Here is a 56,008-nt window from a genome sequence, read left to right on the forward strand (position 1 = left end):
CAGTCGTTGTCGGCGCTCCAACCTGCAGCGACCACCGGCACAGTTGCAAGGCGGCGCACTGACAGCCGTGTCGCCAGCACCACGGCGGCGCCAAGCGGCAACTTCAGCCATGGCGCCAGCCCGCTCAACGCCACCGCCAGCACGGCCACGGTGGCCACGGCGATCAGCACTCCCCGCAGCAGTCGCGATGGCCGATATTCAAAGCCGATGGCGGGTGCGGATGTCATCGATGATCGCCTGCCAGTCCGCCCGCGCGGGACGCGCGTGGCCCATCACCCAATCCCACAGATCCGGATCCTGCGCGTCGAGCAGTTCGTCGAACGCCTGCTGCTGCGCTTCATCCGCACTGGCGAAGCACTCGTCCAGCCAGCCGCCGAACAAGGCATCCAGCTCACGGGTACCGCGGCGGGCGCGCCAGCGCAGGCGTTTGAGACGGGCGGCTTCAGCTTCCATAAGATCAAATCGCGCCAAGCGCGTCCTTTGCTTCCTCTCCCCTCTGGGCGACTTTGGAGTCCCCTTGCGGGTGAGAGGATTGAGGTGAGGGGCCAATCTTGCGGGACGCCCTCATCGAAAGATAGCTTCGATCGACTTCCCCGCGAGCACCCGCCCCTCATCCGCCCTGCGGGCACCTTCTCCCCAGAGGGGAGAAGTGATCACGCGCTGCGCCGCTCCACCATCAGCTTCTTGATCTCGGCAATCGCCTTGGCCGGGTTCAGACCCTTCGGGCAGGTGCGTGTGCAGTTCATGATGGTGTGGCACCGGTACAGCTTGAACGGATCTTCAAGATCGTCCAGGCGGGCGCCGGTGGCTTCATCGCGCGAATCCACGATCCAGCGATAAGCCTGCAGCAGGATCGCCGGGCCGAGGTACTTGTCGCCGTTCCACCAGTAGCTCGGGCAGCTGGTCGAGCAGCACGCACACAAGATGCACTCGTACAGGCCATCGAGCTTCTTGCGCTCTTCCGGCGACTGCAGCCGCTCGCGATCCGGTGCCGGGCTCTGCGTGCGGATCCACGGTTTGATCGAGGCGAACTGCGCGTAGAAGTGGGTCAAGTCAGGCACCAGATCCTTCACTACCGGCATGTGCGGCAGCGGATAGATCTTCACGTCGCCGGACGCGCACTCGCTGATCGCGCGGGTGCAGGCCAGCGTGTTGGTGCCGTCGATGTTCATCGCGCACGAACCGCAAATGCCTTCGCGGCAGGAACGGCGCAGCGTCAGCGTGGGATCGATTTCGTTCTTGATCTTCAGCAGCGCGTCCAGAACCATCGGACCGCACGCGGCCAGATCGACCTCGTAGGTGTCCATGCGCGGGTTCTGCCCGTCATCCGGCGACCAGCGATAGATGCGGAAGGTACGCGGCTTCTTCGCATCCTTGGCCGGGTAGTGGCGGCCCGGCTGGATCTTGGAATTCTTCGGTAGCGAAAACTCTGCCATGTGCTGAACCCTTCAACTTTCTGCAGGAGGGCTTGCGCCCCGGCCGTACAACCAATGATGTTGCCGCCACGCTGCGGCCGCAGCCGCACCATGGTCAGTAGACGCGCTTCGCCGGCGGCACGGCCTTGACCTCGTCGGTCATCGGATTCATGTGCACCGGACGGAAGTCGAAGCGCGACTTGCCCGCCTCGTCGACCCACACCAGGGTGTGCTTCATCCAGTTGACGTCGTCGCGCTCCGGGAAGTCCTCGCGCGCATGCGCGCCGCGGCTTTCCGGCCGCTGCTCGGCCGAATGCATGGTCGCCACCGCCTGCACCAGCAGGTTGGACAACTCCAGCGTCTCGATCAGGTCGGAGTTCCACACCAGCGAACGGTCGCTGACACCGACATCCTCGAACATGTCGAACACTTCGGAGATCTTCTGCTTGCCTTCGGCCAGCGTTGTGCCGGTACGGAACACCGCGGCGTCTTTCTGCATCGTGCGCTGCATCGCAGCGCGGATCTTCGCCGTCGGCATGCTGCCCTTGGCGTTACGAAGCGCATCGAAGCGGGCCAGCGACTTGTCCAGCACATTGGTCGGCAGATCCTTGTGCGCCGCACCGGGCTGTATCAGTTCGGCGCAGCGATGCGCCACTGCCCGACCGAACACGACCAGATCGAGCAGCGAGTTGGAACCGAGCCGGTTGCCGCCATGCACGGAGACGCAGGCCGCTTCGCCGATCGCGAACAGGCCCGGCACGATCGCGTCGACATCGTCGCCGCGCTTCTGCACCACTTCGCCGTGATAGTTGGTCGGGATGCCGCCCATGTTGTAGTGCACGGTCGGCAACACCGGGATCGGTTCCTTGGTCACGTCCACGCCGGCAAAGATGCGCGCCGATTCGGCGATACCCGGCAACCGCTCCTGGATGACCTCGGGGCCGAGGTGCATCAGGTTGAGATAGATGTGGTCCTTGTGCTCGCCGACGCCGCGACCCTCGCGGATCTCGATCGTCATCGCGCGGCTGACCACGTCGCGCGAGGCCAGATCCTTCGCGCTGGGCGCATAGCGCTCCATGAAGCGCTCGCCGGCGGAGTTGGTGAGATAGCCACCTTCGCCGCGCACACCCTCGGTGATCAGGCAGCCGGCACCGTAGATGCCGGTCGGATGGAACTGCACGAACTCCATGTCCTGCAGCGCGAGGCCTGCACGCAGCACCATGCCACCGCCGTCGCCGGTGCAGGTATGCGCCGAGGTGGCGCTGAAGTAGGCGCGACCATAACCGCCGGTCGCCAGCACCACGGCCTGGCCGCGGAAGAAATGCAGGGTGCCTTCGTTCATGTCCAGCGCCAGCACGCCGCGGCAGACGCCCTCTTCGTCGAAGATCAAGTCGATCGCGAAGTATTCGATGAAGAACGTGGCATCGTGCGCCAGCGCCTGCTGGTACAGCGTGTGCAGGATCGCGTGGCCGGTGCGGTCGGCCGCGGCGCAGGTGCGCTGCGCGGTGCCCTTGCCGTAATGCGTGGTCATGCCGCCGAACGGGCGCTGGTAGATCTTGCCTTCCTCGGTGCGCGAGAACGGCACGCCGTAGTGCTCCAGCTCGATGATCGCGGCGGGCGCGTTCTTGCACATGTACTCGATCGCGTCCTGGTCGCCGAGCCAGTCGGAACCCTTGATCGTGTCGTAGAAGTGGAAGCGCCAGTCGTCCTCGCCCATGTTGCCCAGCGCGGCGGAAATGCCGCCCTGCGCGGCCACCGTGTGCGAACGGGTGGGGAAGACCTTGGTGATGCAGGCGGCCTTGAGGCCCTTCTCGGCCAGGCCGAAGGTGGCGCGCAGACCCGCGCCACCGGCGCCGACCACGATCACGTCATACAGGTGTTGCTGGACTTTGTAGCTTTCCATGAAACCTTTTCCTCGCGTCTTATGGGGTCAGCGCAATGCGCAGCACGGCGAGCGCGCTTGCCAGCGCGCCCAGTACCGCGAGGAACTTGATCGCCACCAGCAGGACGACTTCCTTCCAGCGGGTATGCACGTAATCCTCGATCACCACCTGCAGGCCCAGCACCGCATGCCAGAACATGGTGAGCGCGAACGCGATCAGCAGCAGGGCGTTCCATGGCTTCGCCACGGCGGCGCGCGCGGTGGCGTAATCGGCATGCAGCAAGCACAGCACGGTGATGACGAACCACACGCCGAGCAGCACCAGCGCGGCGGCCGTCACCCGCTGGCTCCACCAGTGGCCCACACCGGACTGGGATGAACCCAGCCCGCGTGCGATCTTCAATGGGTTGCGCCGATCTTTCACGACGATGTCCTTCGCGCTCATGCCACACCTCCCGCCGTCATGACATAAGCCCATACCAACACGGTGAGCACGATGCTGCCGGCAACCGCCAACCAGCTGGAGCGTACGAACTGGGGAATGTCATAACCGAGGCCGGCATCCTGAATCAGATGCCGGATGCCGTTGCACAGGTGGAAGAACAACGCCCAGCTCCAGCCGATCAGCAGGACCGTGCCGAACGGGCTGCCGATGATGCTCTTGAAACGGTTGAAGCTGTCTTCGCCCGCTGCCAGATTCCACAACCCGCACACCACCAGCAGACTGCCGACAGCCAGCGCGATACCCGTGGCCCGATGCACGATGGAAGTCATCATCTGCACCTGCCACTTGTAGATCTGTAGATGCGGCGAGAGCGGTCGTTGCGTGTCTGCCATGGCGGCTACCCTGAGTGGAATCGCTAATATTCGTGCTGATATCCGTGCCGCATCTACCCCTGTACGCGATCGGCGACGAGCGCCGTTGCGATCGTTCAGAAGTCGATACAGCGCCCGTTCTTTTCCCAGTCGCCGTAGCGGGTGGGATCTGGAGCCGGTCGCTCCACCGGCAACTTGTCCTGTGCCGAGCCCACGGGCACGACGATTGTCTCCGTCGAAACGGAAGCAGGTGTGGACTCGGCTGAGGAGAAGGTATCGGACATGATTTTTTATAAGCCGGCGAAGGTTAATACTTGCGGCAAAGCAGCACAACCTTGACTGAGACACCCTATTGGCGATGACGCTTCCCATATCCGCACTTGCGACGGGTTCCCGTTGCCCCAATCTCCTTGCTCCTATGCCGACATCCTACCCTGCGGAAACCCTGCTGATCGAAGGCCCGGATGCGACGGCGTTTGCGCATGCTCAGTTCAGCAGCAACGTCAATTCGCTCGCCACCGGCCAGTGGCAGTTCAGTGCATGGCTCGACCCGCAGGGACGCGTGCGCGCACTGTTCCATCTGATCCGACTCGCCGACGATCGCTACCTCGTACTGCTGCGCGGCGGCAGCGCCATGGCAATGGCTGAGGCGCTGCGGCGTTTCGTATTCCGCTCGAAACTCACCTTGACCGCGTTGCCACCGCGAGCGTTGAGCACTGGCCCGAGCATGGCGCCAAACATGATCAGCGACGATACGCAAATACTCTCGCTGGGCTGCGGCACGCATAGTCTTCAGATCACCGCGTCGGACATCGGCGACGACGCGTGGCGCTTGCCGCAACTTCGCGCTGGCTGGCCATGGCTGCCGACGCAAATGTTGAACGAACTGCTGCCCGCGGCTTTGTCGCTGCAGCGTCTGCAAGCGGTTGCCATCGACAAGGGCTGCTATCCCGGCCAGGAAATTGTCGCGCGGCTGCACTATCGCGGCGGACATAAGCGGCATCTGCACAGCGTCACATTGTCGCAAGTAGCAAATGCCGGCGACATGTTGCGCGATAGTGATCGTGAAGTCGGCTGCGTGCTCGATGTGGTCACAACGCAAGACAACATCGCGGCACTCGTCGTACTGACGGATGATGTTGTTGCACAAGCACACGAAGGACATCTGGATCCAATCAATGACGGTCTGATGATTCATATCGACACGTCATGGTCGGCATGACGTGATGCTCGTCTTCACAAACAAAATGCAGAATGCGTCGTCGCAATTGTCAACGAATCGTGAGCAGCAGTTAAACTTCTTTCCTTCGGCACTTGCCAGTCGCGAATACCGCCACTAGGCTTCGACGATCGAATATCGCGGCATCCGGAAAACGGGGTGTCGAAGTACGCGACGAACCGGAAGAATCCGAATCGGCGCGACCCGGCAGCAACATCGCCGGATGGCATACGCCTCGCATCCAACGAGCGCGCAGCAGTTGCAGGCAACACGGCCCACCAGGCACGCGCAACGCCCGGCAGCACAACTTCCGATCGGCATAGACCTGCCGCTCGACCCGCCACAATCCCGTGGCAAAGCGCCTGACCACAAGTTTCGGTCATGGCGATAGATCCAGATGGAACGGCCTGCCCGCCCGTCCATCGCAACGGCGCACAAAGCTTGCAGTCTGCTTTGCGCGTACAGCACGTTGGAGGCAGAACCTTGAAACTTTCCATGTTGTTGTGGCTGACGTCATTGATGCCCCAGCCCGTCGCTGACCACGCTTGCCTCGCCACTACCGTCTATCTGGAAGCCCGCAGCGAATCGACCAATGGCCAACTCGCCGTCGCCGAAGTCGCCCTGCGCCGCCGCGACCGCGGCCAATGGGGAAGCACGGTATGCAAAGTGGTTACCGCGCCGCATCAGTTCGCGACAACCACTACGCCCGGCTCGTTCGAGATCACCAGCCTCGAAGCCTTCAGCAAGGCGTGGCAGGTGGCCGGCAGATCGCTCTACAACTGGCAGTTGCCGTTGGCGCAACGCCATATGCTGGTACCTCGCGCCGATCACTTCGCCACAACGGCGATTACACCCGCCTGGTCGCACAACCGTCCCAGTGTGACGATCGGCGAACACGCCTTCTACGCGGTGAACTGATCCACGATTCGCAATCTTGAGTCAATAAAAAAGCCCTCGCATGAGGGCTTTTTTATTTTTGGACGTCCATACATATGGACGTCCATACGGCAAAGTAAAACTCATCGCGGATAGACGTGACCGTCACTGACCACGACATAGTCGCCATTGCGAACGCGCGGATCCTCGCGCTGGGTCACCGTGGCGTACTGGCCATTGTCCAACCGCACATCGATGCGCCACGCCACGTTATTGCCGTCACTGCGCTTGCCGACCTGGTTACCGACGACACCGCCAGCCACCGCACCCACCACGGTAGCCGCCTTGCGGCCATCGCCCTTGCCTACCGTATTGCCCAGCACACCGCCGGCAACCGCACCGATGATCGCGCCTAGCGTGCCGCCATTGCCGCTGCTGCTGTCGGTATAGACCTGCTGTACATCCTGTACTACACCGCATGTCTGGCACCGAACGTTCCGATTGTCGTAGCCACCCTGCTGGCTTTGATAGCCACGATTGTAGTTACCACCGTTGTTGTAAGGCGCAGTCTCGCAACCGCCAAGCGCGAGGCCAGCGGTGACCGCCACGACCAGGGCAAACTTGCTAGTCAGTGCATTCATTTGAGTCACTTCCTTTTCAGCGGTTCGATTCAGCGAGCGTCGGATACTGCCGTCACACCTTCCTGAACCTGCACCCTGTCGCCCGGGTCATGATCCATGCGCACGGTGCGGGTGACTCCGTTGTACACGTAACGTACGTCATAGCCTACGATCTTGCTGCTGGTGTTGTTGACCGTGCTGCACCGACGCTCGACCGAACTGGTCACCTGGGCACGCTGGTGACTGGCCTCGATGCGATTGCCGGCATAACCGCCACCGACCGCACCCGCCACCGTAGCCAGCGTCCTGCCCTTGCCGCCACCGATCTGGTTGCCGAGCAGTCCGCCGGCGATCGCGCCAATGGCTGTGCCGGCGATCTGGTGCTGATCCTTGGGCGGCGCGGTATGTGTCACGGTTTCGTCGTGGCAGACCTCCTGCGGATTGTTCGCCGTCGAGCGCACCGGGTCGACACTGACCACCTGGGCGTACTTCACCGAGGCATCTGCACTGGTACCCGCATCGGCAGCACCATTGGAGGCGCCCGCATCCGCGCTCCGATTGCAAGCCGAAAGGCTTGTCGCGAGTGCCGCCGCGATAGCGATATTGAGTACATTGACCATGAGCCTGTTCATCACCATCCTCTCCTCTGTTTGTCTGCTACGGGTTGGCCGACGCATCTTGCGCCGGCGCAATAATCTGCGACGCCATTGAACCGCTATCCAACTGAATCGGAGCTAGCTAGGAATGCTCTGACCTATTCACTTGGAGAGCCCCCTGCGCTCCTGACATTATCTTCACATCGAAACCGTCGAACTCACTGCCAGTGCACGAAAATAACCCTCCGCCCAAGCTGGTCGACAGCCACGTCCATCTCGATGACGAGGCGTTCGCCGTCGATCGCGACGCAGTGATCGAACGCGCCGGCCAGGCTGGCGTCGAGACGATGATCGTACCGGCCGTCGACGCCGGCAGTTGGCCGCGGATAAAGGCGCTGTGCGCCGATCATGCCGGGCTGCATCCTGCCTTCGGCCTGCATCCGATGTTCCTGCCCCATCATCTCCCCGCGCATGTGGACGCACTGTCTGCATGCTTCGATGGAGGCGGCGCGGTAGCCGTAGGCGAGATCGGCCTGGATTTTCATATGGACGGCCTCGACCACGAACTCCAGCGGTATTACTTCTTGCGTCAACTCGAACTGGCGCGGGAGCGGGAACTGCCGGTGATCGTGCACGCACGCGGCGCGCTGGAAGAGGTAAGCCTGACCTTGCGCCGCACCGGCGGTTTGCGCGGTGTGGTGCACAGCTTTTCCGGCAGCGAGCAGCAGGCTCGGCAATTGTGGGAGATCGGCTTCCACCTCGGCATTGGCGGCCCGGTGACCTACCCGCGTGCGCAACGGCTGCGCCGCATCGTGGCGCAGATGCCCATCGAATTCCTGCTGCTGGAAAGCGACGCCCCGGACCAACCCGACGCAGCCCATCGCGGTGAACGAAACGAGCCGGCGCGAGTCGCCGAGGTGCTGCGATGCGTCGCCGAATTGCGCGGTGAATCGGCCGCGGACATCGCCGCCGCAACCAGCGCCAATGCGCACCGTTTGTTCGGACTGGTTCGTCGCGACAATTGAGTGCGGTTCTTCAACCACTGCAGTCGCCGCCACTTGCGCAGGCGATTCCGGACTTGCTATCTTTTAGTTCATTGATGAAATATAAGTTGATGAAGTGGCAAAGCTGACGAATTGCATCGCGATGATGGATGAGGGTATCGGCCGGGTGAGCCAGATCATCCCGCAGCTACCCGCAACTGAAGCGCGGCTGAGCCGGCTGATGCTGATGGTCAGCACCAGCCTCGAAGAAGAGCTCGAGTTCAAGCTCAAGCCGCACAAGCTCAACCACAGCGAATTTCTCACGTTGATGGTTCTGTACAGCCGCCCGGACGGCAGCTCGACGCCAGGCGAGCTTTGCGAGTTCGCCTCCCAGGGCGCTACCAACATGACCCGAATCGGGAACGCCCTCGTGAAACGCGGACTGATCACCCGTGGTGCCAGCGAAGAGGATCGCCGCTGCGTGCTGATCCGCATAACCGCAGCCGGCCGGCGTTTCGTGCAGAAGATGCTGCCGCCGATGTTCCCCCGTGTCGCGACCATGTTTGCCGGCTTCAGCGACAACGACAAACGCAACCTCAGCCGTTTGCTGCGCAAGCTGGCGCATAACCTCGACCAGTTGAGCGAAGCCCCCCAGCCATGAAGGAAGCTCCGATGAAGCATGTCTTGCTACGCGGCCGCACGGTGCTGGCCGCGGCGACCCTGCTTGCGCTGGCTGCCTGCGCCAGCACGCCGAACAAACTTGGCTCGCCGACGTTGCGCGACGACGTGCCCCTGGCCGGCCTGCAGGCGCCCACCCGCCCCGGCTGGCCCGCAGCATCGTGGTGGCGCCAGTACGGCGATCCGCAGTTGGATGGGTTGATGGACCAGGCGATGCAGCAGTCGCCGGATCTCGCACTGGCGCAGAGCCGCGTGCAGGACGCCGACCAGTCCGCGCGGCTTGCCGCGGCGCAGCTGGGGCTGTCGCTCAACGGCAATGCGCAGGTATCGCGCACGCGCATGAGCGATCACGGATTGATCCCGAGCAAATTCCTCGGCTTCTCCTGGTACAACCAGGCCGACCTCGGCGTGCAACTGCAATACGACTTCGACTGGTGGGGCAAGAAGCGCGCGACGGTGGAGGCCGCGCTGGACCAGGCGCATGCCGCCGAGGCACAACGCAGCGCTGCCGCGCTGGCGATCCAGTACGCCGTCGCCGACACCTACTTCGGCTGGCAGGCCGATCAGGCACGCCTGCAACTGACTGATCAACTGCTTGCCACCCAGCAGCAGCTCGTGCACATCGCTGGATTGCGCGTACGGCAAGGTGTCGACCTGCCGGACGAAGCACAGAAAGCCCGGGCGCAGCTGGCAGCGGTGCGCGAAATGCGCGTGGCGCTCGACGGTTCGGCGAAGATCCGCCGCGCCGCACTCGCCTCGCTGCTCGGCGTCGCACCGGCACAATTGCCGCCACTCGAGGCTCGCCAGCTGCCCATGGTTGAACGCGGCGTACCGGCCCAGGCCGGGCTGGACCTGATCGCCCGCCGCCCGGACATCGCCGCCAGCCGCTGGCAGGTCGAGGCTGCGCTGAAGCAGACCGATGCTGCGCGTGCCGAGTTCTTTCCCGACATCAGCATCACCGCGTTGGCCGGCCTTTCCAGCATCGACATGGGCAAGCTGCTCACCGCCGGCAGCCGCACGTTCGCACTGACCCCGGCGCTGCACCTGCCGATCTTCAACAGCGGTGCACTCGAGGCCAATTACGGTCTGAGCAGGGCACAGCTCGGCGCGGCGGTGGCGCAGTACGACAGCACGGTGCTGACCGCCGCGCGCGAAGTGGCCACGCAGGCTTTGGGTGCCGAGCAGATCGCTGCCCGCCAGCACGAACAGCAAGCTCAGCTCGATGCCGACCAGCAGCTGCTTGCGAACGCGCAAGCGCGTGTGCATCAAGGTGTGCGCGATGTCCGCGAAAGCCTGGGCGCGCAGGCCGAACTGCTGCAGCAACGCGATGCCGCGGCCCAGTTGCAGGCGCAGGCATTGAGCACGGATCTCGCCTTGATCAAGGCTCTCGGCGGCGGCTATCGCGACAACGCGCAGGCCGCTGCCAGCACCGAATCATCTCCCTCTTCTGTTACCACCGGAGTCGCCGACCATGAGCGCCACTGAGTCCGACAAGTCGTCCGTCGACGCCAACGACAACGGCATGGCCGCCAAAGATCCGGCCAAGCGCCGACGCGTACTGCTGATCGTCGCCAGCGCGTTCATCCTCGCCGGACTGATCTGGTTTCTGCTGTGGCTGTTCGTGTTTTCCACCCGCGTGAAAACCGACAACGCCTACGTCGGCGGCAACCAGGTGGCGATCTCGGCGCAGGTGCCGGGCACGGTGGTGGCGATCCTCGCCGACGACACTCAGCACGTCGACGCCGGCCAGATGCTGGTGAAACTGGACAGCACCGATGCCGATACGCGCCTGCAGCAGGCGCGCAGCGCGCTGGCCCAGGCAGTGCGCAGCGTGCGCCAGCAGACCAGCTCCGCCAGCAGCGCGGATGCCCAGGTGGTCAACGCCAGGCTCGCCCTGAAGAAGGCGGAGGCCGACCTGAAGCGCCGGTTGCCCTTGATCGCCGCGCAGGCCGAGTCGCCCGAAATCGTGCAACACATGCGCGATGGCGTCGACCAGGCGCAGGCCTCCGTATCCGCCGCCGAGTCGCAATCGGCCGCTGCGCATGCCGCGGTCGAAGGCTCCGATGTGGCGCAGAATCCGGTGGTGTTGCAGGCCCGGGCGAATTTCCGCGCCGCCTGGGTCGCGGCCCAGCGCAACGCGATCTATGCGCCGGTGTCCGGCTATGTCGCCGAACGCAGCGTGCAACTAGGCAACAGCGTGGCGGCCGGCCAGCAGCTGATGACCGTGGTGCCGCTGCATGACTTGTGGATCGACGCGAACTTCAAGGAAAGCCAGCTGCGGCACATCCGCATCGGCCAGCCAGTCACGGTGACCTCCGATCTGTACGGCAGCGATGCGGAATACCAAGGCAAGGTAATCGGCCTCGGCGCCGGCACCGGCAGCGTGTTCTCGCTGCTGCCCGCGCAGAACGCCACCGGGAACTGGATCAAGGTGGTGCAGCGGGTACCGGTGCGCATCGCGCTGGACAACCAGGCGCTGGACAAGCATCCGCTGCGCATCGGCCTGTCCGCCGACGTGACCGTGGATATCCGCGACGACAAGGGCAGCGTGCTGGCCAACACGCCCGCGCAACAGCCGGTGGCACAAACCACGGTGTACGACCAGATGGCCAGCAAGGCGGATGCAGAGGCCGACCGGATCATCAGCGCCAACCTGCCCCACACCGCTGCCGCCAACTGAGCCGGACCATGGCTGCCACACCCATCGAAGCCACGTCCGGCGCCGCACCACTGAAGCCGCTGCACGGCGGCCCGCTGGCGCTGCTCACCATCGCTGTCGCGTTCAGCACCTTCATGGAGGTGCTGGACATGACGATCGTCAACGTCGCGGTGCCGCACATCGCCGGCAGCCTCGGCGTGAGTCCCAGCGAAGGCACCTGGACGATCAGTTCGTACGCGCTGGCCAGCGCGATCATGCAGCCGCTGACCGGCTGGCTGGCGCGCCGCTTCGGCGAGGTGAAGACCTTCGTCGGTTCGGTGCTGTTGTTCGTGATCTTCTCGATGCTGTGCGGCCTCGCTACCAGCATGCCGATGCTGGTGATCGGTCGCCTGTTGCAGGGCGCCGGCTCCGGTCCGATGGTGGCGCTGTCGCTGACCTTGCTGCTGTCGAACTACCCGAAGGAAAAACAGGGCATCGCGCTGGCGCTGTGGGCGATGACCGTGGTGGTGGCACCGATCTTCGGCCCGATCCTCGGCGGCTGGCTGACCGACAATTTCTCCTGGCCGTGGATTTTCTACATCAACCTGCCGGTAGGCATCATGGCGGCGGTGGTCACCTGGGGCTTGTTGCGTAAACGCGAGACCAAGACCTACAAGGCACCGATCGACGCGATCGGCCTGCTGCTGCTGGTAGTGGGCGTGGGCTGCCTGCAGTTCATGCTGGACAACGGCAACGACCATGACTGGTTCTCCTCGCCGATGATCCTGACCCTGGGCCTCATCGCGCTGGTCTGCCTCACCTTCCTGATCGTATGGGAGCTGCACGCGAAGCACCCGGTGGTGGATTTGTCGCTGTTCAAGCAGCGCAATTTCACCGTCGGCGTGATCAGTCTCTCGTTGGGCATGTTCGCGTTCTTCGGCATCAACGTGGTGTTCCCGCTGTGGCTGCAGATCACCTTGGGCTACACCGCGACCTGGGCCGGCCTGGCCACCGCACCGGTCGGCATACTGGCATTCCTGATCGCGCCGATCCTGGGCAAGAACATGCACAGGCTGGATCTGCGTGCGGTGGTGACCTTCGCGTTCCTGGTGTTCGCCAGTACTGCGTATTGGTTCTCCACCTTCGACAGCTCCGCCTCGTTTTCCACCCTGGTCGTGCCGCGCTTCGTGATGGGCCTGGCGATTCCGTGCTTCTTCATTCCGTTGAACCAGATCTACCTGTCCGGCCTGCCGGTGGACCAGATCGCCAGCGCCTCGGGGCTGTCCAATTTCTGCCGCACCATGGGTTCGAGCGTGTCCACCGCGATCATGGTGACCCTGTGGCAGCACCGCGGCGAAACCCATCACGCCACCCTGACCGAGTACGTGAGCCCGGGCCATCCGGCCGCCACCCGGTTCGTCGGGCAGCTCTCGCACACTGGGCTGTCCCATACGCAAAGCCTGGGGCTGATCGATCAGCTGCTTACACGCGAGGCCCTGACTCTGGCGGTGAACGACGTGTTCTGGGGCTGCGCCATCCTGTTCGTGGCGCTGATCCCGGTGCTGTGGTTTGCCAGGCCGCCGTTCGGCAGCGCGGGCGGCGCGGCCGGGCACTAGAAGCCTGCCGGACTTCGGTTGGCCGGGCTCTTAGAAAAAATGCTGCAGCAGACAGCTGCAGCATTTTTCCAGACCCCCGGCTGGTGCGGCGCAATATCTTCTGCTAGCGTTCGCCGCATGGCACAAACCAAACGCATCATCAAGAAGTACCCGAACCGGCGTCTCTACGACACGGAAATCTCCAGTTACATCACGCTGGAGGAGGTCCGCCAGCTGGTCCTGGACAACGAGGATTTCGAAGTCCGCGACGCGAAGAGCGGTGAGGAACTGACCCGCTCGGTGCTGCTGCAGATCATCTCCGAGCACGAGGACAAGGGACAGCCGATGCTGTCGCCGCAGTTGCTCAGTCAGATCATCCGCTTCTACGGCGATTCGCTGCAGGGGTTCATGGGGCCCTATCTGGAGCGCAGCCTGCAGGTGTTCCTCGATCAGCAGACCCAGTTCCGTAGCCAGCTCAACAGCTTGATGGGGCAGACCCCATGGAACACGCTGAATGACCTGACCGAACGCAACATGGCGGCATTCCAGGCGATACAGCGGGGGCTGATCGACACCGCCGCCAAGGTGATCCCGACGCCGGCCGCCAGCAGCCGCAGCGGCAAGAAACCCGGCTGATACCGGCCCGGCTGACGGCGCGTATCGACGCGCCGTCCGTTCGTCTCCCCTGACCCGATCGCCGCAGCACAGCATGTGCTGCCCTGCCGCATGATCAAGCCCATCGTCCCGAAATCCATGAACCAGACTGCCGCGTCGAAACCTGCCGTCGAGAAGCCTGCGCTTGATAGGCGTGCTCTTGATAGACGTGTAGCGCTGGTCACCGGCGGCATCGGTGGTCTCGGCTCGGAAATCTGCCGCCAGTTGGCCCTGGCCGGACGCGAGGTGGTCGCCGTGGATCTGGCCGCACGCAGCGAGCGCGCCGCCGCGTTCCACGAAGAAGTCGCCAGCTTCGGCAGCAGCATCAGGTTCGAACCGGCCGACGTCAGCGATTTCGACAGCTGCCAGAAGCTGATTGCCCGCGTCGAGCAGCAGCATGGCGGCGTCGATATCCTGGTCAATGCCGCCGGCATCACCCGGGACGCCAGCCTGCGCAAGATGTCGCCGCAGCAGTGGCATGAGTTGATGCGGGTGAATCTCGATGGCGTGTTCAACATGTGCCGCAACGTGGTCGATGGCATGACCGAGCGCGGCTTCGGCCGCATCGTCAACATCAGCTCGGTGAACGGCCAGACCGGCCAGTTCGGCCAGACCAACTACTCCGCTGCCAAGGCCGGCGTGCACGGCTTCAGCATGGCGCTTGCGCGCGAGACCGCGCGCAAGGGCGTCACCGTCAATACCGTGTCGCCGGGTTACTGCGACACGCCGATGGTTGCCGCCGTGTCGGCCGAGATCCGCGCTCAGATCATTGCCGACATTCCGGTCGGACGGCTCGGTGCTCCCGCCGACATCGCGCGCGCCGTGAAATTTCTAGCGGCGGATGACGCCGGCTACATCACCGGCGCCAACTTGCCGGTCAATGGCGGCTATTTCATGAGCTTCTGAGCCAGTCTCGCCGAAAGTTGTGCGGCGCCAGGCGGTCCTGCACAGCGCCGTGAACGAGCCGAAGTCATTGACCTCGGCTGGCGAGAGTCGTAATTTCTTGCGATCCGGTCGCAAATTCATCCTGGGGAGGATTTTTTGCGCACCGGACCGCAGACGCTCCCGGCCGGGAGAACCGGCTGGGAGCGTCTTTCCAACCATAGGGAGGGAATACTGATGACGCACAAACCGCTTATTGCTGCGCTGTTGGGTGCTATCGGCCTGGCTGCCATGTCCGACGCCGGCGCTGCCACACAAACGCGTGTCCAAGCCCAATCCATGGGCAAAGTCACGCCCGCCGCTCTCGCCAGCCGCATCGGCCTGGACGCCGACGCCTCGTTGTCGCCACGCCTGCAGACACGTACCGCCCACGGTACCCTGAAGACCCGCCAGCAACAGACCTTCCGCGGCGTACCCGTCTACGGCCGCCATGTCGTGGTGGAACACGACGGCAGCGGCAACGTACTCAGCGTCAGCGGCGAGATCTCCCGCGGTATCGGTCTCGACATGTCATCGGTCGCACCCACCATCAGCGGCGCCCGTGCGCTCGCCCTTCTGCGCGAACACGCCGGTCTGGTGCCGCTTGGCATCGGCGCCAACGGTATCCAGGACAGCGACATCCAGAACGCAAAGAGCGATCTGTACGTCTACGCCGAGGGCAACCGGGCACGTCTTGCCTACGTCACGTCGCTCTTCGTCGAGCGCCATGGCGCTCCGACCCGCCCGACCGCGATCATCGACGCCAACACCGGCGAAGTGATCCAGTTCTGGGAAGGTCTCACCACGGGCAAACCGGGCGGCGGCACCATCACCGGCACTCCCGCCCTCGCCACGGGTGCCGGCGGCAACCTGAAGACCGGCCAATACCTCTACGGTACCGACTACGCGTCGCTCGCCGTCACCCAGTCCGGCTCCACCTGTTATATGCAGAATCCCGACGTGACGACCAACAACATGGCCGGCAGCACGCGCCGTGGCACGCTGTGGAGCTTCATCTGCCCGACCAGCACCGGCGATGCCGCGAATGGCGCTTATTCGCCGATCAATGACGCGCACCATTTCGGCAACGTCGTGCACGATATGTACAACAGCTGGCTTGGCGCGCCGCCGCTGAGCTTCTCGCTGGTGATGAACGTGCACTATGGCCGCAACTACGAGAACGCGTTCTGGAACGGCTCGTCGATGAACTTCGGCGACGGCGCCACTACCTTCTACCCGCTGACCTCGCTGGATGTCACCAGCCACGAGGTCAGCCATGGCTTCACCGAACAGAACTCCGCTCTGCAGTACTCCGGCCAGGCCGGCGGCATCAATGAAGCCTTCTCGGACATGGCTGGCGAAGCGGCCGAGTACTTCGACCGCGGCGATAACGACTGGCTGGTGGGCGCCGACATCATCAAGAACGGCACGGCGTTGCGCTGGATGTGCACACCCACGCTGGACGGTCGCTCGATCGACAACGCGGCGAACTTTACCAGTTCAATGAATGTGCATTTTTCCAGCGGCGTCTATAACAAAGCCTTCTGCACGCTCGCGAAGACATCGAACTGGAACACGAAAAAGGCCTTCGAAGTATTCGCGCACGCCAACGCGATGTACTGGACAGCTACCTCCACGTTCAACTCCGGCGCCTGCGGCGCGGAAACCGCTGCCGACGACTACGGCTACCCGCGCAGTGACGTAGTGGCTGCGTTCAACGCTGTCGGGGTGACCTGCCAGTAAGACACGAGGAAATAGGTGGTAAAGAAGGGCAGGGCCGTCAGGGTCGGCCCTTTTCGTTGCCCTCGAGAAACCGCGGCACGCATGCCGAATTCATCGGCGCCGCACGCGAACGCCCGGCTGGCAACACCCCCGCAACACGAAATGGGCCATCCGGGATTGCAGTCCCGCTTCGCTTGCGGAACAGTGAGCGGATTCCCCTCTCGGATCGCAGCATGGCGCAGCAAACCATCACTATCATCGGCGGCGGCCTGGTCGGCGCACTGCTGGCGCAGCAGCTGGCGCAGCGCGGTTTTGCCGTCGAGGTCTACGAGAAGCGGCCCGATCCGCGGCTGAGCGGTTTCCTGGGTGGCCGCTCGATCAATCTGGCGCTGGCCGAGCGCGGCCTGCAGGCGCTGCGCACGGCCGGATTGGCCGACGACGTGTTGCAGCGCGCGGTGATGATGCGCGGGCGTATGGTGCACGGCCGCGATGGCAACAGCGGTCTGCAGCGTTACGGCGTCGACGACAGCGAAGTGATCTGGTCGGTCTCGCGCGGCGCATTGAACATGCTGCTGCTGGATGCCGCCGAAGCGGCCGGCGTGCAGTTCCATTTCGAGCAGTCACTGGTGAGCGCCGACTTCGACGCGCAGCGCATCCGGCTGGCCGATGCCGCCGGCGTGGAACGCGAATTGCCGGTAGGCATGCTGATCGGAGCCGATGGCGCGGGCTCCGCGGTACGCGCGACGATGAATGCGCACAGTCCGCTGGGTGAGCGCATCGAGTCGCTCGGCCATGCCTACAAGGAGCTGGAGATTCCGCCAGCCGGCGAACTGCCGGTCGGCGTGCTGCAGCTCAGCGGCGGTCACGACCAGTACGCGCTGGAACCGCACGCCCTGCACATCTGGCCACGCGGCGGCTACATGTGCATCGCGCTGCCGAATACCGAAGGCAGCTTCACGGTCACGCTGTTTTTGCCGGCCCAAGGTGCGGCGCCGAGTTTCGCCACCTTGCCCGATGCGATGGCGGCGGCCGCCTTCTTCAGCGAACAGTTTCCGGACCTGCTGCCGCTGATCCCGCGCTTCAGCGAAGACTTCGACAGTCACCCGGTCGGCACTCTGTCCACCTTGTATCTGCAACGCTGGCATCTGGACGGTCGCGCGCTGCTGATCGGCGATGCCGCCCACGCGATCGTGCCGTTCCACGGCCAGGGCATGAACTGTGGCTTCGAGGACACCGTGGTGCTGGCGAACCTGCTGGCCGCCGCACCGAACGACAGCGCCGAGGTGTTCGCCGAATTCCAGCGCGTGCGCCAGCCCAATGCCGACGCGATCGCCACGATGGCGCTGGAAAACTACGTCGAGATGCGCGACTCGGTCGCCGACCCGCACTATCTGGCCAAGCGCGAACTGGGTGCGCTGCTGGCCGAGCGCGCACCGCAGCATTACATGGCGCGCTATCGGCTGGTCACGTTCTCGCACGTGCCCTATGCCTACGCCCTCGAACGCGGTCGCGCACAGGACCGCTTGCTCGAACAGCTGTTGCGTGACACGCCGAACGTAGCGGATATTGACATTGAAGCCGCCGCGCGGCTGTTCCGATCGAACCTGGAGCCACTGCCGAGATTGCGCCATGGATGAAGCCCTGCTCGAGGCGTTTCACGCCACCGCCTACCATGTCTGCCTGGACACCTTGACCTGGGCCACCATACGCGTGGATTTGCCCTTGCCGGCCCAACTCGCCGAAGTGGTCGGCTCGCAGCCGTGGGCTTTCGTCACGGCATGGAATCCGCAGGCGCGCCGACGCCCGCCGGCAGAAAACCTGGCCGCGCAGCGCGAACTGCTGGCCGCACTGCTGAACCAGCCCGGTGCCACTGTCCATCCGGCCATCGGAGTGGGCAGTTCCGGCTGGAGCGAGCCCAGCCTGTTCGTCGTCGGGGTCGGCGTCCCTTCGCTGGACAAGCTGACCAAGGCCCATGGGCAGTTGGCCTACGTACACGGTGAAGCAGACGGCGCTGCCCTTCTGCGCGTGCTGGACTGATCCGGTCAGCGGCAGCACGCCGCATGGACAAGCGCCATCGGCATTGCGGACAATCGTGACAATGACCGCCGCAAATCCCGCTGTGCCCCTGCTTGAAGCGAGGGCCCTGAGTTTCCTTCGCCAGGACGAACCGGTGTTCGCACCGCTGGATTTTCAGCTGCATGCGGGCGAGCTGGCGCTGGTCGAGGGCGATAACGGCAGCGGCAAGACCACCTTGCTGCGCATGCTCGCCGGCCTGCTGCACGTCGGCGAAGGCGAACTGCGCTGGCGCGGCGAACCACTACAACACGATCGCTGCGCGGGCGAGATCCTGTTTCTCGGCCACCAGCTCGGCCTCAAGGCCGACCTCAGCCCGCGCGAAAACCTGCAGATCGCCGCGGGCCTGCATGGCTGCCGCGACGGTGCCAGTGTGGCGGCGATACTGGCTGACATCGGCTTGCGCGGCTACGAGGACGAGCCGGTGCGCCGATTGTCCGCCGGCCAGAAGAAGCGCGCCGCACTGGCCCGTTTGCTGTTGCTGCCGGCCGCGCTGTGGCTGCTCGACGAACCGTACGCGAACCTCGACCGCACCGGCATTACGCTGGTCAACCACATATTGGAGGCGCACACCGCAGTCGGCGGTGCCGCCCTGGTCACCAGCCACGGTGCCGTGAGTTTCCATGGCGGCGAACCGCGGCATATCCGGATGCATGCATGAACCGTCCGGGTCTCCTCACCGCTTGCGCCGCGATGCTGCGGCGCGATCTGACGCTGGCCTGGCGCCGGCGCGGCGACATCGCGATGCCGGTGCTGTATGCGCTGATCGTGACGATGCTGTTCCCGTTCGCACTGGGGCCGGAAGACACGTTGCTGCAGCGGATCGCCGGTGGCGTGGTGCTGGTCACCGTGCTGCTGGCGATGCTGCTGGCCCTGGACGCGATGTTCTCCAGCGATATCGAGGACGGTTCGCTGGAACAGCTGGTCGTGGCACCGCAACCGCTGGCGCTGATGCTGGGGATGAAGATCCTCGCCCACTGGCTGACTACCGCGCTGCCGCTGATCGTGATCGCGCCGCTGATGGCCGCGATGCTGCACCTGCCTGGCGCGGTGATTCCGGTGCTGCTGCTGGCCCTGCTGCTGGCCACGCCGCTGCTCAGCCTGCTTGGCGCAGTGCTGGTGGCGCTCACGGCCGGCACCCGGCGCTCTGGTATGCTGCTCGCATTGATGTTGCTGCCTTTGTGCGTGCCTGCGGTGATCTTTGCCGCGGGGGCCGTGGCAGCTGCCCAACAGGGGTTGCCGTGGCTCGCGCCGATCACCTGGCTCGCCGCCGCACTGGTGCTCGCTGCGGTGCTGGCGCCATTGGCCTGCGCCGCTGCCCTTCGTATTGCCCTGGACGCATGAGAGCCTCTTTTAATGGCTAACTGGATTCCGCTCTGGTTGCACAAGCTCGGCTCGCCGCCGACGTTCTACCGCTTCGCCGGCACGCTGCAGCCATGGGCGACGGCGCTGGCGCTGGTACTGGGCGCGATCGCCTTGTATGGCGGCCTGGTGCTGGCGCCGGCCGACTACCAGCAGGGCGACGCCTACCGAATCATCTTCATCCATGTACCCAGCGCCGAGATGAGCATGTTCATCTATGCGGTGATGGGCGTGGCCGCATTCATCGCGCTGGTATGGCGGATCAAGCTGGCCGAAGTCGTGGCGATGGAATCGGCGCCGATCGGCGCGGCATTCACCTTCATCACCCTGGTCACCGGCTCGCTGTGGGGCAAGCCGATGTGGGGCACCTGGTGGACGTGGGATGCCCGGCTCACCTCCGAGCTGGTGCTGCTGTTCCTCTATCTCGGCGTGATCGGTCTGTATCACGCGTTCGAGGATCGCCGCCAGGGCGCGCGCGCCGCGGCTTTCCTGGCGATCATCGGCATCATCAACGTGCCCATCGTGCATTTCTCGGTGAACTGGTGGAACACCTTGCATCAGGGCAGCACGATCAACGTGTTCGGCCAGTCCAAGATGTCCTCGGACATGCTGTGGCCGCTGCTGACGATGATGCTGGCGACCAAGTTCTATTACGCCGCCAGCCTGTTCCGCCGCGTGCGTACCGATCTGCTGGCGCTGGAAGGCGGCAAGGACTGGGTGCGCCGGATCGCCGAAGACGAGGCCGGCCGATGAGCATGCTGCAGAGCGCTCTTGCCGCAAGCGGCGACATCGCAGGTTTCTTCAGGATGGGTGGTTACGCCGCCTATGTGTGGCCGGCCTATACAGTGTTCTTCGTCGCGTTGATCGTCGATACCGTCGCGCCCCGCGTGCGCCGTCGCCGTGTGCTGCGGGAACTCCGCGCCAGGCTGGCGCGTCAACAGGCACGACAGGATCGTACTGGCAGCAACACCATACCCTCTTCTCCACCTTCCCCTTGACGGGGGCGGCTTCCGATCATGCCCATGAATCCCACCCGCAAGCGCAGGCTCATCATCGTCCTGCTGATCCTCGCCGCCGCGGCGATCGCCGCCGTGCTGGCGGTGGTCGCCCTGCAGAACAACATGAACTACCTGCTCACGCCAAGCCAGGTGCAGTCCGGCGAGGCTGGCGGCTACAAGACGTTCCGCCTTGGCGGCATGGTCAAGGCAGGCTCGATCCAGCGCAGCAACGACTCGCTCAAAGTCACCTTCACCGTGGTCGACGCCGGCGGTGCGATGCCGGTCGAGTACACCGGCATCCTGCCCGACCTGTTCCGCGACAACCAGTCGGTGATCGCCACCGGACACATGGACAACGCGCATTTCATCGCCACCGAAGTGCTGGCCAAGCATGACGAAACTTACATGCCGAAAGAGCTGAAGGATGCGATGGCCAAGGCGCACGCGAACAAGAAGATCGGACAGGAACCGGCCATGCAGGACGGCATGCCAGGAACCCCACGGCCATGACCCCAGAACTCGGCCAGCTCGCGCTGATCCTCGCCCTGCTGCTGGCGCTGGCGCAGAGTATCCTGCCGCTGCTCGGCGCCTGGCGCGGCAACCGTGCGCTGATGGCGGTGGCGCGTCCGGCCGCGGCGGGTCAGGCAGTGTTCGTGGCGTTCGCGTTCGGCATCCTGGTCTGGGCGTTCGTGCGCTTCGACTTTTCGGTGCAATACGTGGCCGACAACTCGAACCTGGCGCTGCCGTGGTATTACCGCATCGCCGCGGTGTGGGGCGCGCACGAAGGTTCGCTGCTGCTGTGGATCCTGATCCTCAATGTCTGGACGGTGGCGCTGGCTGCGTTCAGTCAGAAACTGCCGGAGGTGTTCGCCTCGCGCGTGATCGCCGTCATGGGACTGATCGCGGTGGGTTTCCTGGCCTTCATCATTTTCACCTCCGATCCGTTCGGGCGGCTGCTGCCGATGCCCGGCGATGGCGCCGACCTGAATCCCGTGCTGCAGGATCCAGGCATGACGTTCCACCCGCCGATGCTGTACATGGGCTACGTGGGCTTTTCGGTGGCGTTCGCGTTCTCGATCGCCGCCTTGCTCGGCGGCGAGCTGGAGCAGGCCTGGGTGCGCTGGGCGCGGCCGTGGACGAATATCGCCTGGGGCTTCCTCACCTGCGGCATCGTCGCCGGCAGTTGGTGGGCGTACGCGGAGCTGGGATGGGGCGGCTGGTGGTTCTGGGATCCGGTGGAAAACGCCAGCTTCATGCCGTGGCTGGTCGGGCTGGCGCTGATCCATGCGCAGGCGGTGACCGAGAAGCGCGGCTCGCTGCGCGCCTGGACGATACTGCTGTCGATTTTCGCGTTCTCGCTGAGCCTGCTCGGCACCTTCCTGGTGCGCTCGGGCGTGCTCACCTCGGTGCATGCATTCGCCTCCGATCCGCGCCGCGGCATCTTCATCCTGGCGTTCCTCACCATCGTGGTCGGCGGCTCGCTGCTGCTGTACGCGCTGCGCGCGCCGAAGGTGGTCGGCGGCAAATCGTTCAAGGTGGTGTCGCGCGAAACCGTGTTGCTGATCGGCAACCTGATGTTCGCGGTGGCTGCGGCGATGGTACTGCTGGGTACGCTGTTTCCGCTGATCGGCGACGCGCTGAATCTGGGCCGTGTCTCGGTCGGACCACCGTATTTCGGTTTCCTGTTTCCGCTCCTGATGCTGCCTGTGGTGCTGTTGCTGCCGTTCGGACCGTTCCTGCGCTGGGGCAAGGGCGACTGGCCGGCGCTGAAGCAGGTGCTGCTGCGCGCCGGCATCGCCGCGGCGGCGTGCGCGATCGCGGCAGCGTTCTTCGTGAATGGCCAGCTCAAGGCGATCGCGGGCGTGGCGTCGCTGGTCTGGCTCGGCATCGGCGTACTGCTGTACGTGATCAAGCGCTGGCGTGAGATGCCGCGCGGCCGGCGTTACCCGGCCGAGATGGCCGGCATGTTGCTGGCGCATCTGGGCGTGGGCGTGTTCGTGGCCGGCGTGCTGCTGTCCGAATCGCTCAGCGTGACCAGCGACGTGCGGATGGCGCCGGGCCAGACCCAGCACATCGGCGGCTACGACTTCCGCTTCGACGGTGCACATCGCGCGACCGGACCCAACTGGCGCGCCGACCAGGGCGTGGTCACGGTGACCCGCGACAGCAAGGCCGTCGCCGTGATGCATCCGCAGAAACGCACTTATCTGCGTGGCCAGGTGCAGACCGAGTCGGCGGTGAACGCCGGCATCTTCCGCGATCTCTACGTGGCGCTGGGCGAGCCGATGGATGCGAACGACATCGAAGGCGCCTGGTCGCTGCGGCTCTACTACAAGCCGTTCATCCGCTGGATCTGGGGCGGCGGCCTGTTGATGATGCTGGGCGGATTCGTCTGTGCCGGCGACAAACGCTTCCGCATCAAGCGCGGCGCGAAAATCGAAGAAGCCACTGCCAGTTTGCAGGTACAGGAAACGCACGCATGAACCGGTTGTTGCCGTTCTTCGGGTTCATGCTGCTGGTGGTGCTGTTCGGCTTCGGCATCTGGTGGAACACCCAGCACGACCAGAATGCTATTCCGTCGCCGCTGCTGAACAAGCCGGCGCCGGCGTTCAATCTGCCCAAGCTGTATGAACCCGCGCAGACAGTGAGCAAAGCGGACCTGCTGGGCCAGCCCTATCTGCTCAACGTGTTCGCCAGCTGGTGCATCGAGTGCGGCGCGGAGCATCCGGTGCTGGAAGCCGAAGGCCCAGGCCTGGGCGTGCAGCTGGTCGGCTACAACTACAAGGACGCGCCGGCCGACGCCAAACGCTGGCTGGCCGAACACGGCAATCCGTACAACTTGCTGATCGCCGACGAGCCAGGCAACACCGCGATCGACTTCGGCGTGTATGGGGCGCCGGAAAGCTTCCTGATCGATGCGAAAGGCGTGATCCGCTACAAGCATATCGGTCCGCTCACGCCCGACGTGGTGGCGAAGGAATTGAAGCCGGCGATTGCGGCAATGCAGAAGGAGGTGCCGTGATGCGGCCTGGGCTCCTACGGGTGATTTTCATGGCGCTGCTGTGGTTCGGCGGCGTCGTGCATGCCCAGGCGATCGAACCGATGCCGTTCGCCAACCACGCGCAGGAACTGCGCTTCCAGCACCTCACTCAGCAACTGCGCTGCCCGATGTGCCAGAACGAGACGCTGGCCGACTCCAACGCGCCGATCGCGCGCGACCTGCGCAACCAGATCTTCCAGATGATGCAGCAAGGCAGAAGCGACGACGAGATCAAGCAATACCTGGTCGCCCGCTACTCCAATTTCGTGCTGTACGACCCGCCGCTGACGAGCGGCACCTGGCTGCTGTGGTTCGGCCCGCTGCTGATCCTGCTTGGCGGCGCCGGTGCGGTGCTGGTGGTGATCCGCAAACGCAACCGCGGCGCCGCCGTCGCCCCGGAAGCATCGACCGACCACGCGCCGACCGACCACGGGGACGACTGGTGAAAACCGTTTTTTTCATAGCCGCTGCAGTGATGATCGCTGTGGCGCTGGCCGCCTTGCTGCTGCCGCTGGTGCGCCAGGGCCGCCGCTCCGGCCGCAGCCGCGGCGTGTTTGCACTGACCCTGGCGATCGCCTTCGTCGTACCGCTGGCGGCCAGCGGCCTGTATCTGCTGGTAGGCACACCCGCCGCGCTCAACGGTGTTTCCGCCGAGGCTACACAGCCTCTGACCATGCAGCAGGCACTCGACGAACTGCACGCCCACCTGGCCCAACAGCCGGATGACGTGCAGGGTTGGATGCTGCTGGCGCAAACCCTGTCCGTGCAGCACGATCCGGCCGCGGCCCGCGATGCCTACGACCGTGTACTGAAGCTCGACGCCAACAACGCCGAAGCGATGGTGGGCTGGGCCGAAAACGACTCGATGACGCGCAGCGACCACATGATCGAAGGCCGCGCGCTGGACCTGCTCAAACGCGCGGTACTGCTGCATCCGGACAGCCAGCGCGGCCTGTGGCTGCTCGGCATCAGCGACTTCCAGCACGGCGAATACCGCGATGCCGCAGCCACCTGGCGCCTGCTGCAACCGCAACTGGAGCCCGGCTCGGACGTGGCCAGGGCGGTCGCCGAACAGATCGCTGTTGCCGACGCCCGCGGCGGCGGCGCACCGGCCGGCGCTGCGAGCACCACCACGGTGGCCGCGCCGCAAGGCGCCGCACTGCAGGTGCAAGTCGCGCTCGCGCCGGCGTTGAAGGACAAGCTGGCTGCGGGCGATGTTCTATTCGTCTACGCCCGTGCCGACAAAGGCCCGCCGATGCCGCTGGCCGTCGCCAGACTCGACGCCGGCCAGTTGCCGGCCAACGTCACCCTGACCGATGCCATGGCGATGACACCAGCGATGAAGCTGTCCTCGGTCACGCATGTGTTCGTCGGCGCGCGAATCAGCCACAGCGGCCAGCCGATCGCGCAATCCGGCGACCTGGAAGGCGATGCCGGCATCGTAGCGGTGGACAGCAGAACACCCGTCAAGATCAGCATCGACAAGGTGCATTGACGATGGGCGACGCACGCCGCTACTTCGATCTGCCCTCCCCGTTCGCCATGAAACGCGGCGGCGTGCTGCATGGTGCCCACGTCGCCTACGAAACCTGGGGCGAGTTGAACGCCGCGCGCGACAACGCGGTGCTGGTGCTCACCGGCCTGTCGCCCAGCGCGCACATGGCCTCCTGCAAAGACGACCCCGCTCCCGGCTGGTGGGAAGACATGGCCGGCCCGGGCAAGGCGATCGACACTACGCGCTGGTTCGTGATCTGCGTGAACTCGCTGGGCAGCGACAAGGGCTCGACCTGCCCTGCTTCGACCGATCCCGCCACCGGCGAGCCGTACCGGCTGACGTTCCCCGAGCTGGCGCTGGAAGACGTCGCCAACGCCGCGCATGCCGTCGTCAGCAGCCTCGGCATCACCCAACTGGCCTGCCTGATCGGCTGCTCGATGGGCGGCATGAGCGCACTGGCCTACATGCTGCTGCACCCCGGCAGCGTGCGTGCGCACATCAGCGTGGACACCGCACCGCAGGCGCAGCCGTTCGCCATCGCGATCCGCTCGCTGCAGCGCGAGGCGATCCGGCTCGACCCGCAGTTCAAAGAAGGCCGCTACGACATCCACGCCACCGAAGGCGGCAGCTACCCCGACCTGGGCATGAGCATCGCGCGCAAGCTCGGGGTGATCACCTACCGCTCGGCGATGGAGTGGAACGGCCGCTTCGCGCGCATCCGGCTCGACCCGGAACAGCGCGAGGACGAGCCGTTCGGCCGCGAGTTCCAGGTCGAGTCCTATCTCCAAGGCCACGCCCAGCGCTTCGTGCGCAACTTCGATCCGAACAGTTATCTGTATCTGTCGCGCGCCAGCGACTGGTTCGACATCGCCGAATACGGCCACGGCAGCGTGCTGGAAGGGCTCAGGCGCATCCATATCGAGCAGGCGATGGTGATCGGCGTCAGCACCGACATCTTGTTCCCGCTGCAGCAGCAGGAGCAGATCGCCGAAGGCCTGCAGGCGGCCGGCGCCGAAGTGGAATTCGTGGCGCTGGATTCGCCGCAAGGCCACGATGCATTCCTGGTCGACATCGACAACTACAGTCGCGCGATCGGCGGCTTCCTGAACCGGCTTCCCGCCGCCTGACCGCCCCGCTGCTAAGATAAGCAACACCACGCACCATCCGAGACCATCATGCTCACCCTGGATTTCCCCGGCAGCCGCACCCTGATCGACGCGATCGACGCCGCCGTGGCCAAGCCGACCACCCACGAACTCACCGACAGCCTGCGCAACAGCCTGTGCAAGCTGATCCGCGACAAGGCGGTCACCCTGCCCGACTGCGTGTTCGAGGCGAATGCCGAGCACTACGCCCGCCGCGAGCTGTACCGCAGCGACGAGCACGGCTACTGCGTAGTGGCGATGACGTGGGGCCCGGGCCAGGGCACGCCGATCCACGATCACGACGGCATGTGGTGCGTCGAGGGCGTGTGGAACGGCGCGCTGGAGATCGTGCAGTACGAATTGCTGGAGCACGACGCACAGCGCTACTGCTTCCAGCCGGTCGGCTCGATCCAGGCCGGCGCCGGCTCGGCCGGCAGCCTGATCCCGCCGCACGAGTACCACAGCATCCGCAACCCCAGCGACAACAGCGTCACTGTCAGTCTGCACATCTATTCCGGCCCGATGACGCGCTGCTCGGTGTTCCAGCCGCTGCCCGAAGACCGCTGGTACGGACGCGACGTGCGCCAGTTGGGGCTCGACCGCGTCCACTGAACCCGGCATAATGCGCCGCTCACATGCCGGTGTGGCGGAATGGTAGACGCGGCGGACTCAAAATCCGCTGGCAGCGATGTCGTGTAGGTTCGAGTCCTATCACCGGTACCAATCAGTGAAAAACCCCGCCTCGCGCGGGGTTTTTCATGTCCGCCTACAACTCGCGCACTACGCGGAAGCCCACTCTGCCGCTGCGCGTATCGCCATTGGCACCCAGCCGATAGGCTGAGCTCACCTGCTCCGGCGAGCTGCCCCAGGAGCCGCCGCGCACCACGCGAGCGCGGCAGCCTGGGTTGAGCCATGCGCTGCCGTCGACCGGCGCACGCAGATAGCTGTCGTGCCAGCAATCCTGCGCCCACTCGGACACGTTGCCGTTGATGTCGTACAACCCGAACGGATTGGCGGCGAAGCTCATCACCGGCGCCGGTCCCCAGTAACCATCGCGATAGCCGCGGAAGGCGTGGCTCCAGCGCCGGCCGCTGCGCGAGCGGTCGCCGGAGCCGGTCAGGTTTTCTACCGGGTGGGAGGGCGTGCCGTTGCCCCACCAATAGCGGGTGGTAGTGCCGCCGCGCAGTGCGTACTCGAATTCGGCTTCGCTGGGCAGCCGGTAGAGCTTGCCGGTACGCTGGCTGAGCCAATCGGCGTAAGCCTTCGCGTCGTTCCACGAGATATTCAACACCGGCAACCTGCCGTCGGCTTTGTGACCGGCGTAGTCGTCCTGCCAGGTCGCGTCGGAGTCGTCCCGCAACGCACCGCTACGCTCGTCGTACACGCTGGAGCCGCCCAGCTTGATCGAATCGGGCACATAGCCGCTGGCGCGCACGAACTCTCGGAACTCGTCCACCGTCACCGCGGTGCGTGCCATCGCGAAACCCTTGGCTATGGTGACCATATGCTGTGGCGTTTCGGCGTCGTTGTGGTCTTCCTCGTCGGCCGACACGCCCATCTGGAAGCTGCCGGTGGGAATCACCACCATTGCCGGTGTCTTGCCCGGCAGGTCGACATAGCGATCGGCGAAGACCTGGCCGGGCTTGTAGCTGGCGTAAAGACGCGCATTGGTCAGTTGCTCGTCGAAATCCGCCAGCGTCGGCAGAGCAGGATCGGTCGCCCGGGCCTGCGCCGCCAGTTTCCTCGCCAGCTCGATGTTGCCGGCATCCAGCGCCGAACGGGCCTGCGCCAGCACACCGCTGGCGCGCTGTTCGCGCATGTCGTCGACGCGCTTGTGCACATCGAGCATCTGCTGCGAACCGGGACGGATGGCCTGCGCTTCGGCCAGCTGCTTGTCCGCACCCGCGAAGTCGTTTTGCGCCACCGCGGCCAGGGCGCGGTCGAGCACCGCGCGCTGCACCTGGAAAATGCCTTGTTCGGCCACCGCGTTCTGCGGATCGAGCTGCTGCACCTCGCGGTAGATGTCCAGCGCACTTCCGCCGTGCGGTTGATCCACCTTGCCCTGCTGCAGCAAGGCTGCCGCCTTCGCCAGCATCGGCCGCACCTTGACCAGGGTTTTCAGATTGGCTTCCAGTTGCGTCACATCGCCGGCAGCATCCGGCAGCGGACGCAACGCACCGAGCAGATCCTCCGCGGCATCGGCGTCGCCCAGTGCGATGTCCTGGTCGATCTCCGCCACCAGCCGCGCACGCACGTCGAACAGGCCTTGCGCGGCGCGGCGGCTGTCCGGTTTGTCCTTCAATGCCTGCGCAAACAATGCGGCGGCGCTGTTTGCGTCGCCGGCCAGCTGACCGGCATGCAGCGCCTTGGTCGCTCGCGCCAGCAAGGCCTGCACCGCCGGCGGATCCGCGCTCATCTGTTCGGGCAGGTTCGCGTTCTTGCTGCTGTGGGCGGCGATCACCGCCGCCGGCGCCAACGTCAGCGGCGGCCCCGCGTTGACTTCGTTGATCGCCGATGCGCGTTCCGGCTGCAACCCGCTGGCCGGCATCTGCGCACCCATCGACATCGAGCGGCGCGGCGCCTGGGTCGGATCGACATGAAATATCCGGGGGAAAAAGTGGTACATCAGCGCGAACCCCAGCACGATCACCCCCAGCGCTCCACCGAGAGTGCGCTGACGGCGAAGGGTTGCATTGCTCGGCATAGATGGGCGTCCTCGGTGCGGCCTGTTATCGTGCTCTGCTCACCATAGGCACAAACCGCCGACAGGGCAATCCGCGCCTGGCAACCTTTCAAGGAATATCGATGTCATTGCCCGAAACCGCCGCCGCCGAGTGGATCGATCATCGCGATGCGCTGCAGGCGTGGCTGGCCACGGTACCCGCGGATGCCGCGGTAGGCCTGGACACCGAGTTCATGCGCCGCAATACCTTCTATCCGCAGCTGGCGCTGCTGCAGCTGGGCTGGAACGGCCGCCATGCGCTGATCGATCCGCTCGCGTTCGAGATCGGCGATGCCTTGCAGCCGCTGCTCGGCGCCGGCCCCGCCGTCACCGTGATGCACAGCGCCAGCGAGGATCTGGAGACCCTGGCGCCGCTGCTGCCCGATGGCCCCCGAATCCTGTTCGATACCCAGATCGCCGCGGCCTTCGTCGGCATGGGCCTGGGCATCAGCTACCGCGCGCTGGTCGCCGAGCTGGTCGGGGTGGAACTGGACAAGGGCGAGACCCGCTCGGACTGGCTGCAGCGCCCGCTCACCGCTTCGCAATGCAGCTATGCCGCGCTGGACGTGGTCTACCTGAAAACCATCCACGAACAGCTGGCTAAACGTCTGCAGCAACGCGACCGCAGCGCCTGGCATGCCGAGGATTGCGAGCGCCTGAAAAGCCGCGCCAGCCATCGCGACGGCGACCCGCAACCGCAACGCACGATGCGCGCCGCCGCCGAATGGCCGGCGGCACAGCAAGCCCTGCTGCGCCGCCTGCTGCAGTGGCGCGACCGCAGCGCACGCCGCCTCGACGTACCGCGCCCCTGGCTGCTCGACGACATCCTGGCGCTGAGCCTGGCGCAGCAACCGCCGGCCAGCCTCGCCGATCTCGAACAACGCAGCCGCGGCCAGCGTGCGCTGCGCTCGGCCCAGCGCGGCGAATTGCTCGAAGTGCTTATGCCTGCCGTCAGCGCCGAGGAGATCGCCGCCACCGTGCGCATCCCCGGCCATCCGCAAGGCGAAGCGAAGAAGTCGCTAGCGGCGATGAAGCAACTCGTCGACAGCCTCGCCGGCGAACTCGACCTGCCGCCCGGCCTGCTATGCCCGCGCAAGGCGCTGGAGGAATACGTGGTCACCGCCGAATGGCCCGAGTTCCTCGAAGGCTGGCGTCGCGACGTATTGCACGACCGTCTCGTCGCCCTGCTTCCCGACTGAGCCCACCGTGGCTCAGGTCTTGGCGAACCCCCACACACGCTGCTAACATTCGCGGCTCACGTGGGGCGGTAGCTCAGCTGGGAGAGCGTCGCGTTCGCAATGCGAAGGTCGTGGGTTCGATCCCCATCCGCTCCACCATCGAATAAAGAAAGCCTTCGGCTCTGCCGAGGGCTTTTTTTTGAGCTGCCACATTTCCGTCACGGGCAGCGCCTAGGGTTGCCGGATGAGACGCGCAGTTCGTTCCAGCTGGCGACATGCTGCCTGTTGCCGTATCCACACAGTGGATCGTGCCGACCCGGGTGGTGAGCGATGACGCTCTCACGTCGCCGCTTTCTGTGCGGAGCCGGCAGTTTGATCGGGAGCTATGCGCTCGCCGATGTGCTGCATGCGGCGTCGGCGCGTACGATGCCGATGCGCATGGCGATGCCGACGCTGGCGCCGCCGAAGGTGCCGCTGGTGAATCCCGCCACCTTGGCGCGTTTCGTCGATCCGCTGCCGGTGCCGCCCATCGCACGTCCGTCCGGCCAGCGCACGCATCCGGCTTATCCTGGCCGCAGCCTGCCGTATTACCGGATGGAGATGCGCGCATTCAGCGCCCGCGTGCATCGCGACGTGCCGCCCACACCCATGTGGGGTTACGACGGTCGCTCACCCGGCCCGACCTTCGAGACCGTGCGCGGCGAACCGCTGCTGATCGAATGGGTCAATGCGCTGCCGACGAAGCACTTCCTGCCGATCGACTACAACATTCACGGCGCGGAACGCACGAAGCCCGCGGTACGCACGGTGACGCACGTGCACGGCGCGCGCGTGCCGGCCGGCAGCGATGGCTGGCCGGAGGACTGGTTCGCGCCGGGCCACTCGGCGCTGCTCCATTATCCGGGCGTGCAGGACGCGGCAAGCCTGTGGTACCACGACCATGCGATGGGCATCACCCGGCTCAACATCTACGCCGGATTATTCGGTGCGTTCAATGTGCGCGATGCGGACGAGCAGTCGCTTGGCCTGCCATCCGGGGACTGCGATCTGCCGCTGATCTTGTGCGACCGCCTGATCGCACAGGACGGCCAGCTGTACTACCCGGTCTCGGACGATCCATCCGCGCCATGGGTGCCGGAATGCCGCGGCAATAGCGTGCTGTGCAACGGCAAGCTCTATCCGTACTTCGACGTGGAGCCGCGGCGTTACCGCTTGCGCCTGATCAACGTGGCCAACACCCGCTTCTTCGATCTGTCGCTGTCGCAGGGACACGTGTTCCAGCAGATCGGCAGCGACCAGGGGCTGCTGGCTGCACCGCTGCAGCGCTTGCGCATCGAGCTCTATCCGGCCGAGCGTGCCGACGTGGTGGTGGATTTCACCGGCATGGCCGGGCAGACCGTACACCTGCATCAGCAGTCCGAGGCCATTCTGGAATTTCGCGTGCGCGACCGCGGGCGGCCCGACCCGTCGGTCCTGCCGGCGACGCTGCGGCCGGTGCCGCGCATCGACCCTGCAACGGCGGTGCGTCATCGCGTGTTGACCGTGGGCGAACAGGACGACGCAAGCGGCAACCCGATGATGATGACGCTGGACGGCCGGATGTGGTCCGATCCGGTGACCGAAAAGCCGAAGCAGAACACGATAGAAACTTGGAACTTCGTCAACATCACCGGCGACGCGCATCCGATCCATCTGCACCTGGTGCGCTTCCAGATCATCGACCGGCGCCCATTCGACTTGTTTGCATGGAACGCCAGCCGCGTCGTCAAGTACATCGGGCCGGCGCAGCTTCCCCCACCGCACGAGGCCGGCTGGAAAGATACCGTGCGTGCCGATCCCGGCATGGTCACGCGCATCGCCATGCGCTTCGAAGGCGAACCCGGTCGCTACGTATGGCATTGCCATTACCTCGAACACGAGGACAACGAAATGATGCGGCCCTACCAGCTGCTGCCGGCGTGAACAGCAAGCTGGATCGTCGGTGCGAGGGCTCGCGAGTGAGCGGTAGCCGCACTGTCATATTGAGCTCGCGCACTGTCGCGTCAGCGCCAACGTAGCGTCATCTGCGCGGACCAAACTACGGTCGGTTTGCGGAGCGCACCACGCACGCAAGCCAGCAATCAGGGGGATTACTCGAAGACAGCCTTTGCCGGTCGTCAGCAGGAGATCCTGTCATGCATACAGTGTTTGGCCGCAAGCGGTTGAAGCCGCTGCTCATCGGTGTATTCGCCGCCGGCCTTGCCGGCGTCGTCAGCGCACAATCCACACCAGCCGACAAGGACGCGACGTTTCGTCAGCATGTGCCGGGCGCCGGCACGCTTCATCAACCCGGGTTGCCCGGTGGTGTCGTCACCTTGCATCGCCCCCGCCGCGGCGGCGATCGCAGCGATCTCACGCGGACGCCGATCAAGCACGTCATCCTGCTGATCGGTGAAAACCGTACCTTCGACCACGTCTACGCCACCTACCAGCCGCCACGCGGGCAGAGCGTGCGCAACCTGCTGTCCGAAGGCATCGTCAACGTGGATGGCACGCCAGGGCCGAACGTTGCCGCCGCACGCCAGTGGCAGGCATCGAACCCCGGCACCTACTCGGTGGCGCCGACGCATACCGCGCCTTATGCACTGCTGCCGGCGATGAACACCGGCGGCGCACCGACCCAGGCGCCATTCGCGTCGGCGGCGCAGGCGCAGTCCATCGAGCCGGCGTTGCCGCAAGAGGACTACGTCGAACTTGCCGAAGGCGGCACCGGCCTGCCGAATCACGTCATCGATACGCGCTTTCCAACCCAGCTGCCGAACGCTCCGGTCGACATGCATGCGTCGATCAGCGCCAGCGACTACGCCAACAGCCCGGTTCACCGCTTTTTCCAGATGTGGCAGCAGCTCGACTGCGATGTGCAGGCAGCCACGCCGCATAACCCGAGCGGCTGCCGCAACGACCTGTTTCCCTGGGTCGAGACCACCATCGGTGCCGGCAACAACGGTAAGGCACAACCGGCCGGTTTCACCGAGCAGAGCACCGGCGAAGGCTCTACGGCCATGCAGTTCCTCAACATCGCACAAGGCGATGCACCGTATTTCGCCGAGCTGGCGCGCAACTACACGCTAAGCGACAACTTTCATCAGTCGGTGATGGGTGGTACCGGTGCCAACCACATCATGCTCGGTTTCGGCAGCCTGATTTACTACGCCGATCCGCAAGGTCGTCCGGCCATGCCGCCGGCGAACCAGATCGAGAATCCCGATACGCAGCCTGGCACCAACAATTGGTACGTGCAGGACGGTTACGGCGGCGGCTCCTACGTCAACTGCGCCGACGACACGCAGCCGGGCGTGGGGCCGGTCAAGTCCTATCTGCGCTCGCTGCCTTACCGCACCTTCCACGGCACCGACTGCAGCCCGGGCGCGTACTACCTGGTGAACAACTACAACCCGGGCTACCTCGGCGACGGCACGCCTGCGCCGCTGGGCAGCAAGCAGTTCACCATCCCGCCCACCACGCAGGACAATCTCGCACTGCTGCTGGAACGCCATCGCGTCAGCTGGAAGTACTACGGCGAAGGCTGGGGCAATGGCAAGGAAAACGGCGAGGCCGGCACGTTCTGCAACATCTGTAATCCGTTCCTCTACTCCACTCAGGTGATGACCAACCCCGACCTGCGCGACAACAACCAGGACATCAACGACCTCTACGCCGACATCCAGAACGATACGCTGCCGGCCGTGTCGATCGCCAAGCCCGATGGCATTCTGGACGGCCATCCGGCCTCGTCGAAGCTGGAACTCTTCGCCGGCTACGTGAAGAAGATCGTCGACATGGCCAAGGCGAATCCGAAGGTGTGGAACGACACCGTGATCATGGTGACGTTCGATGAAGGCGGCGGCTACTACGACTCCGGCTATGTGCAGCCGATCGACTTCTTCGGCGACGGCTCGCGCATCCCGCTACTGGTGATCTCGCGCTACTCCCAGGGTGGCCGCGTGGTGCACACGTACTACGACCATGTGTCCTTCGACAAATTCGTCGAAGCGAACTGGGGTCTGCACGAAGCGATCTCGGCGCGCAGCCGCGATAACCTGCCCAACCCGATCGCGCTACGCAGCGACCCTTATGTGCCGGTCAATGCGCCGGCGATCGGCAACCTGATGGACATGTTCGACTTCGACGATGGCGACTCCTCCGAGGCGACCGTCGCCGCCATCAAGGACTGAGCATCGTGCGAATCGCGCCCTGCCTGTGTACAGGCAGGGCGTTCGCCCGTTCCCAAGCTGCGGAGACTGCTCCAACCATGGCTGATTCCATTCCATCGGCGTGGCGCGGCTGCCACCCTTCCCTCGCCGGCCGCGGCCTCGCCCTCATGCTGCTGATCGCAGGCGGCCTCTGCAGTACGCCCAGCCGCGCCGATCCCGGCGATTTCGCGGCGATGCCGGGACTGTGGAAAATCGTGACCACGCCAGTCGATCACGGTCGCCGCGGCAAGCCGGTGATCGAATGGCGTTGCGTGGACGAAGGCGCCGATCCCTGGACCGCTTTCGCCGTTGTTCCCTTGCCCGCGTTGGCCCCTTGTCAGCGCAATAGCCAACATCGAAGCAGCACGGACCTGACATGGACGATGAGTTGCGGCGAAAGCTCCCAGGGCCGCGGCCGCGTGGGCTTCGATTCGGCGGAGCACTACACCGCCAGCATCGTGCTGCAGGATCGTGGCGAAATCGCGCGTGTCGAAGGCCAGCGCCATGCCGCATGCACCAGTCCCAGCGACTGAGCAAGGAAAGCGGCATCATCCCGCTCCTGCCCTGACTTTCCCGGCCTGCCGACATTGGCCGGCACGCACAAGGCGCAGTTCGGGTCGGCTTTGATCAATCGGCGGCGGCGGGTGCCGGAAACATCAAGATAGTGATTTCCTTGCCTTGGGGTATCTGCAGGGTCGGCGTGCCCAGGGCGGCGATGCGGCCCTTGAACGCATCCAGCTCCTCACGCTCGCCCAAGGCGGAGCGGCCGTTCACCGCCCAGACGCGGCCGCCTTGTTTCCAGCGTGCCAGCGCCAGGTCGAGTCGCGGCGTTACCAGCGCGGTGGCCTCGAGCGGCGCGGCGTTTCGGGGTTGCAGCACCATCAGCATGGTGGGCGCGTTCGGGTCGCCGGTGAATACGGTATCGCCGGGGCGTACATGGGCCGCCAGCGTGGCTGCGGCCATGTCCCAGCGCGGCTTCGTCTCGATCCGGTAGATCGGCGCAAGATTGACCACGCACAGCAACATCAACGAGGTCATCGCGAAAGGCAGGACGCGGCGCGGCAAGGTGGCCGCGCCCAGGCCGGCCAACACGAAGAACGGCGCCGCGCTCCACAGGATATAGCGCGGCAGCAGCATGGGCTTGACCAGCGATATCGCCAGCAGGCATAGCGGCAGTACGGCAAAGCCCAACAGCAGTACGCGCCCTACCAGCCGTCTGCGCATATGCCACAGTCCGACTGCCCCCAGCATCCCGACCAGAAGCCCGAGCAAGGGCACCGCCGTGGGCAACACCGTGAACCGCACTACCGCGGCCATGCGCATCAGATAGGCGCTCTTGGCGGCGACCTTGAGGTTTCGCCAGCTCAACGGGGGAATCCAGTCGAACTTCTGCAACATCTGGCCATCGCTGGCCGCCAGAATCGCGCCGTAGAAAGGCACGCAACACACCAGGATGAGTGCCAGGCTGAGCAGCCAGTTGCGGCGAAAGCCGGTGCGCAGGTCGGGCGGCAGTTCCAGGCGCAGGCCGCGCCAGATCAGCAGCAGCGAAGCATTGGCGGCGATCAGCCACGGTGCCGCGTCGCTGAGCACGTCCAGCGCGCCGATCGTGCCAAGCACATAGGTTGCCCAGCCGCGCCAGTCGGCATCGGGGTGGCGAAGATCCAGCGCGGCGCGCGGCGGATTTTGGGCCAGGCGTACCAGGCCCCACAACGCGATGGTGATCAGCAAGGTGACCAGCGTGTAGGAGCGGGCTTCCTGGCCGTATTGCACTTGCAGCGGCGACAGCGCCATCAGCAGTCCAGCGACGATCGCCGCGCCGCGGCCGCCGATGCGCCGTGCGATAGCGAATACCATGCCGGCTGACAACGCGCCGAATAGCGCCGAGGGAATCCGCAGCAACGCGTTGCCCACGCCGAGTTGCGAGATCAGCTGCAGCAGCAGGAAATAACTCGGCATGTGCCGATTGGCGTAGCTGTCGGCGATCAGGCTGCCTGTGCCGAGATGAATCCGCTGAAAGGTCAGCGCCTCGTCGAGCCAGAACGGCTGGCGTTCGATATGCAGCAGTCGGGCCGCCAGGCCGATGACCAACACGAACAGCGTCCACGCGATGTCGCCTGCCGGCCATTTTCGGATGGCGCCGGTTTGTGCGTTGTCGATCGCGATGAGTGCTTTCAATGGAAGACCGCCACAGTAATCACGATCGTGGTGTCAGCGCCCCGCTGCACCGCGATCGTGATGGAAAAACATGTCGCTGGCATGACGTCCCAGCGATCTATCCCGACGGGGGTGTGGAAGCTAACGCGAGTCAGGTGAATCGGTTGTCCGAGGATGGAAATGTTCAATCCGTCCTGGACTGGAAAAGCCGCCCGCCATCCTCACACCTTGACGAAATAGGGAATCGCCATCAGCGCGATGCCGATGGCAAGCAGCGGCAACGTACCCGAGACAAAATACGGAAACAGCATCAGCGCCAGTCCGCATGCCAGCGGAACAACTGCCCGCTGTTTCCTGCCATACAGGAAGAAACCGAAGCCGATCGACCCGAACAGGACGCCCCACAGTAGTGTCGATGCGTTCAATGCGACCCCGGCGGTTGCGATCTGGGTTGTGGACTGGATGGCAGGATCCTACTCCACGCCGGGCCGTGCGATCCGGACATGTGCTGTCATGCACTTTTCCGGAAGCCGTGGAACGTGCCAGTCTTCCCCAAATCTCGTGTGGCTTGACGGCGCGCATGGCAGGCCGTCAAGCCAGTCGTGGCCACACCAGTCGAATGTTGGGGATGGGAGCGCTCATGAAGTCCACTCGGTATTTTGCGTACGCGGCATGCTGCGTGTTTGCGCTTCCAATGTCGGCGCATGCCGCCACAACTGCACCGGCATTTCAGTTGAGCGATCTGCAGAAGATCGTGAACCTCAGCGAGCCGCAGATTTCGCCGGACGGCAAGCGCATCGCCGTGATCGTGTCGACACCGGACTGGAAGACCGACAAGAGCCAGCAGGAGCTCGACCTAGTGGATGTCGCCAGCGGTGCGCGACGCGCGCTGACCTGGAAGCGCGAGGATATCTCGTCGCCGCGCTGGTCGCCGGACGGCATGCGGCTGGCATTCATCGCCAAGGACGCGGAGACGAAAGAAGGGCAGCTGTACGTGATGCCGATGGACGGAGGCGATGCGTTGCGCGTCACCGAGATCAAGCGTGGCGTGGATGCGTACAGCTGGAGTCCGGATGGCAAGCAGATCGCGTTCGTCAGCGAGGATGAGCCGGCCAATGCGAAAGCCATCAAGGAACACGACGACGCATTCCAGGTCACCGACAACCACTTCCTTACCCGCGCCGCCCTCACGCCATGGCACCTGTGGCTGGTGCCCAGTGCCGGCGGCAGGGCGAAACGACTCACCCACGGCGACTACAGCCTGCAGACCGACCAGCAGGACAACGCGCCGGTACCCGCCTGGAGCCGCGACGGCCACAGTATCGCATTCACGCATTTTCCCGGTGCGTACTGGGGACCGTCGTTCCACTCGGTGATCGCCGCGATGGACGCCGGCGGTGGCGAAACGCGCACGCTGGCTTCCGCCGAGGGAGCGATGAGTGCCACCTATGCGCCGGACGGCGACAGCTTCGCCTTCATGCGCCCGCGCAGTGGCGACCAGAACAACGGCAACGCGGTCTACGTGACAGCGAACGGCAAAAGCCGCGATGTCACCGAGATGCTGGCGCGCAACGTCAACAGCTACGTCTGGCTGCCGCGCGGCAAGGCGCTCCTGCTGGCAGGTGGCGAAGGAACGCGCTCGGTGCTGTGGGAGCAGCCGCTGTCCGGTGCGGCGAAGAAGCTCGATCTCGGCGACGTCGAAGCCGGCACCGACGTGAGCGTGTCGAAGGCCGGTGCGCTGACCTTCATCGGCAGCACCCCGACGCATCCGGGCGAGCTGTATGTGATGGATTCAGCGGACGCGAAACCGCGTCGACTCACCGACCTCAACACGTTCATCGACAGCCTCACACTCGGCCGCACCGAATCGATCGAGTGGCAGGGACCTGACGGTTTCCGCGAAGACGGCGTACTGACTTACCCCGTCGGCTATCAGCGCGGACAAACCTATCCGCTGGTATTGGTGATCCACGGTGGCCCGGAAGAATCATCCACGGTGAAGTTCGCGCCACTGCCGCAACTGCTGGCTGCCGCGGGCTTCGTGGTGTTCCAGCCGAATTACCGCGGCAGCAATAATCTCGGCGATGCCTACCAGCACGCGATACTGCGCGATACTGGTGTCGGTCCCGGCAAAGACGTGATGGCGGGCGTGGACGCAGTGAAGAAACTCGGCATCGTCGACACGCAGCGCATCGGCGTCAGCGGCTGGTCGTACGGCGGCTACATGACCACCTGGCTCACCGGCCATTACCCGGTATGGAAGGCCGCGGTGTCTGGCGCGGCGCTGACCGACTGGGTGATGGATTACACCGTGTCCTACTATCAGACCGGCGACACCTATTTCTTCGGCGGCTCGCCGTGGATGGCGAAATACCAGGACATCTGGCGCGAACAGTCACCGATCACGTACGCGCACAACGTTACCGCACCGACCTTGATCATGGGCGACGTGGGCGATCCCAACGTGCCGCTGCTGAACAGTTACGAGTGGTACCACGCGCTGCGCGACAACGGCGTACCGGTGGAGTTCTACGCCTACCCGGTGGACACGCATTTCCCCAAGGACATCGTGCGCACCACCGATGTATACCGCCGCTGGGTGGGCTGGATGAGCCAGCACCTGCAGCGCGCACCCTGAGCAAACCAGGGCCTCGCAAGGAGGGTCGGCATCTCCAGCTAGTGGCTGCCGCCGGCCGTTGTCCCGCACAGTTTTTCCATCAGCTCGGCTTGCACATCGCGAGCCGGTTCGGTACTGGCCATCGGCGGATGCAGGTATTGGCCGTCGGAATGCAGCAGCAGCGCACTCGTGTTGTCGGTGAGATAAAGCTCCAGCGCGTTGCGCACGCGTTGCTGCAGCTTTTTTCCTTCGATCGGAAACGCCGTTTCGACACGGCGATCCAGGTTGCGCTCCATCAGGTCGGCACTGGATAGGTATAGCCGCGGCTCGCCGTTGTCGGCAAACCAGTAAGCGCGGCTGTGTTCCAGGAAACGGCCGATGATCGAGCGCACGCGGATATTTTCCGAGACGCCTTCCACCCCGGGACGCAGGCAGCATATGCCGCGCACGATCAAGTCGATCTGCACACCGGCGATGCTGGCCTTGTACAGCGCACGGATGATCTTCGGTTCGGTCAGCGCGTTGACCTTGAAGATGATCCGCGCCGGCTTGCCGGCGGCGGCGTGCGCGGTTTCCCGCGCGATCAGTTCGAGCAAGGTCTTCTTCAGCGTGAACGGCGCATGCAGCAGCTTCTTCATGTGCAGCAACTTGCCCATGCCGGTGAGCTGGCTGAACAGTTTATGCACGTCCTCGCACAGCGCCGCGTCGGAAGTGAGCAAGCTGTAGTCGGTGTACAGCCGTGCGTTGCCGGTGTGGTAGTTGCCGGTGCCCATGTGGGCGTAACGCACCAGTTCGTTGCCTTCGCGGCGCTGGATCAGCATCAGCTTGGCGTGCGTCTTGATGCCGACCACACCGTAGATCACCATCGCGCCGGCCTGCTGCAGACGCGAGGCGAGCGTGAGGTTGGATTCCTCATCGAAGCGTGCGCGCAGCTCGACCACCGCGGTCACTTCCTTGCCGGCGCGCGCCGCGTCGACCAGCGCATCGACGATTTCCGAATTCGCGTTGGTACGGTACAGCGTCTGCTTGATCGCCAGCACCTGCGGATCGGCGGCCGCCTGGCGCAGCAAGTCGACCACCGGCGAGAACGATTCGTACGGATGCAGCAGCAGCACATCCTGCTTGCCGATGACCTGGAAAAGGTCCTCGGCGTGCTTGAGCGCTTTCGGCAACACCGGGGTGAACCGGGGATATTGCAACTGCGGATAACCCGCCTCGCTGGCAATGCGGAACAGCCGCGCCAGATTCACCGGTCCGTTCACCTCGTACATTTCCGACTCGGCGAGACCGAACTGTTTGAGCAGGTAGTCGGTCAGATCCTTTGGACAGTTGTCGGCCACCTCCAGCCGCACCGCATCGCCGAATCGGCGCGAGTACAGCTCGCCGCGCAGCGCCAGCGCCAGATCCTCGACGTCTTCCGGATCGAGCGTGAGATCGGCGTTGCGGGTCAGCCGGAACTGATAGCAGCCGAGCACCTGCATGCCGGGAAACAGTTCCTCCGCGTGCGCATGAATCATCGAGGACAGCAGCACGTAGTTGTCGCCGCCCTCGCAGATTTCCAGCGGCAGGCGGATCAGTCGCGGCAACACGCGTGGAGCCGGCACGATGGCCAGGCCCGAGTCGCGTCCGAACGCATCGACGCCGTCCAGCCGCACGATGAAGTTGAGGCTCTTGTTGACCAGCAACGGAAACGGATGGGTCGGATCGAGCCCGATCGGCGTGATCAGCGGCGCCACCTCGTCGCGGAAATAACGACGTACCCACAGCTTCTGTTTGTGCGTCCATTGCGTGCGGCGAACGATGCGGATGCCGTGCGAAACCAGCTCCGGCAGAATCCGCTCGTTGAGGATCGCGTACTGCCGCTCGATCTGCTTGTGCGCGATCTCGCTGATCTCGGCCAGCGCGCGCTTCGGCGGAATGCCATCCGGACCGATCAGCTCGTGATCCAGCGCGATCTGGCCTTTCAGCCCGGCGACCCGGATCTCGAAGAACTCGTCCATGTTGCGCGAAAAAATCAGCAGGAACTTCAGCCGTTCCAGCAGCGGCGTACGTTCGTCCAGCGCCTGGTCCAGCACACGGATGTTGAACTGCAGCTGCGACAGCTCGCGGTGGATGTACAACCGGTTGTCGGTGAGATCCACCGATGCTGCCGCTGGCGAAGCATCGTTGGCGGCCGGCACCGAAGTATCGGTCGGCGAATTCTCGCGAATCAGGTGGCTGTTCATCGGTGCACCGGGTCCGTAAAGATGGCTACAAAGTTCCAGCATGGTACCGCGCTGCCGGTGATGGCTCAGTCAGCGTACCGGAACCGTTCGGCCAGCACTCAGATTGCAACATTCTTCTGACCGGTAAATGACAGCCGCTCCCACAACGGCTGGCACATGCGAGCCATGGGCGATTGTCTTATGGTTGTCATCCCCTGCGGCGGCGTGACGCCGTGCCTCATTCCCCAGCCGAACGTCCCCATGCAGACCCGCGTCGAAAGCGCCCCGCTGTCTCCCGCTGCCATTCCCGTGTCGACCGATACACCGGCCAGTTCGCCATCCAGCGAAGGCACCGCCTTCGGCGTGCTTGGCGGCATCAGCTTCGCGCACATGCTCAACGACATGATCCAGTCGCTGATCCTGGCGATCTATCCGATCCTGAAAAGCGATTTCCATCTGAGCTTTGCCCAGGTCGGCTTGATCACGCTGACCTACCAGCTCACCGCTTCGATGCTGCAGCCGCTGGTCGGCATGGTCACCGACCGCCGACCCATGCCGTACTCGCTGCCGGTGGGCATGGGCTTCACCTTGTGCGGCCTGTTGCTGCTGGCGGTGGCGCCGAACTTTCCGATCCTGTTGCTGGCCGCCGCTCTGGTCGGCACCGGCTCGTCGGTGTTCCATCCGGAATCCTCACGGGTGGCGCGGATGGCTTCCGGCGGACGGCATGGCCTGGCGCAGTCGCTGTTCCAGGTGGGCGGCAACACCGGTTCGTCGCTGGGGCCGCTGCTCGCCGCCTGGATCATCGTGCCGCATGGGCGCGGCAGCGTGGCGTGGTTTTCGCTGGCGGCGCTACTGGCTATCGTCGTGCTGCTGCAGATCGGGCGCTGGTATGGACAACATCATGTCGCACGCAGCAAATCGGCGGCACGGCATCTGACCGTCGTGGCGCTGTCGCGCAACCAGATCATCGGCGCGCTGACGATTCTCGGCCTGCTGGTCTTCTCCAAGTATTTCTACCTGGCCAGCCTCAGCAGCTATTACACCTTCTACCTGATCCACAAGTTCGGCGTGTCGGTGCAGAGCGCGCAGGTGCATCTGTTCGTATTCCTGTTTGCCGTGGCCGCCGGTTCGCTGATCGGCGGTCCGATCGGCGATCGGATCGGGCGCAAGTGGGTGATCTGGGTGTCGATCCTCGGCGTCGCACCGTTCTCTCTGCTGCTGCCACACGCGAACCTGATGTGGACTGGCGTACTCACCGTGGTCATCGGCTTGATCCTGGCCTCGGCATTCTCGGCGATCCTGGTCTATGCACAGGAGCTGATCCCCGGCCGGGTGGGCATGATCTCGGGACTGTTCTTCGGCTTCGCCTTCGGCATGGGCGGCATCGGCGCCGCCGTACTGGGTGGCCTGGCCGATGCGCACGGCATCGAATATGTCTATCGACTGTGCGCGTTTTTGCCGCTGATGGGTTTGATTACAGTGTTTCTGCCGGATATCGAGAAGCGGGCTCACGTTTGATGATTTTGGGGAGCGACTTCAGTCGCGATGGCTTTGCGCTTGGGTGATTTGAAGCAAGAGCTTTCGTGCGCCTCTGGCGCGCGAGTTACTTTCTCTTTGTGTGGCCAAAGAGAAAGTAACCAAAGAGAAAGGCCACCCCGCTTGGCGCTTGCCGCCCATCCCTGGGCGGCAAGTCCGTGAGCCGGGGCCGGGCTTTTCGAACGGGCATCCTGCCCGTGCGAAAAGGAGTCGACCTCCCTGTCGACTCCCGCTGTGCGGCCTGTCGTCCCCGTCTCACCGCCGCACAGGGGCCCCGGGTAGAGCAGCGGGCCTTCCTGGCCCGCACTCGGTGAAAAGCCGAAGCGAAGCGTCGCTCTGGCTGTTGCTCTGGCTCTTCTGAAAAGTACGCGCAGGAGGCGCGTTGCTCTACCCGGGGCCCCTCTGAAGCGGCGGGTGGGCGGAGGAACAGCCCGCAGGGTGGCCGGCATGGATGCCGGCCAGTTTGGCGTCAGGGCAGGAGGCCCTGTCGACAAACCCCGCCACCCACCCGCGGACTTGCCGGGCAGGAAGCCCGGCAAGCGCGTAAGCGGGGGGTCGTTTTCTCTTGGTTACTTCTCTTTTGGACAAGCAAAAGAGAAGTAACTCGCCCTCCGCAGGAGGGTGAAAGCTCTGCACTTAATCAACAAAAATGAGCAAGGGCATCGCCCGCAAGCGGGCTCCTACAAGAAAATCCGGCAGGTACCGATAGAGTCCGGCAGATGCCGATCACCACTAACCCTGGCTTACGGACTTGCCACCCATCGATGAACGCAGCGTGTTATCTGCCGCTGATGGAGCTCATTGCAGCGAGACGGCCTCGTGAGGCTGTCCCGACAACAGCCCGCCGGCCGTTGACCGGGTTCGATTGACCAACTTGTGCTCGTACATCGAGCGATCGGCATTGGCATACAACTGCAGCTCGTCGTCACCGTCTTCGGGTGAAAGCGCCAGACCCACGCTGACACTGATCGAGAGGCGAAACCCCTGGCACTCGACCTCGGACTCCAGTGCCGTCGCAAGCTTGTGCGCGATGCGCTCGACGGCCGCCCGATGGGACATGCTGGTCAGAATGGCCGCAAATTCGTCACCACCCATGCGCGCCAGGACGTCGCCCTCGCGCATATGGGACTGCAGACGCTGCGCCACCGACTGCAGCAAGGCGTCGCCCACGGCGTGACCGTAGCGGTCGTTGATCTCCTTGAAGCCATCCAGATCGAGGATCAGCAAGGCCACCCGGCGCGCGCTGCCACGCGCCTCAGTCAAGGCTGCCTCCAGCTCGCGGACAAACATGCGCCGATTCGGCAGATCGGTCAGCGAGTCGTGCAGCGAGGCATATTCCGCCTGCCCCATCTTCTCCTCCAGCAAGGTGAAGATCATGCCCGTCGCCACCAGAAACTTAGGCAGGTTCCAAACCTCGTTGTCCAGGTGAACTGAGGGTAGGTAGCTCTGCAATAGATAAGCCATCGGAAACACCGCCGCCCAGGCGACAAAGCTTATCGTGGTGAATACGACGCCCACAGTGAATCGTGGCGCCCTATGCCAGAAGAAGAACGCCACCCCGACGTAGTAGGAGAACAAGATCCAGACCAGGATCAGGTCGAACGATTCGCGCAACACTAGAATCGCCTGAACGCTGTACACCACCGCGACGCCAAGCACGCGAGCCAGACGCTGAAAGCCTTGTGCTCCCTGTTGTTTTCCGCGAAAAACCCACAGTGTGGTCATCACACCAAGCGCGGTAAGCGCAAGGTACGTGCCTGTCGAGTGAACGTCGTATACCAGGCAGCCAAAAAGCACCACCTCGGGGACCGACGCCAACAACATCAGGTAGAGGTCTTTTACTCGAGCGGTCTGGCGGTCGTTGCCGGCCCAAATGAAGGTGATGGCGGTGAGCAACAACATCGCCAGAGACACGGCCAATGCTGCATCGGCCGCCTTACCCGGCGGCAGCGCGCTGTTGACGATCTGGGCCACGATGTGGACGAGGATCAGAATCCAACCGATCAACCAGGAACGCAACCGTGTCTGTCGGCTGTGCCGGAGCAACGAACCGAATACCAGTACCAGACCGGATATGGCGATGAAATCTGGGATCAGGGAGTAATTCAATCCTGGCCTCCGACACGGCAAGCACGCGCACAATTCGGCGACGTTCACCGCAGCTATCGGCACATTCCTTCAAATCTTGAGCATGCAACCTCGGCGGACTCGCAGGAGAAGCCGTTCCAGGCGCCGTATCAACCCGCCCCGACCACGACAGGCGCCGGCGGCACATGCTTTTGTGGGAGCGACTTCAGTCGCGAGGGCTTTGCGCTTGTTTGATTTGTTTGAAGCGAAAAGCTTTCGTGCGCCTACGGCGCCCGAGTCACTTTCTCTTTGCGTGCTCAAAGAGAAAGTAACCAAAGAGAAAGAGCACCCCGCTTACGCGCTTGCCGGGCTTCCTGCCCGGCAAGTCCGCGGGTGGGTTCCGGGGTTTGTCGACAGGGCATCCTGCCCTGACGCCAAACTGGCCGGCATCCATGCCGGCCACCCTGCGGGCTGTTCCTCCACCCACCCGCCGCTGCAGAGGGGCCCCGGGTAGAGCAGCGGGCCTTCCTGGCCCGCACTCGGTGAAAAGCCGAAGCGAAGCGTCGCTCTGGCTGTTGACCTAGCTCTTCTGAAAAGTACGCGCAGGAGGCGCGTTGCTCTACCCGGGGCCCCTGTGCGGCGGTGAGACGGGGTCGACAGGCCCGCAGGGGCATCGGCAAGGATGTCGATGCCTTTTCGCCAGGGCAGGATGCCCTGTCGAAAAGCCCGGCCCCGACTCACGGACTTGCCGCCCAGGGATGGGCGGCAAGCGCCAAGCGGGGTGGCCTTCTCTTTTGGTTACTTTTCTCTTGGCCACACAAGAGAAAAGTGACTCGGGCGCCCATGGCGCACGAAAGCTCTTCGCTTCAAACAAACCACCAAGCGCAAAGCCATCGCGACTGAAGTCGCTCCCACAGGAAAATCTGCAAAACTCAGCGCGCGCCGATCACCACCGGCTCCGGTTCCAAGATGACGCCGAACCTCTCGCGCACACCCAGCATCACTTGTTGCGCCAGCGCCCACAGTTGCTGACCAGTCGCCTTCCCGTGATTGACCAGCACCAGCGCATGCCGGTTGGAGATGCCCGCATCGCCTTCGCGAAAACCCTTGAAACCGGCGGTCTCGATCATCCAGGCGGCGGAGACCTTGCAGCGGCCGTCGGGCTGCGGCCAGGCAGGAAGACCAGGATGTTCGCGCTTCAGCGCGTCGGCCAGCGCGGCATCGACGATCGGGTTCTTGAAGAAGCTGCCGGCGTTGCCGATCACCGCCGGGTCGGGCAGCTTGCTGGTGCGCAGGTGCACCACCGCCTCGGCGACGTGGAACGGCGCGGGCTTGTCCACGCCCATGCGCGCCAGCTGCTCGTTGATGCCCGCGTAATCGGTGCGCAGCGGACGGCTGCGCGGCAGCACGAAGCGCACGGCGGTGACGATGTAACGGCCGGGCTCGTGCTTGAACAGCGAGTCGCGGTAGGCGAACGCGCAGACCGCGTGATCCAGCATCACCACGCGGCGCTCGCGGGTGTCCCACGCTTCCACACTCTCGACGAACTCCGCCACCTCGCAACCATAGGCGCCGATGTTCTGGATCGGCGCCGCGCCCACGGTGCCGGGTATCAGGATCAGGTTTTCCAGGCCGGCGTAACCGTGGCCCAGTGTCCAGCGCACGAAATCGTCCCAGCGCTCGCCGGCGGCCACCGCGATGCGTGCGCTGTCGCCATCGCTCTCCACCTGCACACCGCGGGTTTCCATCGCCAGCACAGTGCCGTCGAAATCGCCCGTGAACAGCACGTTGCTGCCCTCGCCCAGCACCAGCAGACGTCCGTTGCGCACGGCCGGGAAGTCGAGCAGTTCGGGCAGCTTGCCGGCGTCGCGGATCTCCGCCAGCAGCGTCGCCCGTGCATCCACGCGCAGCGTGTTGCGGTTGGCCAGCGAGGCGTTCTCGATGAGCGTGTAACCGCCCATGTCCGTGCGTTCAGACAGCATGGGCGGCCTCGCGCTGGCGGCGGATCTCGTTGACGCATTCGCCGACCAGATGCGGCCCGCGATAGATCAGGCCCGAATAGACTTGCACCAGCGAGGCGCCGGCATCGATCTTCTCGGCGGCATCGCTGCCTTCGAGGATGCCGCCCACGCCGATCAGCGGGACGCGTCCCTGCAGACGCCGATGCATGCTGGCGAGCACCGCGGTGGAACGCTCGAACAGCGGCTTGCCGGACACCCCTCCGGTTTCGCCGCCATGCGGATCGCCGGCCACCGCCGCATGGTCGATCGTGGTGTTGGTGCAGATCACGCCATCGATGCCGGTGCGCAGCAGCACCTCGGCGATCGCATCGAGCTCGGTTTCGCTCAGATCCGGCGCGATCTTCAGCAGCATCGGCTTGCGTCGGCCGTGCTGCGAGCCGAGCCGCTCCTGTGCCGCGCGCAGCAACGAGATGAACTTGTACAGCGTGGCTTCCTGCTGCAGGTCGCGCAGCCCCTGGGTGTTCGGCGAGGAGATGTTCACCGTGATGTAGCTGGCGTGTTCGTAGACCTTGTGCAGGCAGGTCAGGTAGTCGTTGACCGCCTTCTCGTTCGGCGTGTCCTTGTTTTTGCCGATGTTGATGCCGAGCACGCCGTGGTAGCTGGACTGCCGCACGTTGCGCACCAGCGCATCGACGCCGCCATTGTTGAAGCCGAGCCGGTTGATGATCGCCTCGTACTGCGGCAGCCGGAACATGCGCGGCTTGTCGTTGCCGGGCTGTGGCAGCGGCGTCACCGTGCCGACTTCGATGAAGCCGAATCCCAGCGCATTCAACGCATCGAGATGTTCGGCATTCTTGTCCAGCCCGGCGGCCAGGCCCACCGGATTCGGGAACGTGATGCCGAACACCGTGACCGGCAGATCCGCCGGAGGTTTGGCGATCCAGTGTGCGAAGTTGCTTCGCTGGGCCACGCCCAACCCGTACAAGGTGACGCGATGCGCGGTTTCGGGATCGAGCTTGAACAGCAGCGGGCGCAGGTAGTCGTACATGGGTCAGGCCATATGTCCGGCGAAGATGCGGGTGTCGTAATCGAAGCTTACCGTGCCCTGTTCGGCGCAGTTGTCGAACAGCTCGCGCAGTTCGCGCAGCATCGGCTCGTGCTGAGGGTGACCGGCCTGCGGCGCATACGACGACGACATCAGGCGGCCCCGCAGCGCCTCGAAGTCCAGTCGCTGGGCGTGCTCGAAACGGGCGCTTCCGCGGAAACCGGCACCGAACCAGGCGCGCATCCGCTCGTCATCGGTATATCGCTCGGCCACGCTGGCGTAGTCGGTCCCGAATTGCTGCAGCAGCGCCTCGTAACCCTCCAGAAAGCGCGTACCGGTGAGCCGGCGTGAATTCCACCAGATCGCCGCCAGTCCGCGCGGGCGCAGGATGCGTGCGAACTCGCGTCGCGTGGTTTCCTGGTCGAACCAGTGGAAGGCCTGCGCCACGGTGACCAGATCCACGCTGGCATCGGGCAGCCCGGTGGCGTCGGCCTTGCCATCGACGGCATCGAAATTTTCGTAGGCCTGCAGCCAGCGTTCGGCGGCGGCGCGCATCGGCGCATTCGGCTCCACCGCCGTCACACGATAGCCCGCATCGAGAAACATCTTCGACGAGATACCGGTGCCGGCACCGACATCCGCCACCCGCCAAGCCGCATCGACGCCCTGCTCGCGCTGCAGCCACTCGATCAGCGCCGGCGGATAATCCGGCCGGTAGCGCACGTAGTCGTCGACGCGGTCGCTGAAGCGCGCGGTGGAATGCAGGTCGCTCATGTCATCTGTCCTGTCTTGTCCCGTCAGCCATTGAGCATCTGGCCGCCGTCGACGACCAGGGTTTGCCCGGTGATCCAGCCTGCGAACGGCGAAGCGAGGAACAGCGCGGCATGGGCGATTTCCTCGGGCCTGCCGAAACGGCCGAACGGAATCTTCGCGAGCGTGGCGCGATAAAGCTCCGGCTGTTCGAGCTTGCGGCGCTCCCACAGGCCGTCGGCGAACGCGATCGAACCCGGCGCGATCGCGTTGACGCGGATGCGATGCTCGGCCAGGGCCAGCGCCTGCGAGGTGGTGTATTGGCTCAGTGCCGCCTTCACCGCCGCATATGGCGCACCGCTGGCACGCGGACGCAATGCCGCAATCGAACTGGTGTGCAGGATGCACGGCTGCGGCGACGCCTTGAGATACGGCAACGCGGCCCGCGACGCGCGCACGGCCGCCATCAGGTCGACATTGAAACCGGCTAGCCAGCCCTCGTCGGTCTCGTCGAAACCGTAGCCGCTGGCGTTGTTGACCAGCACGTCGATGCCGCCGAGCGCGGCGGCCGCGTCCGTCACATAGGCGTCGATCGCCGTCGCATCGGCCAGGTCGCAGCTCTGTGCATGTGCGGTGACACCTTGCCTGGCGATTGCCTGGCGGGCTTCTTCCAGCGCCGCGGCGCCGCGCGCGCAGATCGACACGGCAGCACCGGCCTGGGCGAAAGCCAGCGCCATGCTGCGGCCGATGCCGCGGCTTCCGCCGGCGACGACGACGCGATAACCGTTGAAATCGAAAGGAGCGGAAGGTTGTTCGGCACCCATTCGACGATCAGTGCCAGTTCGAGAACGCAAAGCCGAAGATCAGCACGGCGATGAACACGAAGAGCGCCAGCACGCACAGCACCAGCTGCATGTAGCCGAGCACCAGGCCGGCCACCGCCAGACCGTCACCCTCGATGGCGTGATCGGGCGGGGCTCGACGGATCTCGCCGCGTGCCAGATGGCCGCAGACGATCGCCACGATCGCGCCGATGAACGGCAGCACGCACCAGGCAAGAATGCCGAAGATCAGGCTCACGATGGCCAGCGAATTGGTACCGGACGCTGGTCGATAAGGCGGTTGATAGCTCATCGGATCGCTCACTCGTGTCGGGAGGAAACTTGTCGAAGCGGTTCAGCGTCTCGCCGCGGGTCACGGACGGCGAACCGCCCGTGACCCGCTTACATCGTTACAGGTCGAACTTGATTCCCTGGGCCAGCGGCAGCGAACTCGAATAGTTGATCGTGTTGGTCTGCCGGCGCATATAGACCTTCCATGCATCCGAACCGGATTCGCGGCCGCCGCCGGTTTCCTTCTCGCCGCCGAACGCGCCGCCGATCTCCGCACCGGACGTACCGATGTTGACGTTGGCGATACCGCAGTCCGAACCCGCCGCCGACAGGAACTGCTCGGCACCACGCAGATTGTTGGTGAAGATCGACGAGGACAGGCCCTGCGGCACGTCGTTCTGCATGTCGATCGCCTCGTCCAGCGTCTTGAACGGCATCACGTAGAGGATCGGCGCGAACGTTTCGGTCTGCACGACTTCGTGCGAATTGGCGATGCCCGTGACGATCGTCGGCAGCACGAAGTTGCCCTTGCGATCGGCCAGCGCCGCGCCGCCGGTGGCGATGGTGCCGCCGGCGGCCTTGGCCTTTTCGACCGCGGTGAGATAGCCCTGCACCGCTTCCTGGCTGTTGAGCGGGCCCATCAGCGTGGTGGAAAGGTTGGGATCGCCGATCTTGCCCTCGACCTGCTTGTACGCCTTGACCAGGGTCTCCAGCACGTTGCCGTAGATCGATTCGTGCACGAACAGGCGGCGCGTGGTGGTGCAGCGCTGACCGGCGGTGCCGACGGCGCCGAACACGATGCCCGGGATGGCCAGCTTCAGGTCGGCGCTTTCATCGAGGATGATGGCGTTGTTGCCGCCCAGCTCCAGCAGCGAACGGCCCATGCGCTGCGCCACGCGCTCGCCGACCATGCGGCCGACCTTGGTCGAGCCGGTGAAGCTGATCAACGGAATGCGTTTGTCGTCGACGAAACCCTGCGACAGATCGGTGCCGGCATCGTTGAACAGGAAGAACAGGTCCGGGAAACCGCCGGCCTTCAACGCTTCGTTGCAGATGCGGATGGTGGCGACCGCCGATAGCGGCGTTTTCGGCGACGGCTTCCAGATGCAGATGTCGCCGGCGATGGTGGCCAGCATCGCGTTCCACGCCCATACGGCGACCGGGAAGTTGAACGCGCTGATGATGCCGACCAGGCCCAGCGGGTGGTACTGGTCGTACATGCGATGGCCGGGGCGCTCCGAGTGCATGGTGGCGCCGTACATCATGCGGCTCTGGCCCACCGCGAAATCGGCGATGTCGATCATCTCCTGCACTTCGCCGTCGCCCTCGGGCTTGATCTTGCCCATCTCCAGCGCGACCAGCGAGCCCAGCGCATCCTTGTGCTTGCGCAGCGCTTCACCACACAGGCGGACCGCTTCGCCACGCTGCGGCGCCGGCGTGGTGCGCCATACCTTGAACGCGGCCTGCGCGCGCTTGACGATCACTTCGTAATCGGCGGCACTGGAGGCATGCACGGTGCCTAACACCTCACCGGTGGCAGGATTCACCGGCTGCAGCGCACCGGCGTCGGTGGTCTTGGACCACTCGCCCTGGCCGAGGTAGCTGCCGGACTGCTCGCCATCGAGGCCAAGCGCGGTGAGGATTGCGTGGGACATGGATGTCTCCTGAACTTGCGTGGCGCCTGCCGGCACCGTGAAATGAAGGCGTATCAAACGGCCATTCTAGCAGGCCACCCGGCCATGCCTCAGCAAAGCCGACCGGATCGCACCAGCGCAGGATCCATGCGAAAATCCCGCCGCTGCCCTCGTAGCTCAGTTGGATAGAGCGGTCCCCTCCTAAGGGACAGGTCGGACGTTCGAATCGTCTCGAGGGCACCAATATTTGAACCCGGCGGCCGGCCATCCCGGCCTTTGCGCTTTCCGGCTCAGGAACTGCACGACAGCATCGAGCAGCCGGCCTTGTGCCGCGCCCAGTCCGGGCGCTTCTGCGCGAACGCCTCGCGGCCGGGCTGGTCGTCGTACGGATGGCGCATCACATCGAGCAGCTCGGCAATGCCGCTGGCGTCGCCCTGCTCCGCGCGGTCGATCGCCTGCTGGGCGAGGTAGTTGCGCAGCACGTAGCGCGGATTCGCCGCGCGCATGCGTTCGCGACGTTGCTGCGGCGACAGTGGGTCCTGCGCAAGTCGTGCGACGTAGCGGGCCAGCCAGTCGTTGAGCGCCGGCTCGGCCTCACGCCGTTTTGTCTCGTCGTAGAACGCCTCGAGCATCGGCGTCAGCGTCGGCGCCTGGCGGTCGATATCGGCCAGTGCGCGAAACCACAGTGTCATGTCGATCTCGGCCTGTTGCATCAGCCCCTGCAGTGTCTGCATCAACGCCAGGTCGTCGTCGCGGCATTCGGCCAGACCCAGCTTGGCGGCGATGTTGCCGCGATCGGCAGCGGCATAGGCCGCGGCATAGCGATCCAGCCCCTCCTGCAGCGGCTCGATGCCGTCGAACAGCGGAGCCAGCGCGCCGGCGAGACGGCTCAGATTCCACCACGCCACGTTCGGTTGCTGGCCGTAGCGATAGCGGCGGCGCTGTGCATCCGTGGTGTTCGGCGTCCATTCCGCATCGAAATTGTCGACCCAGCCGTACGGACCATAGTCGATGGTGAGGCCCAGGATCGACATGTTGTCGGTGTTCATCACGCCATGTACGAAACCCACGCGCATCCAGTGCGCGATCATCGTGGCGGTTCGTTCGCATACCTGCGCAAACCACGTCGCATACAGCGCTTCGCCGTGGCCCTGCAATGCCGGGAAGTCGCGGCGGATGGTGAAATCGACCAGTTGCCGCAGCAGCGCGGTATCGCCGCGCGAGGCGGGCAATTCGAAATTACCGAAGCGGATGAACGAAGGTGCCACGCGGCAGACGATCGCACCGGGCTCCGGTTTCGCGTGGCCGTCGTAGAACATGTCGCGCACCACCGCCTCGCCGGTGTCGACCAGGCTCAACGCACGCGTGGTCGGCACGCCCAGGTGATGCATCGCTTCGCTGCACAGGAACTCGCGCACGGACGAGCGCAGCACCGCACGCCCGTCGGCACCACGCGAATACGGCGTCAGTCCCGCACCCTTCAGCTGCAGCTCCCAGCGTTCGCCGGCCGCGTTGACCACCTCGCCCAGCGCGATCGCGCGGCCATCGCCCAGCTGCCCCGCCCATTGGCCGAACTGGTGCCCGCCGTAGTTCGCCGCATACGGCTGCATGCCATCGAGCAGCGCATTGCCGCCGAACAGCTGCGCGAACTCCGGGGTCGCCACATCCGCTTCACTGAGTCCCAGCGTCGCCGCCATCTCCGCCGAATGCGCCAGCAAACGCGGCGCGGCCACCGGCGTGGGTTCGATGCGCGAATACAGGGCGCCTTCGACCTGGCGCAGGCGTGCGCCCTGCTCCGTATCAGCGGGCAGCTCATGCACGAACGCGTTGTCGAACTGCAAGGTGAACATGTGGGTTGCGCGAGCCGGAATGATGCAGCCTATATCCGGGCGCCACTGGCTCGATGCAAGGCCAGCACAGCGTACGGACCGCCCGCTAGCGCGCCACGATCTGCGCGTGTCCCACCGGCCGGTGGATCGCTTTCAGCCGCTGGTAAACGGTCAGCACGGCGGCGCCGTAATCCCTGGCCAGGGCCGGCGTATGGCTGTGGTAGTAGCCCACGCCAAGCACCCGATCGCTGGTCTCGTGCATGCCGTCGCGCAGGATTTTCGCGGCCACGGTGATGTTGGTGCGCGGATTCAGCAAGGCCAGCGGATCGCGCACGGCGTCGCGGTGCATCGGGTAGTAGACCTGCATGATGCCGACGTCCTGCACGGCCGAACCAAACTGGCTCGCCGCCGCCATCGCCAGCTGCACGTCATGCCGGTCGCCGCGCACCAGATGATCGTTGACGCGGAACAGCCATGGCGTGGGCGCAACCTTGCCATCCGGATACAGCGCCTTCGATTCCACCAGGGCGACGCTGTACAGCAGCAGCGGATCGACTCCGGAGGCCTTGCCGACCTCCGACCACAAACTCTGCCGGGAGGTGATGTCGAGGTCAGGCTCCTCGACCGGCATCATCAGATCCATCGTGCTGACGTCGGACAGCAGGCGATGACCGGTTTCGGCCGGCGTAGAACGGGTGGACTGCGAATCCGCCGGCTCGCTTGCCGGGATCGGCGCGGCAATCGCCGTCACGGGCGCCAGCTTGGCTGGTAAAGACGGCGGAACAGCTGCGCGAGCGAGACTTGCCGGCACGACCGCCAGCGTCCTGACGGGTGCTGCTGGCGTATCGGGATGCAGCGTGCCAATGTGCAGCGACATCAGGGCGACGGCGGCAACGGCGCTGACGGCGAAGCCTGCCGCTAGCCTGTACCGGTATGCGCTGGCGCTGGCCCAGGCCGACCACGACAATATTCTCATCCGCGCCCACGGCACGATCCGGACGTCGACGATCTGCCGCAAACCGGCTGCGGCCGTCATGCGCCATCCATCCAGCGGCCACATGGGCGGCAACAACCACTCTCGCGCCGATGGCGACGGCATGCTGGAGGTCAAACGACCATGCACGGTCCGCGAACGCTTCCACTGGACAGGTGCCGGCATCGGAACAACCCGCTCGATGCGGCGTGCCGCCACGTCACCGGCTTTCCACCGCGCCGGCGCCATCAGATGCACGCGGCCCGATGCTTGAGGGGTGTCCCGCACAACCGTGGAATCCGCGACCAGAGGCTGGGCCATGCCCATTTCCTGGCATGCGTCGCCGGGTGAACGGTGCCGGACGTGGCGTGCCATCGACGGCCGGTCCTGTCCCCATATCGGCACATCGCTGAAGCCGCCAGGCGTGGCCGAGCGATGCGCACGAGCGCGGCCATGCCTGGCAGCAACGGGCTGGCACTCGATCGATGGATGAAACGTCACCGGAAAACCGCCGACCCGGGAGTGCTCGCGACTCTCGCCATGCAAAGCATCGGTGGTCGTTGGGGTCAAACCATCCACGGGTGCATCCTGATCAGAAGCGGGCAAATGACAGATGGCACCGCCGCGTCGGGGACCCGCATTAAAACAGCTTTTTGCACCGCAGGTTCCTACGCGTGGCTGACAGCACGCCCGCAGGCCCTGGATGGATTGCTTCTACAGCAGGAATGATCTCGCACAGCAGCCGCTATAGTCGGCGCCGCCCCTTTCCCGCGAGATACGCATGAACGACACACCGCCGCCCGCCAGCCTCAACGCCGATGCGTTGCCCGCGGATGCGCCGTACATCGCCGCCACCACGCGCTGGCTGGAACGTGCGGTGATCGGCCTCAATCTGTGCCCGTTCGCCCGTGCGCCGCATGTGCAGGGCAAGTTGCGCCTGCGGGTGAGCCACGCGCGCGACACCGACGCGTTGCTCGACGACTTGTGCGGTGAACTGCAGTCGCTGAACGCGCTGACGCCGGACGAATGCGAAACCGGCCTGCTGATCCACCCGTTCGCACTCACCGACTTTCTCGACTACAACGACTTCCTCGACGTGGCCGACGCGGCCGTGCAGACGCTGGGACTGGAAGGCGAGTGGCAGGTAGCCAGCTTCCATCCCGACTACCAGTTCGCCGACAGCGCGCCGGATGCGATCGAGAACTTCAGCAACCGCTCGCCCTACCCTACGCTTCATCTGCTGCGCGAATCCAGCATCGAACGCGC

The 56,008-nt window shown here is 64.7% G+C and carries 55 protein-coding genes and 3 tRNA genes (2 of these 58 only partly in view); 35 read left to right on the top strand and 23 right to left on the bottom strand.

Translation table 11 applies throughout. The annotated features are described in order from the left end of the window. The 7 genes from BUA26_RS01135 to BUA26_RS20660 all read right to left on the bottom strand — a co-directional run. Positions 1-227, bottom strand: the 5' portion of a protein-coding gene (locus BUA26_RS01135; protein WP_072757141.1) for a protein YgfX. The gene continues 211 nt to the left of window position 1, outside the view; only the first 227 of its 438 coding nucleotides appear in the window; it begins with the start codon at positions 225-227; the stop codon falls past the left edge of the window. Beyond that, a complete protein-coding gene (locus tag BUA26_RS01140; RefSeq protein WP_072757143.1) occupies positions 199-453 on the bottom strand; it encodes an FAD assembly factor SdhE in 255 nt (84 codons plus the stop codon). The genes BUA26_RS01135 and BUA26_RS01140 overlap by 29 nt, the downstream gene beginning before the upstream one ends. A 200-nt stretch (positions 454-653) precedes the next feature. After that, positions 654-1,436 carry a succinate dehydrogenase iron-sulfur subunit gene (locus tag BUA26_RS01145; RefSeq protein ID WP_072757145.1) on the bottom strand — a complete coding sequence of 261 codons (783 nt, stop codon included), beginning with the start codon at positions 1,434-1,436 and terminating at the stop codon, positions 654-656. Positions 1,437-1,530: 94 nt separating this feature from the next. Next, the gene (gene sdhA, locus BUA26_RS01150; RefSeq protein WP_072757147.1) at positions 1,531-3,318 is read right to left on the bottom strand and encodes a succinate dehydrogenase flavoprotein subunit; all 1,788 of its coding nucleotides are present in this window, start codon (positions 3,316-3,318) and stop codon (positions 1,531-1,533) included. Between the two features lie 19 nt (positions 3,319-3,337). Continuing rightward, positions 3,338-3,742, bottom strand: coding sequence for a succinate dehydrogenase, hydrophobic membrane anchor protein (gene sdhD, locus BUA26_RS01155; protein ID WP_072757148.1), 405 nt, complete (start codon positions 3,740-3,742; stop codon positions 3,338-3,340). Beyond that, the gene (gene sdhC / locus BUA26_RS01160) at positions 3,739-4,134 is read right to left on the bottom strand and encodes a succinate dehydrogenase, cytochrome b556 subunit (protein ID WP_072757150.1); all 396 of its coding nucleotides are present in this window, start codon (positions 4,132-4,134) and stop codon (positions 3,739-3,741) included. The genes sdhD and sdhC overlap by 4 nt, the downstream gene beginning before the upstream one ends. A 95-nt stretch (positions 4,135-4,229) precedes the next feature. Further along, on the bottom strand, positions 4,230-4,334 hold the full coding sequence (locus BUA26_RS20660; RefSeq protein WP_255368113.1) for a DUF1674 domain-containing protein: 105 nt from the start codon (positions 4,332-4,334) through the stop codon (positions 4,230-4,232). A 137-nt stretch (positions 4,335-4,471) separates the two neighbouring features. On the opposite strand from BUA26_RS20660, the gene BUA26_RS01170 reads away from it, so the two are divergent. Beyond that, on the top strand, positions 4,472-5,335 hold the full coding sequence (locus tag BUA26_RS01170) for a CAF17-like 4Fe-4S cluster assembly/insertion protein YgfZ (protein ID WP_255368225.1): 864 nt from the start codon (positions 4,472-4,474) through the stop codon (positions 5,333-5,335). A 14-nt stretch (positions 5,336-5,349) separates the two neighbouring features. Here the strand turns inward: BUA26_RS01170 and BUA26_RS19970 are convergent, their stop codons facing one another. Then, positions 5,350-5,715: a hypothetical protein gene (locus BUA26_RS19970; protein WP_143154136.1), complete on the bottom strand. Its 366-nt coding sequence runs from the start codon at positions 5,713-5,715 to the stop codon at positions 5,350-5,352. Between the two features lie 112 nt (positions 5,716-5,827). Here BUA26_RS19970 and BUA26_RS01175 point away from each other — a divergent pair, with 112 nt between their 5' ends. Next, a complete protein-coding gene (locus BUA26_RS01175; RefSeq protein ID WP_072757156.1) occupies positions 5,828-6,250 on the top strand; it encodes a cell wall hydrolase in 423 nt (140 codons plus the stop codon). A gap of 101 nt (positions 6,251-6,351) precedes the next feature. On the opposite strand, the gene BUA26_RS01180 is transcribed toward BUA26_RS01175, so the two are convergent. Both BUA26_RS01180 and BUA26_RS01185 read right to left on the bottom strand, forming a co-directional pair. After that, positions 6,352-6,849, bottom strand: a complete 498-nt coding sequence (locus BUA26_RS01180; RefSeq protein ID WP_072757158.1) for an outer membrane lipoprotein — start codon at positions 6,847-6,849, stop codon at positions 6,352-6,354. A 29-nt stretch (positions 6,850-6,878) separates the two neighbouring features. Then, the gene (locus BUA26_RS01185; RefSeq protein WP_072757160.1) at positions 6,879-7,460 is read right to left on the bottom strand and encodes a glycine zipper 2TM domain-containing protein; all 582 of its coding nucleotides are present in this window, start codon (positions 7,458-7,460) and stop codon (positions 6,879-6,881) included. A gap of 191 nt (positions 7,461-7,651) precedes the next feature. On the opposite strand from BUA26_RS01185, the gene BUA26_RS01190 reads away from it, so the two are divergent. The 22 genes from BUA26_RS01190 (at position 7,652) to BUA26_RS01295 (ending at position 27,451) form a co-directional block, all read left to right on the top strand. Continuing rightward, positions 7,652-8,449, top strand: coding sequence for a TatD family hydrolase (locus tag BUA26_RS01190; protein WP_072757162.1), 798 nt, complete (start codon positions 7,652-7,654; stop codon positions 8,447-8,449). A gap of 94 nt (positions 8,450-8,543) precedes the next feature. Then, complete coding sequence (locus BUA26_RS01195; RefSeq protein WP_072757163.1) at positions 8,544-9,068, top strand: MarR family winged helix-turn-helix transcriptional regulator; 525 nt, start codon at positions 8,544-8,546, stop codon at positions 9,066-9,068. An 11-nt stretch (positions 9,069-9,079) separates the two neighbouring features. Further along, positions 9,080-10,570, top strand: coding sequence for an efflux transporter outer membrane subunit (locus BUA26_RS01200; protein WP_072759915.1), 1,491 nt, complete (start codon positions 9,080-9,082; stop codon positions 10,568-10,570). Beyond that, complete coding sequence (locus BUA26_RS01205) at positions 10,557-11,765, top strand: HlyD/EmrA/EmrK family protein (RefSeq protein ID WP_072757165.1); 1,209 nt, start codon at positions 10,557-10,559, stop codon at positions 11,763-11,765. The genes BUA26_RS01200 and BUA26_RS01205 overlap by 14 nt, the downstream gene beginning before the upstream one ends. Positions 11,766-11,773: 8 nt before the next feature. Continuing rightward, the gene (locus tag BUA26_RS01210) at positions 11,774-13,339 is read left to right on the top strand and encodes a DHA2 family efflux MFS transporter permease subunit (RefSeq protein WP_072757166.1); all 1,566 of its coding nucleotides are present in this window, start codon (positions 11,774-11,776) and stop codon (positions 13,337-13,339) included. A 117-nt stretch (positions 13,340-13,456) separates the two neighbouring features. Continuing rightward, positions 13,457-13,954 carry a polyhydroxyalkanoate synthesis repressor PhaR gene (phaR, locus tag BUA26_RS01215; RefSeq protein WP_072757168.1) on the top strand — a complete coding sequence of 166 codons (498 nt, stop codon included), beginning with the start codon at positions 13,457-13,459 and terminating at the stop codon, positions 13,952-13,954. A 117-nt stretch (positions 13,955-14,071) separates the two neighbouring features. Continuing rightward, positions 14,072-14,878 carry an acetoacetyl-CoA reductase gene (phbB, locus tag BUA26_RS01220; RefSeq protein WP_072759916.1) on the top strand — a complete coding sequence of 269 codons (807 nt, stop codon included), beginning with the start codon at positions 14,072-14,074 and terminating at the stop codon, positions 14,876-14,878. A gap of 213 nt (positions 14,879-15,091) precedes the next feature. Next, positions 15,092-16,636, top strand: a complete 1,545-nt coding sequence (locus BUA26_RS01225) for a M4 family metallopeptidase (RefSeq protein ID WP_072757170.1) — start codon at positions 15,092-15,094, stop codon at positions 16,634-16,636. A gap of 212 nt (positions 16,637-16,848) precedes the next feature. Further along, complete coding sequence (locus BUA26_RS01230; protein ID WP_072757172.1) at positions 16,849-18,252, top strand: FAD-dependent oxidoreductase; 1,404 nt, start codon at positions 16,849-16,851, stop codon at positions 18,250-18,252. Beyond that, the gene (locus BUA26_RS01235; protein WP_072757174.1) at positions 18,245-18,652 is read left to right on the top strand and encodes a DUF3293 domain-containing protein; all 408 of its coding nucleotides are present in this window, start codon (positions 18,245-18,247) and stop codon (positions 18,650-18,652) included. Before BUA26_RS01230 ends, BUA26_RS01235 begins: the two co-directional genes overlap by 8 nt. 61 nt (positions 18,653-18,713) lie before the next feature. Next, positions 18,714-19,349, top strand: coding sequence for a cytochrome c biogenesis heme-transporting ATPase CcmA (gene ccmA / locus BUA26_RS01240; protein WP_072757176.1), 636 nt, complete (start codon positions 18,714-18,716; stop codon positions 19,347-19,349). Then, positions 19,346-20,032: a heme exporter protein CcmB gene (ccmB, locus tag BUA26_RS01245; protein ID WP_072757178.1), complete on the top strand. Its 687-nt coding sequence runs from the start codon at positions 19,346-19,348 to the stop codon at positions 20,030-20,032. Before ccmA ends, ccmB begins: the two co-directional genes overlap by 4 nt. Before the next feature lie 12 nt (positions 20,033-20,044). Further along, positions 20,045-20,803, top strand: a complete 759-nt coding sequence (locus BUA26_RS01250) for a heme ABC transporter permease (RefSeq protein ID WP_072757180.1) — start codon at positions 20,045-20,047, stop codon at positions 20,801-20,803. Further along, positions 20,800-21,048: a heme exporter protein CcmD gene (gene ccmD / locus BUA26_RS01255; protein ID WP_072757182.1), complete on the top strand. Its 249-nt coding sequence runs from the start codon at positions 20,800-20,802 to the stop codon at positions 21,046-21,048. Before BUA26_RS01250 ends, ccmD begins: the two co-directional genes overlap by 4 nt. A gap of 24 nt (positions 21,049-21,072) precedes the next feature. After that, complete coding sequence (ccmE, locus tag BUA26_RS01260) at positions 21,073-21,558, top strand: cytochrome c maturation protein CcmE (protein ID WP_178368513.1); 486 nt, start codon at positions 21,073-21,075, stop codon at positions 21,556-21,558. Continuing rightward, the gene (locus tag BUA26_RS01265) at positions 21,555-23,531 is read left to right on the top strand and encodes a heme lyase CcmF/NrfE family subunit (RefSeq protein ID WP_072757186.1); all 1,977 of its coding nucleotides are present in this window, start codon (positions 21,555-21,557) and stop codon (positions 23,529-23,531) included. The genes ccmE and BUA26_RS01265 overlap by 4 nt, the downstream gene beginning before the upstream one ends. Then, positions 23,528-24,070, top strand: a complete 543-nt coding sequence (locus tag BUA26_RS01270) for a DsbE family thiol:disulfide interchange protein (protein ID WP_072757188.1) — start codon at positions 23,528-23,530, stop codon at positions 24,068-24,070. Before BUA26_RS01265 ends, BUA26_RS01270 begins: the two co-directional genes overlap by 4 nt. Positions 24,071-24,099: 29 nt before the next feature. Continuing rightward, entirely contained in the window at positions 24,100-24,534 is a 435-nt protein-coding gene (locus tag BUA26_RS01275; protein WP_255368114.1) for a cytochrome c-type biogenesis protein, read from the top strand. Beyond that, the gene (locus BUA26_RS01280) at positions 24,531-25,583 is read left to right on the top strand and encodes a tetratricopeptide repeat protein (protein WP_072757191.1); all 1,053 of its coding nucleotides are present in this window, start codon (positions 24,531-24,533) and stop codon (positions 25,581-25,583) included. The genes BUA26_RS01275 and BUA26_RS01280 overlap by 4 nt, the downstream gene beginning before the upstream one ends. A 2-nt stretch (positions 25,584-25,585) precedes the next feature. Beyond that, the gene (locus BUA26_RS01285) at positions 25,586-26,710 is read left to right on the top strand and encodes a homoserine O-acetyltransferase MetX (RefSeq protein ID WP_072757193.1); all 1,125 of its coding nucleotides are present in this window, start codon (positions 25,586-25,588) and stop codon (positions 26,708-26,710) included. 48 nt (positions 26,711-26,758) lie between these two features. Then, positions 26,759-27,340, top strand: a complete 582-nt coding sequence (locus BUA26_RS01290; RefSeq protein WP_072757194.1) for a cysteine dioxygenase family protein — start codon at positions 26,759-26,761, stop codon at positions 27,338-27,340. 25 nt (positions 27,341-27,365) lie between these two features. Further along, a tRNA-Leu gene (locus BUA26_RS01295) sits at positions 27,366-27,451 on the top strand. 43 nt (positions 27,452-27,494) lie between these two features. Here the strand turns inward: BUA26_RS01295 and BUA26_RS01300 are convergent. After that, the gene (locus BUA26_RS01300; protein WP_072757196.1) at positions 27,495-29,432 is read right to left on the bottom strand and encodes a formylglycine-generating enzyme family protein; all 1,938 of its coding nucleotides are present in this window, start codon (positions 29,430-29,432) and stop codon (positions 27,495-27,497) included. 101 nt (positions 29,433-29,533) lie between these two features. On the opposite strand from BUA26_RS01300, the gene rnd reads away from it, so the two are divergent. From rnd to BUA26_RS01325, 5 genes are all read left to right on the top strand, one after another. Continuing rightward, on the top strand, positions 29,534-30,649 hold the full coding sequence (gene rnd, locus BUA26_RS01305) for a ribonuclease D (RefSeq protein ID WP_072759917.1): 1,116 nt from the start codon (positions 29,534-29,536) through the stop codon (positions 30,647-30,649). A gap of 62 nt (positions 30,650-30,711) precedes the next feature. Next, positions 30,712-30,787: transfer RNA gene (locus BUA26_RS01310), tRNA-Ala, on the top strand. 171 nt (positions 30,788-30,958) lie between these two features. Then, positions 30,959-32,590, top strand: a complete 1,632-nt coding sequence (locus BUA26_RS01315) for a multicopper oxidase family protein (protein ID WP_083572832.1) — start codon at positions 30,959-30,961, stop codon at positions 32,588-32,590. A 212-nt stretch (positions 32,591-32,802) separates the two neighbouring features. Next, positions 32,803-34,842 (top strand): alkaline phosphatase family protein, encoded by a 2,040-nt coding sequence (locus BUA26_RS01320; RefSeq protein WP_072757198.1) that lies wholly within the window; start codon positions 32,803-32,805, stop codon positions 34,840-34,842. Positions 34,843-34,919: 77 nt separating this feature from the next. Further along, the gene (locus BUA26_RS01325; RefSeq protein ID WP_143154137.1) at positions 34,920-35,393 is read left to right on the top strand and encodes a DUF3617 domain-containing protein; all 474 of its coding nucleotides are present in this window, start codon (positions 34,920-34,922) and stop codon (positions 35,391-35,393) included. A gap of 94 nt (positions 35,394-35,487) precedes the next feature. On the opposite strand, the gene BUA26_RS01330 is transcribed toward BUA26_RS01325, so the two are convergent. Continuing rightward, entirely contained in the window at positions 35,488-37,035 is a 1,548-nt protein-coding gene (locus BUA26_RS01330; protein WP_072757203.1) for a glycosyltransferase family 39 protein, read from the bottom strand. Positions 37,036-37,235: 200 nt separating this feature from the next. Next, on the bottom strand, positions 37,236-37,439 hold the full coding sequence (locus BUA26_RS01335; RefSeq protein WP_072757205.1) for a hypothetical protein: 204 nt from the start codon (positions 37,437-37,439) through the stop codon (positions 37,236-37,238). A gap of 308 nt (positions 37,440-37,747) precedes the next feature. On the opposite strand from BUA26_RS01335, the gene BUA26_RS01340 reads away from it, so the two are divergent. Next, positions 37,748-39,652: a S9 family peptidase gene (locus tag BUA26_RS01340; RefSeq protein WP_178368515.1), complete on the top strand. Its 1,905-nt coding sequence runs from the start codon at positions 37,748-37,750 to the stop codon at positions 39,650-39,652. A 38-nt stretch (positions 39,653-39,690) separates the two neighbouring features. Here the strand turns inward: BUA26_RS01340 and ppk1 are convergent, their stop codons facing one another. Beyond that, positions 39,691-41,856: a polyphosphate kinase 1 gene (gene ppk1, locus BUA26_RS01345; RefSeq protein ID WP_072757209.1), complete on the bottom strand. Its 2,166-nt coding sequence runs from the start codon at positions 41,854-41,856 to the stop codon at positions 39,691-39,693. 240 nt (positions 41,857-42,096) lie between these two features. On the opposite strand from ppk1, the gene BUA26_RS01350 reads away from it, so the two are divergent. Continuing rightward, a complete protein-coding gene (locus BUA26_RS01350; protein WP_072757212.1) occupies positions 42,097-43,353 on the top strand; it encodes an MFS transporter in 1,257 nt (418 codons plus the stop codon). An 816-nt stretch (positions 43,354-44,169) separates the two neighbouring features. Here BUA26_RS01350 and BUA26_RS01355 read toward each other — a convergent pair. The 7 genes from BUA26_RS01355 to BUA26_RS01385 form a co-directional block, all read right to left on the bottom strand. Then, on the bottom strand, positions 44,170-45,480 hold the full coding sequence (locus tag BUA26_RS01355) for a GGDEF domain-containing protein (RefSeq protein ID WP_072757214.1): 1,311 nt from the start codon (positions 45,478-45,480) through the stop codon (positions 44,170-44,172). 890 nt (positions 45,481-46,370) lie between these two features. Beyond that, positions 46,371-47,399 (bottom strand): UDP-N-acetylmuramate dehydrogenase, encoded by a 1,029-nt coding sequence (gene murB, locus BUA26_RS01360; protein WP_072757216.1) that lies wholly within the window; start codon positions 47,397-47,399, stop codon positions 46,371-46,373. A 10-nt stretch (positions 47,400-47,409) separates the two neighbouring features. Then, positions 47,410-48,447, bottom strand: coding sequence for a quinone-dependent dihydroorotate dehydrogenase (locus BUA26_RS01365; RefSeq protein ID WP_072757218.1), 1,038 nt, complete (start codon positions 48,445-48,447; stop codon positions 47,410-47,412). 3 nt (positions 48,448-48,450) lie between these two features. Then, a complete protein-coding gene (locus BUA26_RS01370) occupies positions 48,451-49,218 on the bottom strand; it encodes a class I SAM-dependent methyltransferase (RefSeq protein ID WP_072757220.1) in 768 nt (255 codons plus the stop codon). A 23-nt stretch (positions 49,219-49,241) separates the two neighbouring features. Next, complete coding sequence (locus BUA26_RS01375) at positions 49,242-50,018, bottom strand: SDR family NAD(P)-dependent oxidoreductase (protein ID WP_072757222.1); 777 nt, start codon at positions 50,016-50,018, stop codon at positions 49,242-49,244. A 7-nt stretch (positions 50,019-50,025) separates the two neighbouring features. Then, positions 50,026-50,328, bottom strand: coding sequence for a DUF4190 domain-containing protein (locus BUA26_RS01380; protein ID WP_072757224.1), 303 nt, complete (start codon positions 50,326-50,328; stop codon positions 50,026-50,028). Positions 50,329-50,425: 97 nt separating this feature from the next. Then, complete coding sequence (locus tag BUA26_RS01385; protein WP_072757226.1) at positions 50,426-51,961, bottom strand: L-piperidine-6-carboxylate dehydrogenase; 1,536 nt, start codon at positions 51,959-51,961, stop codon at positions 50,426-50,428. A gap of 145 nt (positions 51,962-52,106) precedes the next feature. On the opposite strand from BUA26_RS01385, the gene BUA26_RS01390 reads away from it, so the two are divergent. After that, positions 52,107-52,183: transfer RNA gene (locus tag BUA26_RS01390), tRNA-Arg, on the top strand. A 47-nt stretch (positions 52,184-52,230) separates the two neighbouring features. On the opposite strand, the gene BUA26_RS01395 is transcribed toward BUA26_RS01390, so the two are convergent. Both BUA26_RS01395 and BUA26_RS01400 read right to left on the bottom strand, forming a co-directional pair. Then, entirely contained in the window at positions 52,231-53,790 is a 1,560-nt protein-coding gene (locus BUA26_RS01395; RefSeq protein WP_072757228.1) for a protein adenylyltransferase SelO, read from the bottom strand. A gap of 85 nt (positions 53,791-53,875) precedes the next feature. Then, positions 53,876-54,646: a lysozyme family protein gene (locus tag BUA26_RS01400; RefSeq protein WP_143154138.1), complete on the bottom strand. Its 771-nt coding sequence runs from the start codon at positions 54,644-54,646 to the stop codon at positions 53,876-53,878. On the opposite strand from BUA26_RS01400, the gene BUA26_RS01405 reads away from it, so the two are divergent. The 3 genes from BUA26_RS01405 to BUA26_RS01415 all read left to right on the top strand — a co-directional run. Then, positions 54,633-55,016, top strand: a complete 384-nt coding sequence (locus BUA26_RS01405; RefSeq protein WP_072757230.1) for a hypothetical protein — start codon at positions 54,633-54,635, stop codon at positions 55,014-55,016. The genes BUA26_RS01400 and BUA26_RS01405 overlap by 14 nt on opposite strands. Positions 55,017-55,195: 179 nt before the next feature. Then, positions 55,196-55,471: a hypothetical protein gene (locus BUA26_RS01410; protein WP_143154139.1), complete on the top strand. Its 276-nt coding sequence runs from the start codon at positions 55,196-55,198 to the stop codon at positions 55,469-55,471. Positions 55,472-55,523: 52 nt separating this feature from the next. Continuing rightward, on the top strand, positions 55,524-56,008 hold the 5' portion of the coding sequence (locus BUA26_RS01415; protein WP_072757234.1) for a DUF1415 domain-containing protein. It continues 109 nt past the right edge of the window; 485 of the gene's 594 nt are visible here — the first part of the coding sequence; its start codon is at positions 55,524-55,526; its stop codon lies beyond the right edge, outside the window.

Origin of the sequence: Rhodanobacter sp. OK091 (assembly GCF_900142825.1) — a bacterium.
GTDB lineage: Bacteria > Pseudomonadota > Gammaproteobacteria > Xanthomonadales > Rhodanobacteraceae > Rhodanobacter.

What these genes read in the sequence shown, in the direction of transcription:
- sdhC (WP_072757150.1), bottom strand. Translation starts at nt 4,134, where the DNA reads ATGGCAGACACGCAACGACCGCTCTCGCCGCATCTACAGATCTACAAG.
- BUA26_RS01400 (WP_143154138.1), bottom strand. Translation starts at nt 54,646, where the DNA reads ATGTCGCTGCACATTGGCACGCTGCATCCCGATACGCCAGCAGCACCC.
- BUA26_RS01210 (WP_072757166.1), top strand. Translation starts at nt 11,774, where the DNA reads ATGGCTGCCACACCCATCGAAGCCACGTCCGGCGCCGCACCACTGAAG.
- BUA26_RS01320 (WP_072757198.1), top strand. Translation starts at nt 32,803, where the DNA reads ATGCATACAGTGTTTGGCCGCAAGCGGTTGAAGCCGCTGCTCATCGGT.
- BUA26_RS01225 (WP_072757170.1), top strand. Translation starts at nt 15,092, where the DNA reads ATGACGCACAAACCGCTTATTGCTGCGCTGTTGGGTGCTATCGGCCTG.
- BUA26_RS01235 (WP_072757174.1), top strand. Translation starts at nt 18,245, where the DNA reads ATGGATGAAGCCCTGCTCGAGGCGTTTCACGCCACCGCCTACCATGTC.
- BUA26_RS01285 (WP_072757193.1), top strand. Translation starts at nt 25,586, where the DNA reads ATGGGCGACGCACGCCGCTACTTCGATCTGCCCTCCCCGTTCGCCATG.
- ccmD (WP_072757182.1), top strand. Translation starts at nt 20,800, where the DNA reads ATGAGCATGCTGCAGAGCGCTCTTGCCGCAAGCGGCGACATCGCAGGT.
- BUA26_RS01370 (WP_072757220.1), bottom strand. Translation starts at nt 49,218, where the DNA reads ATGAGCGACCTGCATTCCACCGCGCGCTTCAGCGACCGCGTCGACGAC.
- phaR (WP_072757168.1), top strand. Translation starts at nt 13,457, where the DNA reads ATGGCACAAACCAAACGCATCATCAAGAAGTACCCGAACCGGCGTCTC.
- BUA26_RS01175 (WP_072757156.1), top strand. Translation starts at nt 5,828, where the DNA reads ATGTTGTTGTGGCTGACGTCATTGATGCCCCAGCCCGTCGCTGACCAC.
- phbB (WP_072759916.1), top strand. Translation starts at nt 14,072, where the DNA reads ATGAACCAGACTGCCGCGTCGAAACCTGCCGTCGAGAAGCCTGCGCTT.
- BUA26_RS01270 (WP_072757188.1), top strand. Translation starts at nt 23,528, where the DNA reads ATGAACCGGTTGTTGCCGTTCTTCGGGTTCATGCTGCTGGTGGTGCTG.
- BUA26_RS01385 (WP_072757226.1), bottom strand. Translation starts at nt 51,961, where the DNA reads ATGTCCCACGCAATCCTCACCGCGCTTGGCCTCGATGGCGAGCAGTCC.
- BUA26_RS01300 (WP_072757196.1), bottom strand. Translation starts at nt 29,432, where the DNA reads ATGCCGAGCAATGCAACCCTTCGCCGTCAGCGCACTCTCGGTGGAGCG.
- BUA26_RS01290 (WP_072757194.1), top strand. Translation starts at nt 26,759, where the DNA reads ATGCTCACCCTGGATTTCCCCGGCAGCCGCACCCTGATCGACGCGATC.
- BUA26_RS01200 (WP_072759915.1), top strand. Translation starts at nt 9,080, where the DNA reads ATGAAGCATGTCTTGCTACGCGGCCGCACGGTGCTGGCCGCGGCGACC.
- BUA26_RS01380 (WP_072757224.1), bottom strand. Translation starts at nt 50,328, where the DNA reads ATGAGCTATCAACCGCCTTATCGACCAGCGTCCGGTACCAATTCGCTG.
- BUA26_RS01145 (WP_072757145.1), bottom strand. Translation starts at nt 1,436, where the DNA reads ATGGCAGAGTTTTCGCTACCGAAGAATTCCAAGATCCAGCCGGGCCGC.
- ppk1 (WP_072757209.1), bottom strand. Translation starts at nt 41,856, where the DNA reads ATGAACAGCCACCTGATTCGCGAGAATTCGCCGACCGATACTTCGGTG.
- BUA26_RS01365 (WP_072757218.1), bottom strand. Translation starts at nt 48,447, where the DNA reads ATGTACGACTACCTGCGCCCGCTGCTGTTCAAGCTCGATCCCGAAACC.
- BUA26_RS01395 (WP_072757228.1), bottom strand. Translation starts at nt 53,790, where the DNA reads ATGTTCACCTTGCAGTTCGACAACGCGTTCGTGCATGAGCTGCCCGCT.
- BUA26_RS01315 (WP_083572832.1), top strand. Translation starts at nt 30,959, where the DNA reads ATGACGCTCTCACGTCGCCGCTTTCTGTGCGGAGCCGGCAGTTTGATC.
- sdhA (WP_072757147.1), bottom strand. Translation starts at nt 3,318, where the DNA reads ATGGAAAGCTACAAAGTCCAGCAACACCTGTATGACGTGATCGTGGTC.
- BUA26_RS01350 (WP_072757212.1), top strand. Translation starts at nt 42,097, where the DNA reads ATGCAGACCCGCGTCGAAAGCGCCCCGCTGTCTCCCGCTGCCATTCCC.
- BUA26_RS01205 (WP_072757165.1), top strand. Translation starts at nt 10,557, where the DNA reads ATGAGCGCCACTGAGTCCGACAAGTCGTCCGTCGACGCCAACGACAAC.
- BUA26_RS01230 (WP_072757172.1), top strand. Translation starts at nt 16,849, where the DNA reads ATGGCGCAGCAAACCATCACTATCATCGGCGGCGGCCTGGTCGGCGCA.
- rnd (WP_072759917.1), top strand. Translation starts at nt 29,534, where the DNA reads ATGTCATTGCCCGAAACCGCCGCCGCCGAGTGGATCGATCATCGCGAT.
- ccmB (WP_072757178.1), top strand. Translation starts at nt 19,346, where the DNA reads ATGAACCGTCCGGGTCTCCTCACCGCTTGCGCCGCGATGCTGCGGCGC.
- BUA26_RS01180 (WP_072757158.1), bottom strand. Translation starts at nt 6,849, where the DNA reads ATGAATGCACTGACTAGCAAGTTTGCCCTGGTCGTGGCGGTCACCGCT.
- murB (WP_072757216.1), bottom strand. Translation starts at nt 47,399, where the DNA reads ATGGGCGGTTACACGCTCATCGAGAACGCCTCGCTGGCCAACCGCAAC.
- BUA26_RS01375 (WP_072757222.1), bottom strand. Translation starts at nt 50,018, where the DNA reads ATGGGTGCCGAACAACCTTCCGCTCCTTTCGATTTCAACGGTTATCGC.
- BUA26_RS19970 (WP_143154136.1), bottom strand. Translation starts at nt 5,715, where the DNA reads ATGACCGAAACTTGTGGTCAGGCGCTTTGCCACGGGATTGTGGCGGGT.
- sdhD (WP_072757148.1), bottom strand. Translation starts at nt 3,742, where the DNA reads ATGAGCGCGAAGGACATCGTCGTGAAAGATCGGCGCAACCCATTGAAG.
- BUA26_RS01170 (WP_255368225.1), top strand. Translation starts at nt 4,472, where the DNA reads ATGACGCTTCCCATATCCGCACTTGCGACGGGTTCCCGTTGCCCCAAT.
- BUA26_RS01140 (WP_072757143.1), bottom strand. Translation starts at nt 453, where the DNA reads ATGGAAGCTGAAGCCGCCCGTCTCAAACGCCTGCGCTGGCGCGCCCGC.
- BUA26_RS01325 (WP_143154137.1), top strand. Translation starts at nt 34,920, where the DNA reads ATGGCTGATTCCATTCCATCGGCGTGGCGCGGCTGCCACCCTTCCCTC.
- BUA26_RS01405 (WP_072757230.1), top strand. Translation starts at nt 54,633, where the DNA reads ATGTGCAGCGACATCAGGGCGACGGCGGCAACGGCGCTGACGGCGAAG.
- BUA26_RS01265 (WP_072757186.1), top strand. Translation starts at nt 21,555, where the DNA reads ATGACCCCAGAACTCGGCCAGCTCGCGCTGATCCTCGCCCTGCTGCTG.
- BUA26_RS01275 (WP_255368114.1), top strand. Translation starts at nt 24,100, where the DNA reads ATGGCGCTGCTGTGGTTCGGCGGCGTCGTGCATGCCCAGGCGATCGAA.
- BUA26_RS01250 (WP_072757180.1), top strand. Translation starts at nt 20,045, where the DNA reads ATGGCTAACTGGATTCCGCTCTGGTTGCACAAGCTCGGCTCGCCGCCG.
- ccmE (WP_178368513.1), top strand. Translation starts at nt 21,073, where the DNA reads ATGAATCCCACCCGCAAGCGCAGGCTCATCATCGTCCTGCTGATCCTC.
- BUA26_RS01410 (WP_143154139.1), top strand. Translation starts at nt 55,196, where the DNA reads ATGCCTGGCAGCAACGGGCTGGCACTCGATCGATGGATGAAACGTCAC.
- BUA26_RS01185 (WP_072757160.1), bottom strand. Translation starts at nt 7,460, where the DNA reads ATGAACAGGCTCATGGTCAATGTACTCAATATCGCTATCGCGGCGGCA.
- ccmA (WP_072757176.1), top strand. Translation starts at nt 18,714, where the DNA reads ATGACCGCCGCAAATCCCGCTGTGCCCCTGCTTGAAGCGAGGGCCCTG.